The following is a 46,245-nucleotide window of genomic DNA, read 5'->3' as shown; positions in this document are numbered from 1 at the left end:
TACGCCATCGTCTGCAACGAATACTGCGGCATCGGCCACCACTCGATGCTCGGCCGTATCTACGTGAAATAAAGGGGGAAACAACCAGATGGCAACGACTTACCGTACCTGTCCCGTCTCCGGACTGCAGTTCGAGGACCAGGCCGAAAAGCTGATGCGCTGGAACGCCGTCGCCGGTGTTCTCTGGCTGCTCGTCGGCGGCATCACCGCGCTGCTCGTCATCCTCACCCGCTGGCCGGCGATCAAACTGCTGCCGGCCGACCAGTTCTATCTGATCCTCACCGCCCACGGCATCGACATGCTGATCCTGTGGATCCTGTTCTTCGAAATGGCTGTCCTCTACTTCGCCTCGTCGACGCTGCTCAGGTGCCGGCTGGCGACGCCGAAAATCGCCTGGCTCGGTTTCTGGCTGATGGTCGTCGGCGGCATCATGGCCAACATCGCCATTTTCCAGGGCGAATCGAGCGTCATGTTCACGTCCTACGTGCCGATGCAGGCCGCCCCGCACTTCTACCTGGGGATCATTCTGGTCGCCGTCGGCGCGCTGCTTGGCGTCGCCGTCTTCTTCGGCACACTGGTCGTCGCCAAGAAGGACAAGACCTATCAGGGCTCGCTGCCGCTCGTCACCTTCGGCGCGCTGACCGCCGCGATCATCGCCACCTTCACCATCCTCGCCGGGGCCGGCATCCTGCTGCCGACCTTCTTCTGGTCGGTCGGCCTTATCAAGGAAATCGACGCGCAGTTGTATCGCATGGTGTGGTGGGGACTGGGGCACTCGTCGCAGCAGATCAACGTCTCCGCCCACGTCGCCGTCTGGTATCTGACCGCCGCCGTCATCTTCGGCGCCAAGCCGCTGTCGGAAAAGGTGTCGCGCTTCGCCTTCCTGCTCTACATCCTTTTCCTGCAACTCGCGAGTGCGCACCACCTGCTCTCCGACCCGGGAATGAGCGCCGAGTGGAAGGTACTCAACACCTCCTACTTCATGTACTTCGCCGTCATGGCGTCGATGATCCACGGCTTCACGGTGCCCGGCGCGATCGAAGCCGCGCAGCGGCGCAAGGGCTACACCAACGGCCTCTTCGAGTGGTTGCGCAAGGCGCCCTGGGGCAACCCGGTGTTCTCCGGCATGTTCATCTCTCTGGTCAGCTTCGGCTTCCTGGGCGGCATCTCGGGCGTCGTGCTCGGTACCGAGCAGATCAACATGCTGATGCACAACACCTTCTACGTGCCGGGCCACTTCCACACCACGGTCGTCACCGGCACCACGCTGGCCTTCATGTCGATCACCTACCTGCTGGTGCCCGTCCTCTTCCGGCGCGAGATGATCCTGCCCAAGCTGTGCCAGATCCAGCCCTACCTGTTCGGTATCAGCATGTCGGTCCTGGGTCTGGTGATGATGGGTGCCGGTACCTTGGGCGTCTCCCGCCGGCACTGGGACATGGCCTTCTCCGGCGCCCCGTTCCAGTACGAATGGCCAGGCGCGGCCTACCTGATGATGGGCCTGACCGGCATCTTCGGGGTGATCGCGGTGATTGGCGGCGGTTTGTGGATCCTGCTCGTCGTCGGCTCCCTGCTGTTCGGCAAGAAACTCGACGGCGGCAAGGTCTCCAACCAGCCGACGCCCATCCCGCCAAGCACACAGGCGGCGTCCGCCGTCGCCCACGGCAGCGACCACGTCGGTGTCCCGGGCACGGTCGTGCTGGCCTTGCTGCTTTTCGTCTGCTTCGTCCTCTACTACTTCGTCAACTGGAAGTACCTGTCCGAGGTCTGGCTGCTGAGCTGATCCGGCAAATCCCCCGCGCCACCGGCGCGGGGGCCTGTCTCAATCGGGCCTGGCAGACAGGCTCGATTCAAACAGGCCCAAACCCGACCCGATCGCCAACCCATTTTCCACTGATCGTCACGCTAGCGCCGCCAATGCCATCGACACTCCCACCGAACAGCACTTCCGGTTTCCCCCTCCGTGCCATTCTGGGCGTCTTCAAGCTGCGCATCGGCGTCGTCATCACTTTTACCGCGCTGGCCGGACTGGCCGTCAGTTCGGGGCCCGCGCTGAGTCTGCCGCAACTGCTCGTGCTGACCCTCTCCGTCCTGGTTTCGTCGGCCAGCGCCGGCGCCTTCAACCAGTATTACGAACACGACAGCGACCATCTGATGGCGCGCACCAGCAAGCGCCCTTTCGTGACGGGTGAACTGCACCACGGTCCGCTCTGGCTGCTCGTCATCGGCGCACTGATGGCGCTGTCGGTCGGCAGCGCCTGGCTCGCCCTCAATGCCTGGTCGGCGCTGTTCGTCTTTCTCGGCGCCTTTTTCTACGCCATCGTCTACACCGTCTGGCTGAAGCGCAGAACCTGGCTCAACATCGTCTTCGGCGGGTTGGCCGGCAGTTGGGCGGTGCTCGCCGGCGCGACCGCCGCCGACCCGCAGATTGGCGGCGTGCCGCTGGCGCTCGCCTTGGTGCTTTTCCTGTGGACACCACCGCACTTCTGGAGCCTGGCGATCGCTTTCCGCGCCGATTACGAGGCCGCCGGCGTGCCGATGCTGCCCGTCGTCGTCGGCGATCAGCGGGCGGCGAACACGATCTTCCTCAGCACCCTGGCCCTGGTCGCCGCATCGCTCCTGCCGCTGGTCTTCGGCCTCGGCGCGATCTACTTCGCCGGCGCCGCCATCGGCGGCTTCCTGTTCGTGCAAAAAGCCTGGCGGCTGACTCGCGATCCCAATCGCCGATCCGCGATGGTCTGCTTTCATGCGTCGCTGATACAGTTGACGCTCGTCCTGCTGGCCGCCATCGTAGACCGTCAATTCACTTTCTGATCCTCAACCGGCCCACTGCCGTGCCTGGTCGATTCTCGCGCGCCCTGCTCGCATCGCTGCTTCTCGTGGCCGCCCAGCCGCTGTTCGCCGAAGACGCCGCGAGCGACAAACCGAAGCTCACCGCTCGTTCGCAGGGAGCGAACAAGGAACTCGCGCTGACCACCCTCGATGAGAAGGCGGCCTTCGCATCGTCGCAAAACGCGATCGGCCGGCAGGTCGGCGACTTCGTTCTGCTCGACCGCCAGGGACGTCCGGTCGAATTGTCGCGTTACCGCGGCAAGCCACTGCTCGTCACCTTCATCTATACCGCCTGCTTTCAGGTTTGTCCGACGATCACCCGCAACCTGCAAAAGGCTGTCGACAACACCGTCAGCGTCATGGGCGCCGAGCGCTTCAACGTCGTCAGCATCGGCTTCAATCAGCCTTTCGACTCGCCCGGAGCGCTCAAGGACTTTTCCCGGCAGTACGGCATCCACTTGCCCAACTGGGAGTTCCTGAGCCCGGCGCCGGCCATCGTCGGCGCCTTGACCGCCAATTTCGGCTTCAGCTACGTCGCCACCCCGGCCGGCTTCGACCATATCAACCAGGTGACGCTGGTCGACGCCGAGGGCCGGATCGTCCGCCAGGTTTATGGCGAGAAGTTCAGCGCCGAAGACCTCGCCGAACCGCTCAAGCTCCTGATCGCCGGTTCCGCGATCCCGCCCGAAACGGGCACGCTAAAGGAAATCATGGAGCGCGTGCGCATCCTCTGCTCGATCTATGACCCGGTCACCGGCCGCTACCGGACGAACTACTCGCTGTACTTCCAGTTCGCCGGCTTCGTCACCTTTGTCGGCTTCATGATCTATCTGTCGATCAATTTCTGGAAGAACCGGCGCCGCGGCGCAACGAAAGCGCCCTGATCCGAGCTGCCGGCGCGTGCCCGACAAGCCGCTCGACGCCTGCCCGAAACAGATTGGCTCCGGCCCGTCCGCGCTTGACCGCAGCGCCGCTTTCTTACGACAATCCTTTTCCCCATTTGCGAAAGGCCTCCATGCTCGACCAAACCGTAGCCGATTTCAGCTTGCCGGCGACAGGTGGCCAGATCCTGACCCTGTCAGCCTATCGAGGAAGCACCGTCGTACTCTATTTCTACCCCAAGGACAGCACGCCGGGATGTACCAGCGAAGCTCAGCAGTTTCGCGATCTGTACCCGAAATTCGTCGCCGCCGGCGCTGTCGTGCTTGGTGTCTCACGCGACAGCGTCAAGTCGCACGAAAACTTCAAGGCCAAGCAGAACCTGCCCTTCGACCTCATTTCCGACAGCGAGGAAAGCCTTTGCCAGCGTTTCTCGGTGATCAAAATGAAGTCGATGTACGGCAAGCAGGTGCGCGGCATCGAACGCAGCACCTTCGTCATCGACCGCGAAGGCCTCTTGCGGCGCGCCTGGCGTGGCGTCAGGGTGACCGGCCACGCGCAGGAGGTGCTGGATTTCCTGATCGGGCTGGGGCCGCTCGGGCAGAACGATCAAGGCACGGGGAAAGGGTGAGATGACCCCCCTGCCCACCGCCGGTACGCCTGGCGAGAGGAGCGGCTCGAGCAAGCTTTTCGTCCTCGACACCAACGTCCTGATGCACGATCCGACGAGCGTTTTCCGTTTCGCCGAACACGACGTCTTTCTGCCCATCATGACCCTGGAGGAACTCGACGACCACAAGAAGGGCATGTCGGAGATCGCCCGCAATGCCCGCCAGGTGACACGTACGCTCGAGGCGATCGTCAACAGCATCGACGGCGACATCGACCAGGGTATCGCGCTCTACGAACCGTCGCGCGAACTGGCCTGCGGCCGCCTGTTCCTGCAGACCGAAGCGATCAGCACCGATCTCCCGGCGGGCTTGCCGACCGCCAAGGTCGATAACCAGATCCTCGCCGTCGTCATCCATCTTCAGCGCCGGCATCCGGAGCGCCGGGTGATCCTCGTCTCCAAAGACATCAACATGCGCATCAAGGCCCGGACGCTCGGCCTGGCGGCGCAGGACTACTTCAACGACAAGGTGCTGCAGGACACGGACCTGCTGTACACGGGAATACGCGAGCTGACGGCCGAGCTCTGGGAAGCTCTTGCTCGGGGAGCGAAGTCCTGCAAGAAGGACGGCCGCACGCTGTACCGCCTCGAGGGGCCGCTGTGCTCGCAACTGCTGGTCAACCAGTTCCTTTTCCAGGAGGGCGAGACGCCGCTTCATGCCGTCGTCCGCCAGGCGTCGGCGACGACGGCCGAGATCGAGACCTTTACCGATTACACACATCCCAGGCACGGCGTGTGGGGAATCACGGCGCGCAACCGCGAACAGAACTTCGCTCTCCACCTGTTGATGAACCCGGAGATCGATTTCGTCACCCTGCTCGGCCAGGCCGGCACCGGAAAAACGCTGCTCACGCTGGCGGCGGGACTGACACAGGTGGTCGAACACCGCCGCTACAGCGAAATCATCATGACGCGGGTCACCGTTCCGGTCGGCGAAGACATCGGTTTCCTCCCGGGAACGGAAGAAGAAAAGATGGGCCCCTGGATGGGCGCTCTCGAAGACAACCTCGAGGTGCTCAACAAGAGCGACGACGGGGCCGGCGACTGGGGGCGCGCCGCCGCCGGCGACCTGCTTCGCCACCGGATCCGTATCAAGTCGCTGAACTTCATGCGTGGCCGGACTTTCCTCAACAAGTTCCTGATCATCGACGAAGCGCAGAATCTGACCCCGAAACAGATGAGAACGCTGATCACCCGCGCCGGACCCGGCACCAAGGTGGTTTGCCTCGGCAACATCGCGCAGATCGACACACCCTATCTCACCGAAGGCAGCTCCGGCCTGACCTACGTCGTCGACCGCTTCAAGGGCTGGCAGCACGCCGGGCACATCACCCTGCAGCGTGGCGAGCGCTCCCGTCTCGCGGACCACGCCGCCGAGGTGCTATAATTTCGCTCGCCGGGCCGTGTCTTGTGACACGGCCCGGTCGTTTTCCAGCCACCGATCCGTTGTATTCGTTCCTCGCGATATGGATCCTGCGCTCACCGGAGAGTCGATTGAAACGACGTGAATTCCTTGCTGCTTCGGCGCTGCTGTCGCTGCTTGCACCGTCGACGGCACTCGCCGCCAACAAGAAGAAGACCGGCGGCGGCAGTCAAACCACCACGAAAGCGGCCGCCAAGTCCAGCGCCAAGCCGAGCGGCAAGAGCAGCGCTCGCGGCGCCACGAAGCCTGAAGGCAGAACCGCGGCTCGGCGCGGCGGCGGGCGGAGCTACCGGCCCGTGGTCGATACGCCGGCGCCGGCCGCCGTCGCGCCCGCCCCTCCCCCGCCTGTCGCGAGCGAACCGCGCAACGCCGTCAGCCTGCCGGACGAACCGCTGCCACAGTGGCGAACCTACGACGTCACGACGCTCATCACGCTGGGCAACGTCAGCGGCCGGACGCGCCTCTGGCTGCCGCTGGCACAGTACAAGGACACCTCCTGGCAGCGGTCGCTGGGCCATAGCTGGCAAGGGAATTTCGAGAGCGCGGGCATCTACCGCGACCCGGTGGCGGAGATGGAAGTCTTCTACGCCGACTGGAAGGAAGGCGTCGCCACGCCGCAGCTCCAGCTCGTCAGCCAGGTCGCGAAACAGGAACGCCACTTCGACATCACGCGACGCGGCAGCGTCGCCGAACGCAACGAAGTGCTCCGCCGCTGTCTGCAAGCCACCCATCTGATTCCCACCGACGGACTCGTCCGCCGTACCGCCGAAAGAGCGATCGGCCGGATCAAGGATCCGGTCGCGCAGGGCAAGGCGATCTACGACTGGGTGATCGAAAACACCGCCTTCGACCCGTCGGTCGCCGGCATCGGCCGCGGCGACGTCGAGGCGATGCTCGACAGCGGCCAGTTGAGCGGCCGCAGCGCCGACATCTCGCTGCTTTTCGTCGCCTTGTGCCGTTCGATCGGAATTCCGGCGCGCCCGGTTTTCGGTTTGCGGGTCGATAGCTCGCGACTCTTTACCGGCCTCGGCGCGGTCGGCAACCTGCGCGCCGCGCAGCACTGTCGCGCCGAGTTCTATACCCCCGGTTACGGCTGGATTCCCGTCGACCCGGCGGACGTCCGCAAGTCCATCCACGACGAACGCCTGACCGGCGGCGATGCCAAGCTGGTGGTTCTCCGTAAGCTGCTGTTCGGATTCTGGGAAGTAAACTGGATCGCCTACAACGTCGCGCTCGACGTCAAACTGCGTGGCGCCAGCGGGCGGACGCTTCCCTTCCTGGTCTTCCCGCAGGCCGAGACAGCCGGCAGCCGTTTCGACAGCGGCGACTCCAGCCGCCTCGCCTACACCGTCACGGCCAGCCGGGTAGACGGCTGAGCCGGCGCGGCCGCCAGCCGCGCGCGCCGCGAAGTCAATAAGCGCCCGGGCTGGCGAAATTCTCGAAGCGCGTGTACTCGCCCAGGAAGGTCAGGCGAAGGGTGCCGATCGGTCCGTTGCGCTGCTTGCCGATGATGATTTCGGCCACGCCCTTGTCGGGCGTATCCGGGTTGTACACCTCGTCGCGATAAATGAACATGATGACGTCCGCATCCTGCTCGATGGCCCCCGATTCGCGCAGATCCGACATCACCGGACGCTTGTTCGGCCGTTGCTCGAGCGAGCGGTTGAGCTGCGAGAGAGCCATCAGCGGAACGCCGAGTTCCTTCGCCAGTCCCTTCAGCGAACGCGAGATTTCCGAGATCTCGGTCGCCCGGTTCTCGCCGTGCGAGGTGGCGGACATCAACTGCAGATAGTCGACGACGATCAGCCCGAGCTGGCCGCACTGGCGGTGCAGGCGGCGCGCGCGGGCGCGCAGGTCGATCGGGTTGAGAGCCGGCGTCTCGTCGATATAGATCGGCGCTTCGTGCATCCTGCCCAGCGCAAAGGAAAGGCGCGACCACTCCTCGTCGTTGAGGCGGCCGGTACGCACGCGATGCGCGTCGAGCCGACCGACCGACGACAGCATGCGCATGGCCAGTTGCGTGCCGCCCATCTCCATCGAGAAAATGGCCACCGGCAGACCCACCTCGATCGCCACGTGTTCGGCGATGTTCAGCGCGAACGAGGTCTTGCCCATCGACGGGCGGCCGGCGACGATCAGCAGGTCGCCGCCCTGCAGGCCCGAAGTCTTCCCGTCGAGGTCGTGATAGCCGCTCGGGACGCCGGTGATATCCGACGGATTGTCGCGATCGTGCAGTTCCTGGATGCGCTCGACCACCTGCGTGAGCAGCGGATTGATGTGCACGAAGCCGCTCTGGTGACGAAGACCGCCTTCGGCGATCGCGAAAACCTTCGCCTCCGCCTCGTCGAGCAAGGTTTTCGCCTCGCGCCCGAGCGGGTTGAGCGCACTGCCCGCAATCTCGTCGCCGGCGCTCACCAGTTGGCGCAGGATGGCCCGCTCGCGGACGATTTCGGCGTAGCGCCGGATGTTCGCCGCCGACGGCGTGTTGGCCGCCAGTTCGCCGAGATAGGCCAGCCCGCCGGTTTCCTTGCCCTCTCCCGCCTGATCGAGGCCCTCGGCCACCGTCACCGCGTCGGCCGGCTTGCCGCGGTCGAGCAGCTTGCGGATCTGCCGGTAGATGCGTTTGTGCTCGTCGCGGTAGAAATCGCCCTCGGAAATCAGGTCGGCGATCTTGTCGAAGGCCGTGTTGTCGAGCAGCAAGCCACCGAGAACCGATTGCTCGGCCTCCAGCGAATGCGGCGGCACGCGCAGTTCGGCGAGCACGGAAGCGGCCGGCGCACCCCGCTCGCGTCGCGCCGCGCGAGAGTCCGGGCCTTGCCCGCTTTGCGAGGAAGATGAATCGAAGGACCTGGCCATGAAGAATCCGCCAACCAGACAAAGAGGACCGCGAGTTTAGCGCGCCCGCGCCGCTTCCTGACGGGCGGACGAAAAAAAGCCTTGCCCTTCGGCAAGGCTTTCGCACGGGGGCGCCGCGCCGCGGCGCGGAGAAAGCCTTACAGCTTCATCTGCTCGGCCACCACGGCCACCGTGATGGTCGCCGTCACGTCGCCGTGCAAGGCCACCGCCAACTGGCTCTCGCCAATCGTCTTGAGCGGCCCGGCCGGCATGCGCACGGAGGATTTCTCGACCTCGAAGCCCAGCGCCCGCAGACCGTCGGCGACGTCGAAGTTGGTCACCGAGCCGAACAGACGGCCATCGACCCCCGCCTTGCGCGCGATCCTGACCACCACGCCGGCGAGTTCGTCGGCCCGCGCCTGGGCGGCCGCCAGTTTCTCGGCCGCCACCTTCTCGAGTTCCGCGCGCTTGGCCTCGAATTCCTTCAGGGCAAGCGGCGTGGCCCGCTTGGCTTTGCCCTTCGGGATCAGGAAATTGCGCGCGTAGCCGTCCTTGACCTTGATCAGATCGCCGAGATTGCCGAGGTTGGCGATTTTCTCCATGAGAATAATTTGCATCGTTCCGTCCTCGCTTACTGGTGATTGTCGGTGTACGGCAACAGCGCCAGAAAGCGCGCACGCTTGATCGCCACCGACAGCATCCGCTGATAGCCGGCCTTGGTGCCGGTCAGACGGGCCGGCATGATCTTGGCGTTTTCGGCGACGTACTCCTTGAACAGATCGACATCCTTGTAGTCGATCTCCTCCATCTTCTCGGCCGTGAAGCGGCAGAACTTGCGCCGCTTGAACAGGCCGCTGCCACGTTTCTTGACGTTCTTGTCATCCTTCTTCTTGAAGAACCTTGCCATCTCGATTTCCTTCGACAAATTCGATCGTAGTTACATGCAGTCTCGGCTGCTTGCTGTGCCGGCTGCGCGCCGCCAGAAAGCCGGTCAGACGAAGCTCCGCGCCCGGAGCCGCCGCCTGCAGCCACTGCGCCACGCTGCCCAGGGCAATCGCCTGGACTTCGCATTCGACGCGCCGCCGGCTGCCGGCTTCGAGCTGTTCCGACTGGTGCCCGATCAGGCATTCGCTGACCGGCACGCCGGCCGGCGTGAAACGCAGCGCCTTGCGCTCGATCAGGGTTCCGGTCAGCTCGACGCGATTCAGCGCAGCCTCGACAATCAGGCGGCGGGCTGCCCGGCCGCTTCCCCCGCCGCCGGCTCGCGAACTTCGAGCATCGACTTCGACTTCTCGTCCTTCATCATCGGCGACGGCGAGGTCACCGCGCGCTTGGTGCGGATCGTCAGATGACGAAGAATGGCGTCGTTGAACTTGAAGCCGTGCTCCAGTTCGGCCAGCGTCGTGTTGTCACACTCGATGTTCATCAGAACATAGTGCGCCTTGTGCAACTTCTGGATCGGATAGGCAAGCTGCCGGCGTCCCCAGTCCTCGAGGCGGTAAATCTGCCCGGAACGCGCAGCGATCAGTGCCTTGTACCGCTCGACCATCGCCGGCACCTGCTCGCTCTGGTCCGGATGGACGATCAGAACAATTTCATAGTGGCGCATGAACACTCCTTACGGTTGAAGCCCCCCGCCATGCGAACGGTGGAGCAAGGTGGAAAAACCGCGCATTATAGCGGCCAAACGACTCCTTGGGCAATCGATCCGCTTGGCGAGACAATTTCCCTGTGCCGCTGCCGCCTCGAGGAGGTCGCCTGGCAATCCCTGGCGGCGCCGAGGGCCGGCGGTCGGTCTGGCGCGAATGGGAAGGGTCGTGGGGGGGGGGGGGCCCCCCCCCCCCCCCCCCCCCCCCCGCCGCCCGTCCCGGTCGGCGGCGCTTCCGGTGCCGGCTCCGCCGTCACCGCTCTCCCCTCGCCGGCTCCGCCGGCCTGCTGGGACCTAGGGCGAGCCGGAACCCGACGATGCCGGCGCGCCCGCCAGGCACGCCCCCGGCGCGCTGGGCGGAACGCACGTCCCTGCCACCGTCGCTCCACGAGCCACCGCGCAACACGCGGAGGGCGCCTTCCAGCGCAGCACGCGGGTCCACCTGCGGCCCGCTCGCGTACTCCCCGTACCCGTCGGCACACCACTCCCAGACGTTGCCGTGCATCTCGTAAAGCCCCCACGCGTTCGCCGGCAGCGATGCGACCACCACCGTCTTGCCCCGAAAGAGGCCCTTGCGGCCTCCGGCGTAGGGGTAGGTGCCGTCGTAGTTGACCTGCTCGGGACCGATGTTCGCGCCGAAGGAGAACGGCGTCGTCGTCCCCGCCCGGCACGCGTATTCCCATTCGGCTTCGCTAGCCAAGCGTGCCGACAAAGCCGCGACGCGCCGATTCAACTCGGCCAACAAGCGCTGCGCGTCGTCCCAACTCACTCGCTCGACCGGCTGGCGCGGGTCGTCCCGGAAGCGGCTCGGATTGTCGCCCAGCACCGCCTGCCACAAAGCTTGCGTGCAGGCCGTGTCGGCCAGCCAGAAGCCTTCGCTCAGCGTCACTTCGTGTTGCTCTTCGTCACTAAGACGCTCCGGCTCGTCGGCCGGCGAACCCATCAGGAAACGCCCGGGAACGATCCAGCGGAAGCGCTGCCGAACGCCACCGACTTCCAGCGCCGCCCACAAACCGAACTCGTCTTCTCCCCAGGCGCCGGCCCAGGCGGGCGGAAAGCACTCGGGGAAGAAGGGCGCGGCCGAGTCGGCAACGACGGAACGCTCGGCCATCAGCGGAACTCCGCAAGACGCCGCTTCGGCAGACCTTCGGCATCTCGCCTACCAGCCTGCCGAAGGGCATGGGCTTTTTGCCGCCGCCGCGCGGCGGACAGGAAGTTCATCTGGTCCTGAGCCGGTCTCCTGGACTCCGGAGCTAGGGCGAGCCGGAACCCGACGTTGTCGTTGCGCTTGCCAGGCTCGTTCCTGTTGCGCTGGGCGGAACGCACGTTCCTGCCACTGTTGTTCCACGAGCCACCGCGCAACACGCGGAGGGCGCCTGCGACGAACTCCCCTGGCACGTCACCTGCTGACGAGCCGCCGGGGCAAAAGGCTGGCCGGCGGCTCATTGCGCACTATAGCGCGAAGGGTGCAACTCGAGGTGACGTTTTCGCCAGCTCAGACTGTCGGTGTGCCGGGTCACCGCGAGCACCGCCGCGTAGCCGCGCTGCAGCGCCAGCTCGTCGATTCGCCCATCGGCCCAGGCGGCCTCCCATTGCGCGCAACCTTGCCGGTAGCGCGCCTGCTTGCGTGGCGTCAGGCGCAGCGCGCCACGCCAGACGCGCGCGCCACAGAAGGTCACACCCTGCGCACTGCGGTTGATCTGCGCGTCGGCTTTCAGCGTCAGCCGCCGCTCGCGCTGCACCCATGCGCGAAGTTCGGCCAGCACCTGGCCGACGCTCTGCCGGTCTTCGCCCCACCAGACGATGTCGTCCATGTAGCGCACGTGCGCGCGCACCCGCTGATGATCGAGCAGGAAGCGGTCGGCGCCGTCGAGGTAGTGATTGGCGAAGTGCTGCGAAGTCAGCGCGCCGATCGGCAATCCGCGACCCGGCGCCGCCGGACACGACGCGACGATTCGCCCGAGCAGCGCGAGGAAATCGGCGCCTTTGAAACGCCTGGCCAACAATCGCTTGAGAATGGCATGGTCTATCGACGGGAAATAGGCATCGACATCGACCTCGGCGTACCAAGGAAAACGACGCAGTCCGGCCTGCACCTGGCGAATCGCGCGATGCACGCCGAGCCCCGGCCGGCAGGCGTAGCTGCTTGGCACCAGCGTGCGCTCGAAAACCGGTTCGGCCAGATTCATGATCGCGTGGTGCAGAACGCGGTCGGCGAAGCACGCGGCATGGATCAGGCGCTTCTTGGGGTCGTGGATCAGAAAGCGGCGGTACTCGCCATAGGGAACGGCCGCGGCGAGAATGTCGCGCCGCAGGCGCGCCACCGACTCGTCGAACTGCGCGAAGAAACGCGCCACCTCGCGGCGCTGCCGCTTGCCGGCCGCGGCCTTGCTGGCGGCAAGCGCCAGATTGTCGACCGTCGCCAGTTGCGCCAGATCAATTCGCGTCCGCTGCATCGACCGCCCCCGCTTCGGAGAATGCCTGGCGCAGCCGCGGCAGGAAATGCGGCGCGTACTTCTGCGCGCGTGCCTCGCCGACGCCTTCGATTTCGTCGAGCGCGGAACGCGTCGTGACGCGCCGGGTGACCATCGCCGCAAGCTGTTCGTTGGTGAACAGCGCGTAGGGCGGCACTCCCTCGCGCTCGGCAAGCGACTTGCGCAGATTGCGCAAGTCGGCGAAGAGCGAAAAGTCGGCTTCGCCGAGAATTTCCCGGTAGTCGACGCGCTTCCTGTCGCCCGCCGGGCGCGACGGTGCGTCGCCGTCTAGCGTCACGACGCAGAAGGCCCAGAAGGAATGCCGCCCCTGGTCGACGAAGCGTTTCTCGACATCGACGACGCGATGCTGCGCACAGAACACGTTGAGCGCTTCCTGCCCGGCTTCGGGCTGCTGTACGTCTATCGTGAAAACGTGGAATTTCATCGGCGTTTGAAAAAATCCATGACGCGTTGTGCCATGTGCGCCGTGCGCCGCGTCCCGCCGCGCGCGACGCCGCCGCCGCCCGTCCCGGACGGCGGCGTTTCCGGTGCCGGCTCCGCCGTCACCGCTCTCCCCTCGCCGGCTCCGCCGGCCTGCCAGGGACCTAGGGCGAGCCGGAACCCGACGATGCCGTTGCGCAAGCCAGGCCCGCTCCTGCGGCGCCGGGCGGAACGCACGCTCCAGCCACCGTCGTACCACGAGCCACCGCGCAACACGCGGAGGGCGCCGTCCGGCGCAGCACACGGGTCCACCTGCGGCCCGCTCGCGTACTCCCCATACCCGTCGGCACACCACTCCCACACGTTGCCGTGCATCTCGTAAAGCCCCCACGCGTTCGCCGGCAGCGACGCAACCGCCACCGTCTTGCCCCGAAAGAGGCCCTTGCGGCCCCCGGCGTAGGGATACTCGCCGTGGTAGTTGACCTGCTCGGGAGCGATGTTCGCGCCGAAGGAGAACGGCGTCGTCGTCCCCGCCCGGCACGCGTATTCCCATTCGGCTTCGCTCGGCAGGCGCGCCGACAAACCCGCCACGCGCCGATTCAGCTCGGCCACGAAGCCCTGCGCATCCTCCCAGCTCACGTTCTCGACCGGCTGCCGCGGGTCGTCCCGGAAACGGCTCGGATTGCCGCCCCACACCGCCTGCCACAAGGCTTGCGTGCAGGCCGTGTCGGCCAGCCAGAAACCTTCGCTCAGCGTCACTTCGTGTTGCACTTCGTCACGGCGACGCTGCGGCTCGTCGGCCGGCGAACCCATCAGGAAACGCCCGGCAACGATCCAGCGGAAGCGCTGCCGCACGCCGCCGAACTCGATTTCGCCGAACAGCCCGTAACCGTCGACGCCGAGCGGCGCTTCGCTCGTCCAGCGACCCTCCTGCCCGTCCCGCGGCGGCTGCCAGTCGAGGCGGCGACGCCGGCCTAGCCAGACGACCTCGGCGAACAGCCCGCGCGCGTCGCGGCCGACCGCGCTCGCCCACTCGGGTTTGCTCAGGGCCTCGACGACCAGTTCGAGGTGTTCGCTGCGCAGCGTGAAGCGCTCGACCTCGCGCGTCAGCCGGGCGAGCCGCCGCGGCAGCGCGCCGGCCGCGAAACAGCGGCGTTCGGCCGGCGGGCCGGCTTCGGCGTGCTGCGCGACGGTCACGCAGACGACGCCGTCGACCAGCGTCAGCTCGGCGTAGGGGCTGCCGGTGCCGGCCTGCGGAGCGTCGGCGGCCGGCGCTTCGAGCCACAGTTCGTCGCCCCGCTGGCAGAGCGTGGCGCGCCGGAGCGCCGCCGCTGCCGGCGCCACCTGCAGGAAATAGGCGACCTCCGGCTCGGCGACGCCGGGCGGCAGCGCCACCGCTTCGCCGGCCGCCAGCCGCTCGCGCTGCGCCAGCGCCCAGTGCGCGGCGAGCCGCGGGTCGTCGGCCAGCGCCAGGTCGCTCTGCCGCTCGGCGTGGCGTTGCAGCCACTGCCGCAGCGCGGCGGCGTCGAGCCGGCTGGCGGTTTGCGCGATGTTCTCCCGCCAGCGCCGGGCTTCCTCGGCCAGTGCCGGCGGAACGGCTTGCGGGGCGAGCACGCCACAGGTCGACACCTCGGCCAGGCGAATCGAGTCGCGCAGGCCGGCGTGCTGTGCCAGCAGGCAGCCGACGGCGGCCTGGCGCAGTTCGGCGGGAAGCGCGGCGAACTGCTGCTGACGCGCGGCGATCGCCGCCGCGCCGGCGAAGCGCCCGGCCCGCGTGCCGGTGAGCAGGTCGGCATGCTGCCAGACGAGCGCCTCGGCCAGCCCGCCGGCGTCGCCGGTCGGCAGCAAGAAGCGCAGGGCGCGCAAGAGGTCGACATCGACGACGACGGCCGGCGCGAGCAAGGCGAGCAGCGTGTCGACCGCGGCCGCCGGAGGCGCCTCGCGGCCGGGGACGGCGTCGGCACGCAGGCGGCGGTGGCGATCCCATTCGACGATCGTCAGGGCGCGCCGCAGTTCGCCGGCGTGGCGCGCCGCCGGCAGCGGGCAGAGGGCGAGCACCGGACAGCCGGCGCGGCGCAGCCGCTGGCCGAACTGCTGCCAGCCGCGCTGCGTTTCCGGCGCGCCGTCGAGCGCGCCGAGATCGCTCAGGATCAGGATCGGCGTCTCGGGCGGCGGCAGCGGCCAGTCTTCGCTCGCACTGTCCCGCGGCCGGCGCACCTGCGGCCGGCCGCCCGGCTCGCCGGCCAGTATGCGGCAGCTCAGGCCGAGACGGCCGTGGCGTTTCTCGAGCGCCCCGAGGAGGACGTTGAAGTCTTCGTGAAAAGGCCGGCTGGAGCGGCTGTAATCGACCAGAATGGCGATCTCGGGGCTCCAGCCGGGCTGCCGCAGGCGCGGCAGGCGGCGCAGCGTCTCGCCGCGCGCCAGGCGGTCGACCAGGCGCGGCAGGTCGGGCCGGCGCGAGGCGGCACGGCGGCCGAGCGCCTGGCGCAGGAAAGGCCAGAGCCGCGACCAGCGCATCAGCGGCGCGCGCGGCGGCGGGGCGGCGGCGGGCAGCCGGTCGCCGTCGAGAAGCTCGGCGCCGGCCAGCCAGGCGGGCGGTGGCGGGCCGCCTCGGCCGGGCGGCGCCGAGCGCGCGCGGTGTTCGACGACGCGGAAGAAGCGGGCGCGCGGCAAGCTCGCCGGGCGTTCGGGCAAGGGCGGCGGCGTGCCGGCCGGCGGGCCGCCGCCAGGCCGCACTTGCGGCGGTGCGGCGGCGCCCGGTGCCGGCCGCTCCTGCGCGGCCGGCCGCTCGTAATGGAGCTCCGCCGCGGCGTATTCGAGCGCCGCCGCGCCAAGCGCGCCATAGATGCGCAGCAGGTCGGCGCGCCCGGCGGCGGCTCGCGAGGGCAGTCGCGGCGCGGCCATCAGCCCGCCGGCGGATGTTTCTTGAGCGCGAAGTCGCCAACCTTGGCGAGCAGCTCGGGCTGCCGCCCGATCTCCGGCGCCAGCCCGCAGACGACGCGCAGCAGGTCGAGGTACTCGGCCTGCCCCGGCCCCGGCAAGCCCTGGCTTGCCGCCGCCTGGCGGTCGCGCCAGAGCTGGCGCGCCGCTTCGTCGTACACGTCGGGATGGCAGCGTGCGCCGAAGTGCAGCTTGCCGCGCTCGCGCAGCGCGGCGACGAAAGCGTCCTCGCCGGCCGGCAGGCTCAGGTTGAGGACCAGGCAGCGGCGCAGGAAGGCGGCCGGCAGCTCGCGTTCCTCATTGGTCGTGATGACCACCAGCGGCGTCGGCCGGCCCGCTTCGGCGCACACCGGCCGGTCGAGCCAGGGAACGGCGAAGGCGCCGTTGCCCAGCGTTTCGAGCAGGCCGTTCGGCAGGTCGGCCTCGGCCTTGTCGATTTCGTCGATCAGCAGGACGGCGCCCTTGTCCGGCGTCCAGCCGGCCGGCGGCGACGGGCGCGCGCCGCGACCGCCGCTGCGGACGTACTGCGCGGCCGCCGAGGACCAGTCGAAAACCCACCACAGGGCGCCGGGGCTCAGGTAGTTGCGCTGATCGAGGCGCCGCCGGACCTCGTCCGCGCCGCACGACCGGGCGCCCATCGCCTGCGCGTCGCCGAGCCGGCCGAGCGCGTCGACGTGCCACTGCAGGTCCTGGCTCTCGCTGCGCGCATGCACCACTTCGGCGACGAAGAGGCGGCCCCAGGCTTCGGCCGCGGCGCGCGCCAACTGGCTCTTGCCCGACCCCGGCTCGCCGCGCACGAGCAGCGGCCGCTGCGCGGCGAGCGCCGAGCGCAGAGCGAGCACCGAGGCTTCGTCGAAACGGTGTATCGACGCCGGCCAGGAGCCGCGCGGCGGCAGAGGAAGATCGCGCAGGGGGATTTCTGGAATCGGTGCCGGGCTCATGGCTTGCTCGTCGGCGCTTCGGGAATGTGCAGGAATTCGCGGATGATACTCATGAAGTACTCCTCGTCGCTGACTCGCAATACGGGCAGTTCGCCTTCGGCCTTGTAGAAGACGATGTCGATGTCGGGCAACTTGTCGCGCAGCCCGCGGTAGACCTCCGGCCGGGTCAAGGGTGTCCGCTCCTCGAGCGGGACCAGGACATAATGGTGGGCGATCCTCTGCTCGCGACGGATGCGCAGCGTCGCGTTGAGCCGGCGCCGGTCGGGCTCTTCCAAGCGCCTGCGCGACTCCTCGGGGAAGACGCAGCGCCAGATTTCGAGCAGCAGTTCGTCCAGCGCCGCGCCCGCCTCCCAACCCGCTTCGTGGACCGGTTCGGCGATCGCATGGGCCCCGAGGACCCCGCTCTTGCCTCTGTCGGCACGCAGTTGCGGCGCTCTCTCGGCGTAGCGCGAGCTGAAGACCTCGACCCCGAGCGCCGTGCAGGCGACGATCTCGAAAGCGGGCCGCTCGGCGGGCGGCGCTTTCCGGCGCGCGCGGGCGAGCGATCGGAGGTCGACGGCCAGCAAGCTCAACCAGGCGACGAGCGACTTGGCCACGCTCCAGGCGGCGTCGAGTTCGGACGGCCGAGCGTGGAGCGAGGCGAGGCAGGCGCGGGTGGCCGGAAACAGCCGCGTGCTGATCGTCCGCTCCGGGTCGCCCGAACAAAGCTCGGCCGCCAGGTCGCGCGCGCGCGCCGCCGCGGAAGCCGGCAACCTGGCCTCCAAGGCGCTTCTCAGAGGGCGGCTTCGTTCCAGGAGGTCGCGCAGCTCGCCGATGACCCGGCCGCGGAAATCGCCGACGATCGGATCGAGCAAGGCCGCGAACTGCTGGCCGAGGTGGATGTCCGCGCTCAGACAGTTGGTGTCCGCGAAACCGATCAGCCAATCGGCGATCTGGGCGCCATAGTCGGCGTAGTCCGCGACGAACTGCCTGAGCTTGTCGGCGCTTTGCGCATCGAGCTGGCTCAGCTCGTCCGCCAGACCTTCCTTTTCCTGCTGCCAGTGCCGGACGTAGCGCGTCCACTCGCGAGGGTCGGACGAGAGGCTGCCGAGAACGATCGGATGTACGCGCTCGCCGATTCGCCCATGGCGCCAGATTTCGCGCAGTTCGTACAGGCAGTACCGGGAGAGGAAATAGCGGTCGCTGAGCACTACGACGATATGGTCCGCCGCCCCCAGTTGATCCATGAAGGCCTTGATCGACTCGCCGTAGCCGATTTCCTCGACGTCGCGCACGAGTTCGACACCGCGCCGCTCGCACGCTTCGCCGAGCTTCTCGACCAGTCGGTTCTCTTCCTCTTCCTTCCAGGCATACGAGACATAAACGCTGACCATCGGAACCCTCCCCCAGGGATTGTCTGCCCTTCCCGCGCCGCCCGCCGTGGCGCCGCCGCCGGGAAAGTATCGACCCTGCCAGGAGGAGTGTCAAACGCGCGGCGTGCCGCTTTCCTCGGGCTTTGTCGGGGCCGGCCGGGGCGCCGCCTAGACCCGGCGCGGCTCGTTGCGCCGGCTCTCCGCCGCCCGCCCGGCACGGCTCAGCCAGCTCCACAGCCAGCCGGGGGTGTCGCGGCCGGTGAGGACGTAGTCGAGCACGGTGCGATGGTCGAGCGTCAGGTTTTGCGCCGTCTTGGCGGCGCGCGTGCCGGCGAACAATATCTCGTCGCCGGCGGCGACGATCGTTTCGTCGTCGGGCAATGGGTAGTCGCGCCCGTCGCGCTGCAGCAGCAGCGGCAGCAGCGGCAGCGCTTCGTCGCGCGCCGCCGGGTCGGCCCGCAGGCGGCCGAGCGACAGGCTGGCCTGCTCCAGGACCAGTCGCCGGTGCACGGCCGGCGCGTCGGCGGCGTTCAGGCGGACGCCCCAGACGAGCGGCACGCGCCGGCCGAACAGCGCTTCGAGGCGGCCGGCGAGGTCGGCGGCGCGCGTCTCGGGCCAGGCGCGGACGAGCTTCAGGAAACGCGCGAGCAGCGGCGAGGTGATCAGCGCCAGACACTCGCGGGCGACGATGCGCGACGGCACCATCGTGAAGTCGGCGTCGTAGGCGTCGAAGAGGATCTGGTTGGCGACGCGGTTCTGGCGCAGGACGACGAAGAGATCCGGGTTGACTTCCTTGGCGGTCATGGCGATCGACAGGTTGTTGGTGTCGTTGTCGCTCGCGGCGACGATTCCGACCGCGCTGTCGACGCCGGCCTGGCGCAGCGGCGCCGCTTCGGTGCCTTGGCCGACGATGTGGCGGACGCCGGCCGGCAGCGTCGGAGTGGGGTCGATGACCGTCAGGTTGATTCCCTGGCGTCCGAGATTGCGCACCACGGCCTGCCCGAAACGGCCGTAGCCGCAGACCACCCAGTCGCCGGCCGGCGGGTCGTGGCGCTCGGGGACTTCCTGACCCGGCAGGCCGGTCAGCAGGTCGACGAGGCGAAACCAGTTCGGCGAGTGGATCGCCTGCGCCAGGTAGTCGGCGAATTTTTCGAAGTGGTTGACGACGTAGTGCGTGCCGAAGGACATCATGTTGGCCTCGATCGCCGGACTGGCGACGCGGGCGACGATGCGCAGCCGCGGATTGATCAGTCGGCTAGCGATGGCGATCGCCAGATTGGCCGCGTCGTCGTCGGTCATCGCCAGCACGCCGCGGCAACTCCGGTGCCGCAGTCCGGCCATCAGGAGGTGCTGCGGCTGCGCCGCGTCGGCGCACAGGACGAGGATGTCGGCCGAGAAGTCCTCCAGTTCGAGTTCCTGGACGCGCGCCTCGGATCGCTCGACGACGACGACGCGAATTCCGTCGTGGTCCAGCGCCCGGGCGATCAGCAGGCCGGTCTCGCCACAGCCGCAGACGATGTAGAAGGCTTCGCCGAGCTGGCCGACGCGGCGTGCGAAGCGGCTGGTCAGCAGCACCTGCTGAAAGCCCTTGTCCTGCACCAGCGCCAGCAGACTGACGATGGAGTACGACCAGCCGACGACGGAGAGGTAGATCGACACCGTCACCCACATCCGCTGGGCATCGGAAAAGGCTGTCGGCAGCTCGCCGAAACCGATCGTCGTCGCCGTGTAGCTGACGAAGTAGAAGGCGTGGAAGAAGCTCATCGGCGGCGCCGGCCGGCCTTCGGCGTCGACCCCGGGGACCAGCGTCAGGCCGAGCGTAGACACGGCGTAGATGACGATCAGTACGATCAGCGGCGCGCGCATGCGCCGCAAGGCGAGAAACAGGACGCCGGTGTTCATGGCGGCGCCGCCGTCAGCGCCGCAGCATCACGGTTTCGGCAATCAGCAGGACGACCGAGACGACGTTGGCGAACAGCGCGCCGCCGCTCAGCGAGACGACGCTGGTGGTGACTTCGGGCGACATTCCCTCGCCACCGACGTGCACCGCGAAGGCCCAGACGCAGGCGGCGGCAACGAGCTGGAGGTCGGCGACCAGGCTGGTCGACAGGTGAACGGCGCCGATCTGTGTGCGGTCACCGAACTTGAGCACGGTGGCGATCAGGTTGACGACGATGGCGGCAAACAGCTCGTAGATGTGATGATGCATCGGCTGGTCGATGTCGCCGATGAAGAAGCCGAAGTTCAGCGTCGCGGCAAGGACGATGAAGAAACCGAAAACCACTTTTTCCAGATTCATGGACACTCTCTCCGGGTCGGGGGAAGTCGCCACGCCAAGCGTGCGGGCATAGGTCGACAGCATACGCCGCGGCGGGTGGAAAGAAAACGGCGGCCGTGCGGCGGCCGGCGTTTGACGGCGGCGCGGCGGCGATTTCCATGATTTCCGCGGCAAGAGCAGGCGAATCTGGAGCCTATTCCGCGTTCTCTAGTCGTGTCCAAGCGTGCCTGCGGGCGTCACGAACTTCCGACTACCGGCGAAACCTCGCGCGGCGAGTTGGTGACAGGCGCCAGAATATATCCAGCCCAAGCGAGCGAGCCGCCGATGCCCCCTTGCGGCCGCCGGGATCGCGCTTGACCTATACTCACCGCTCCCTTCGAACGCACCCCGCCGCGAGGAGCACGCCATGCCTGATGCTACGCCCCCCGGAGCCGAACCGTTTGCCGCCGAACTGCAAGCGCGGCTTGCCGGCGCGATCGCCCTGCGCGGACCGGCCTATGTTCCGCGCACGCACCACCTGGACGCCGACGGCCGCCCGCTGTTCATCAACCGACTGGCTCTGGAGACCAGCCCCTACCTGCTGCAGCACGCGCACAACCCGGTCAACTGGTTCCCCTGGGGTGACGAGGCGTTCGCCGAGGCGCGGCGGCTCGGCCGCCCGGTGTTCCTCTCGATCGGCTATTCGACCTGTCACTGGTGCCACGTGATGGAGGCTGAGTCCTTCGAGGACGAGGCGATTGCCCGCTTCCTCAACCGTCACTACGTCGCCATCAAGGTCGATCGCGAGGAGCGCCCCGACATCGATGCCGTCTACATGAGCGCCGTGCAGCAATTGACCGGTGCCGGCGGCTGGCCGATGAGCGTCTGGCTGACGGCGGCACGCGAACCCTTCTTCGGCGGCACCTACTTCCCGCCGCGCGACGGCGACCGCGGCACCCGGCGCGGCTTCCTGTCGCTGCTCGGCGCCTTGTCCGACACCTTCCAGCGCGACCCCGATCGTGTCGGGCAGGCGTGTAAGGCGCTGGTGGAGGCGATTCGCCAGCAGATGCAGGGTGCCGGCGCGAGTGGCGCCGACGCCGCCATCGGTTTGCCTGCGGCTGACGTGATCGACGCCACCGTCGAGCATTACCGGAAGTCTTTCGACGCCCGGTACGGCGGCCTGAGCCGAGCGCCGAAGTTCCCTTCGCACATCCCCGTACGCCTGCTGCTGCGCCATCACCAGCGCACCGGCGATGCCGACGCCCTGCGCATGGCAACCCTGACGCTGGAAAAGATGGCCGCCGGCGGCCTCTACGATCAGCTTGGCGGTGGCTTTCACCGCTACTCCACCGATGCCCGCTGGCTGGTGCCGCATTTCGAAAAGATGCTCTACGACAACGCGCTGTTGGTCGTGGCCTACGCCGAGGCGTTCCAGGTCACCGGCCGCGCCGACTTCGCTCGCGTCGCGCGCGAGACCTGCGACTACATTCTGCGCGAGATGACGGACGCCGGCGGCGGCTTCTATTCGGCAACCGACGCCGATTCGGAAGGCGAGGAAGGACGCTTCTTCGTTTGGCGCGAGGACGAGATCCGGCGCGAGCTGGACGCTCTCGGGGACGGCGCTACGACCGAGCGCTTCCTTGCCCACTATGACGTGCACCCGGGCGGCAACTGGGAGGGGAACACCATCCTCAACGTGCCGCGTCCCGACGAAGCCACCTGGGAGGCACTGACCGCCGCGCGGGCCAGGCTCTACGAAGTACGCGCCAGGCGCACGCCGCCCTTGCGCGACGAGAAGATCCTCGCCTCCTGGAACGGGCTGATGATCTCGGCCCTTGCCGTCGCCGGACGCCTTCTGGACGCGCCGCACTACGTCGCCGCAGCGGTGCGGGCGGCGGATTTCGTACTCACGCAGCTGCGCGGCGCCGACGGCGGACTCCGGCGCAGCTTCAAGGACGGCCAGGCACGGCAAGCGGCCTTCCTCGACGACCATGCCTTTCTCGCGGCCGGCCTCATCGATCTCTACGAAGGCACCTTCGACGTACGCCACCTAAGCGATGCCCTGGTGTTGGCCGAGACCAGCGAGCGCCTCTTCGCCGATCCGGCAGGCGGCTGGTTCATGAGCAGCGAGGCGCACGAAATGCTGATCGCGCGCGAGAAACCCGCCTACGACGGCGCCGAACCTTCGGGAACTTCGGTCGCCCTGCTGAACGCGCTCCGTCTCGGTGTGCTCACCGACGACGATCGCTGGCGCCGGATCGCCGAGCGCGGCCTGCGTGCCCATGCCGCCGTACTCACCGAGCGGCCGTTCGCCATGACCGAAGCCTTGCTGGCCGTCGATTTCCTGGCCGCCACGCCGCGCCAGATCGCCATCGTCTGGCCAGATGGCGGGACGACGGCGGCCGCACCCTTGCAGGCCGTCCTGCGCCGGCACTTCCTGCCCGCCCGCGCGCTCGCCGCCGCGCCGGAATCGGCGATCGCCGCGCTTGCGCAAACGATCCCCTTTGTCGGCAACAAGGTCGCGCAAGGCGGCCGCCCCACGGCCTACGTCTGCCGTCACGGACGCTGCGACCTGCCGGTCAGCGATGCGGCCGGGCTGGAGGCTCAGCTACGCGACGCGGATTCGTGAATTCCTCAAGGTCGCCACCTCGCGTCCCGCAGGGAAGAAAGCGGCGGCCTGAGCTGCGACCAACTCCACCGGCTCCTGGTCAACGCCCAGCCGGCGAGACGTAGCGTCAAGCGCCGGGCAATCAGATCGGCGATCGGACCGCGGCTTGTCATCCGATTGCCGAAGCGCGGATGCTCGTAGCGACCGCCGCGAGGCGCGCGTAGCAGTAGACGCCGCCATGCTCGCCGCCCTGGTCAGGATGGATCCGCTGGTCGAAGTGAACCTCGGGCGGATCGTTGCGGGCGATGATCGAGCATGGCAGCGACGGCCTGCCCGCCGCTGTCGTACACCGGGTAGGCCCAGACGCAGGCGGCGGCTACGAGCTGGAGGTCGGCGACCAGGCTGGTCGACAGGTGAACGGCGCCGATCTGCTTGCGGTCGCCGAACTCGAGCACGGTGGCGCGCCGCCGCCTACAATGGAGTCACGGGTGCCGCCGGCGCCCGGCCCCGATTTCCCGACACGGAGTTCCGTCATGCCGACGCTTCTGCGCGCCCTGCACGCCGACATCACTACGCTGGCCGTCGACGCCATCGTCAATGCCGCCAATTCGTCGCTGCTCGGCGGCGGCGGCGTCGACGGGGCGATCCATCGCGCCGCCGGTCCCGATCTGTTGCAGGAGTGCCGGCGGCTGGGCCCTTGTCCGACCGGCGACGCCAGGCTCAGCCGCGGCTATCGGCTGCCGGCACGCTATGTCATCCACGCCGTCGGTCCGGTGTGGCAGGGCGGCGGTCGCGGCGAAGCGGAAAAACTGGCTTCGTGCTACCGGCGCTCACTCGAACTGGCGGCGGCCGAGGAACTGACGAGCCTCGCTTTTCCGGGCATCAGCACCGGCATCTACGGCTATCCGGTCGAGCAGGCGGCCGCGATCGCCGTGTCCACCGTGCGTTCGGCAGGCGCCGAAGTCGCCGTTCTGCGGGAGGTGATCTTCTGCTGTTTTTCGTCCGCCGACCTGCAGGTCTACCGACGGCTGCTCGACGCGACGATCGACTGATTGGCGCGCCGCGCCGTCTCAGCAGCGCGCGCCGGCGGGACAGGCGGCCAAGGCGCCCGGCGCGGCGACCAGTGGTCGGCCGTCGGCGGCCCACGAGCGGACGCCGTCCTTGACGTTATAGACCGTTCGGTAGCCCGCCTGCTGGGCGAGCAACTGGCTGGCGGCGCGCGTCCGGTTGCCGCTCCGGCAGATGAGGATCAGCGGCTGCTCGGGCTTGGCGATGGCCCGCACGCGTGCCAGCCAGGCCGGCGCGTCGATGCGCCCGTCGGGATCGACGAAGGTCAGCAGGCGGCTGCCCGGAACGATTCCGGTGTCCTGCCATTCGGCAGCCGTCCGGATGTCGATCAGCGGCACGCCAGCGGCGCTCAGGCGCGCCAGTTCGGCGTTGCCGATGTCGATCACCTCGGCGCGAACGGCGAGCGCGGGCAGCAGAACGAGCAGGCCAAGCAACAGGTGACGCCGCATGAGAGGTACTCCGGAAAAGGGGTCCGACTATTCTACAATCGGCTTTTGCTCGAGCGACCATGGAATGATGACGGCACGCACACTGTACGAGGTTCTGGGCGTTACGGCGCAGGCGGACAGCGCACAGGTGGAAGCCGCCTACACGGCCCGGCGGCAGGCGCTGCAGGGCAACCCGGACGAACTGTCGCTGCTCGTCGTGGCCTACGATACGCTGCGCCATCCGGTGCGCCGCGCGGCCTACGACGGGCAACTGGCGCGCCGGGCGACGGCGGCGGCTGAAAACCCCGGCGCGCCGGGGCGCCGCGGCCCGCGGACGGCGGTGTGGGTGGTCGTTCTGCTGCTCGCGCTGCCGGCCATCGTCTTCTGGCGTGGCGGCGCGGCGCCCGGTCCCCGCGCCGTCGCCGACCGGCCGGCACCGCGACAGCCGCTCGCTCCGCCGCCGGACGACGCGCCGGACGACGCGCCGGGCGACACCGCCGGTGCCGAGCCAGCCGTCCTGCTGCCCGAACCGCCGGCCGCCGCCAAGGCCGAAACCCGTCCGCTGGCGGAGGCGCCGGCCGCCACGACGGTGGCCGTCGTGCAAGCGGCGCGCGGCGTCAAACAGCCCGGTTTCGATCTCCGTTACCTGGCCTGGTCGGTGTTCTTGATCGGCCAGCGACGGAATTCCGGCTCCGGCGTGCTGATCGGCCCCGACCGCATCCTGACCAACTGCCACGTGCTGGCCGGCGGCGCGACGAACCGGCTGTTTGCCATCCACAGCGTGACCAGGACGGCCTATAAGGTGGAGAAGTACGCCCGCCTGGTGGAAGAGGACGCCTGCCTGCTGTACGCTCCCGGAGCCGGCAACGACAGCGTCGCGTGGGGAGACTCGGCGGCGCTGCGCCCCGGCGATACGGTGCATACGCTCGGCCACCCGGGCGGTTCGCGGGACATCATCTGGTCCCAGGGGCGTTTTCTCGACCGCGTCTCGCTCAAGGGCGAGAGCTTTCTGTTTTCGACCAACGAATGCCGGCCCGGCTCGTCCGGCGGTCCGCTGCTCGACGACGACGGCCGCCTGGTCGGCATCGTCACGCTGACGCGCTATTTCCAGTCCAAGACCGGCGGGCCGCCGCAATACCGTGACTGCATCTCGCTCACCGAAGCCACGGCGCGCGCCCTGCTCGGCCAGCCGCTGTTTCCGATCGCCCTGGCGCCGGCCCAGTATTTTCCGAACTACTGAGCACCGGAGAGCCCCGGCAAGCGCGCCGCGGCGGCGCCCCCACCTCAGGCGGCGGCGACGATCGCCAGGAGTTCGGCGCCGTAACGCTCCGCCTTGGCGAGGCCGATTCCCGGCACCGAGAGCAGCGCCGGCACGGAGTCGGGAAGCAGTGCGGCAATCTCGAACAGCGTTCGGTCATGCAGGATGACGTAGGCCGGAACCCCCTGCTCGCGTGCCTTCTGGCTGCGCCACTCGCGCAGCCGGGCAAGCAGCGGCGATTCGCTCCTGGGCCGTGGCGCCGCGGCCGGCGACCCGGTCTTGCTCCTCGCCGCGCGGCCGCGCGGCCGCGCCGCCTGGCGGCGAAGCTCGAGGCTGAGTTGCCCTTTGAGGACCGGGCGCGCGCTGTCGGTCAGTTTCAGGGCGCCGTAGGCGCTGGCGTCGGCTTCGAGCAGACCGCCGGCGAGCAGTTGCCGAAACACCGAGCGCCAAGCCATCTCGTCCATCTCCGCGCCGACGCCGAAGGTGGGCAGGCGATCATGACCGAATTGCTGGATTTTCTCCGTCCGTCGGCCACGCAGGAGGTCGATCAGGTGCCCGGCGCCGAAACGCTGACCGGTGCGCAAGGCAGCCGACAAGGCTTTTTGCGCCGCCACCGTCCCATCCCAGACCACCGGCGGTTCGAGACAGACGTCGCAATTGCCGCAAGGCGCGGCGTCCTCGCCGAAGTAGTTGAGCAGGATGACGCGGCGGCAGCGCGCCGATTCGCAATAGGCCAGCATGCTGTCGAGCTTCTGCCTTTCGATGCGCTTCTGTTCGTCGGGCGCGCCCGACTCCTCGATCATCTGGCGGTGAATCACGACATCGTTCAGCCCATAGGTCATCCACGCTTCCGACGGCTCGCCGTCGCGCCCCGCGCGTCCGGTTTCCTGATAGTAGGCTTCGAGACTCTTGGGCAGGTCGAGATGGGCGACGAAGCGCACGTCGGGTTTGTCTATGCCCATCCCGAAAGCGATGGTGGCCACCATGACCACGCCGTCGTCGCCGAGAAAGCTCTGCTGATGGCGCTGGCGGTCGGCCGCCGGCAAACCCGCGTGGTAGGGCAAGGCTCTTACTCCCTGGGTGTTGAGCCAGGCCGCCGTCTCGTCGACCTTGCGGCGCGAGAGGCAGTACACGATGCCGGCCGCCGCCGGGTGTGCGGCGAGAAAGGCGAGCAGTTGCTGGCGCGGGTTGTCCCGCTCGACGACGGTGTAGCGAATGTTCGGCCGGTCGAAGCTGGCGACGAATAGCCGCGCCTCCTCGAGGCGTAGCCGCTGGATGATTTCCTGGCGGGTGAGCTGATCGGCGGTCGCCGTGAGCGCGATGCGCGGAACGGCGGGAAAGCGTTCGTGCAGTTGCGAAAGCTGAATGTACTCCGGGCGGAAATCGTGTCCCCATTGCGAGACGCAGTGGGCTTCGTCGATGGCAAAGAGGGCGACCCCTTGGCGCGTCACCAGTTGTTCGAGCAAGCCGATGAAGCGGTCGGTGAGCAGGCGCTCCGGCGCCACGTAGACGAGGTCGAGTTCGCCACGCTGCAAGCGGCGTTCGGTATCCACGACGGCCTGGAAGTCCAGCGCGGAGTTCAGGCACGCGGCCCGCACCCCGGCTTGGCGCAAGGCGTCCACCTGGTTCTGCATGAGCGCGATCAGGGGTGAAACGACGATGCCGACGCCCGGCCGCAAGAGGGCCGGAATCTGGTAGCAAAGCGACTTGCCGCCACCGGTAGGCATCAGCACCAGAGCGTCGCCGCCGCCGACGACATGGTCGACGATGACCGCTTGCTCGCCGCGAAACGACGCATAGCCGAAAACGCGGCGCAAGAGATCGAGCGCCGGCGAGTTCACCGCTTCTCCGCGCCCGGAGCGGCGGCCAGACCCCGAATCGCCGACCCGGGTGCCACCATCGTTTTTATCGGCGGTCTATGCCCGGTGGTCAGTGCAGGACTTCCCGCACGAGTTCTTCGCCGTTCCAGCACAGACACTCACCTGCCGTCTCGCGCCAGTCGGACAACACCCAACGCTCGACATGGATACCGTCGACCAGGTGATCATGCGTCGCCGGCCGGTGGGTGTGACCGTGGATCAGGCTGGCATAACCGTTCTGGCGCAGGAAATCGTCGGTTGCCGCGGGGTTGACGTCCATCAGTGACGGCGCCTTGTCGCGCTTGGCGCTCTCGCTCTTCTGCCGCGCCGCCATGGCGATCGCCCGTCGTTCGGCCAACGGCCGGGAAAGAAACGAGGATTGCCAGGCGGCTTGGCGAACCTGTGCCCGAAACGCCTGATAGTCGCCGTCGTCGGTGCACAGCGCGTCGCCGTGCGAGAGGACGAACTGCCAGGTCGGCAAGGACAACAGGTACGGATCGGGCAGCAAGCGCGCGCCACTGCTGGCCGAGAAGCGGTCGCCGAGAAGAAAATCCCGGTTGCCGTGCATCACCGAAACGGCGACGCCGGCGGCCGAGAGTTCGCGCAGCGCTTCGACGATCGCCGAAACGAAACGGTCGTCCGGGTCGTCGAGACAGTCGTCGCCCGGCCAAGCCTCGAAAAGATCGCCCAGTATGAACAGTTGCTCGGCCGCGCGCGCGCGACCCGCGAGGAAATCGAGCAAGAGTCGTGTCGCACCTGGCGCCTCGGGCGCCAGGTGCAGATCGGAAATGAAGAGGATCAAGGAGCCTGCCGAAGGATGGCCAAGACAGCCGGCTTCAGCAGACTTCGGCGCGCTCGATCACGACGTCCTCGAGCGGCACATCGCTGTGCACTCCGACGCTTCCCGTCCTGACGACCCGGATCTTGTCCACCACATCGTTTCCTTCGACGACTTTTCCGAATACGCAATAGCCCCAGCCCTGCCCATTCGGGGCCCGGAAATTGAGGAAATCGTTATTCACCACGTTGATGAAGAACTGCGCCGTGGCCGAGTGCGGGTCGGAGGTACGCGCCATGGCGACTGTATAGGCGTCGTTCTTGAGGCCGTTGTCCGCTTCGTTGCGAATCGGCTCGCCACAGGCTTTGGGCTTCATCCCCGGTGCGAAGCCGCCACCCTGGATCATGAAGCCGGAAATGACGCGGTGAAAAAGGGTATTGTCGTAATGGCCGGATTCGACGTAGCTGAGGAAGTTCTTGGCTGACAAAGGGGCTTTTTCGGTGTCCAAGTCGATGCCGATGACGCCGAAATTGGTGTGCAGCTTGATCATGGCTTTCCTTATTTCTTTTCTGGGAGGATCTTGACCGACTGGATGATGACCGGTTCAAGGGGAACGTTCTGGTGCATACCGCGGTTACCGGTCGGCACCCTGGCGATCTTGTCCACCACCTCCATGCCCTGCGTGACCTTCCCGAAAACGGTATAGCCCGCGCCATCGGGCGACGGGTAGTTGAGCGCCGCGTTGTCCCGATGGTTCACGTAGAACTGGGAAGTCGCCGAGTTGGGATCCGCCGTGCGGGCCATGGCAATCGTGCCGCGATCGTTCTTCAAACCGTTGCGCGCCTCGTTGTCAACCTTTCGCGGCGCTGGCTTGGTCTGCATATCGACCGTGAAACCGCCCCCCTGGATCATGAAGTCAGGGATCACGCGATGAAAAAGCGTACCGTTGTAGAAGCCCTCATTGACGTAGTGCACGAAATTCTGTACGGATTTCGGCGCCTTCTCGGAATCGAGTTCGATGACGATTCGCCCCAGGCTGGTCTGCATTTCAACCGTCGGCGCCGCCCACACGGCAGCCAACGGCAGCAACCCGCCGATCACCAAAATCATGCGCCTGAGCATCGGGAACTCCTCTACTGAGCCGGCCGGTCGCCCGACCTTGCGACCGGCGCTTTGGCGGACCCGCCAGCCTGGCCGGCTTCGCTCGCCGGTCGCGCCGCGGAGGCCGGCCGGGCCACGGCGCTGGCCGATGCCGCGATCAGTTCGCGAACCATCGACTGTTTGCTGCGCAACCCCTTGTTCGACGGTTCCAACTGCAGCGCCTTGTCGTAGGACTGGCTGGCGAGCTTGGCGTAGACATCGCCCAGGTTCTCGTAGGCGGTGGCGTAGCCAGGATGGGTCCTGATCGCCATGTCCAGAGCCGTACGCGCCTTGTCGTACTGCTTCTGCTGGGCATGCAGCACAGCCAGATTGTTGTACGGCTCAGGCAGTTCCGGAAAGTCTTCGGTCAGTTTGACGAAAACGGCCATCGCCTCGGCCGAACGCCCCATTTCGGTCAGAATCACTCCCTTGAGGAAGCGTCCCTGCGGATCCTTGGGCTTGCTGCTCACATACGCGTCGGCCTTTTCGAGCGCCTGCGGCAACTGCCCCTGTTTCATCAAACGCTGCCCATCCGTCAGATCGTCGGCCAGTGCCGGCGCCAGCGCGCAGCTCAGCAGCAGCCCGCCGAGCAGGGTCGTGAAGGATGCCGGGAGAGGCCTCGGAAAGCTGGAAAGCATCGTTATGGTATACTCGGCCGTGCAGCGGTTGAATGTCACCTGAACACCGGATTCTAGCAAGAAGTACGTCGAAACCAAAGCCCTCCCAGGTGACCCCTGTGCGAGCCGAGCCCTCTCGTGAGCCCGAAAAATGCTGAAAATCTACAACTCGCTGGCGAGGGAAAAACAGGACTTCGTTCCGATCACCCCCGGCAAGGTTCGCATGTATGTCTGCGGGATGACCGTTTACGACCATTGCCACCTCGGTCATGCGCGCGTTCTGGTGGTGTTCGACATGGTCCAACGCTGGTTGCGAGCCAGCGGCCTGCAGGTCACCTACGTCCGGAACATTACCGACATTGATGACAAAATCATCGCGCGCGCGCGCGAGAACGGCGAGAGCATTGGCGAATTGACCAATCGCTTCATCGCCCTCATGAACGAGGACGCGGCGGCGCTCGGCGTCGAAAAGCCGGACCACGAACCCCGGGCCACCGAATACGTGCCGCAAATGCTCGCCCTGATTGGCCGGCTGGAGAAGAACGGTCTCGCCTACCAGGCGACCGACGGCGATGTGAACTTCTCGGTTCGCAAGTTTCCCGGCTACGGCCAGCTCTCGGGAAAATCCGTCGACGACCTCAGAGCGGGCGAACGGGTGGATGTCGATGCGGCCAAGGAAGACCCGCTGGACTTCGTGCTCTGGAAGCATGCCCGGGAAGGCGAACCGTCCTGGCCGTCGCCCTGGGGCGCTGGCCGCCCCGGCTGGCACATCGAATGTTCGGCAATGAGTTCGGATCTGCTAGGCGAGCACTTCGACATTCATGGCGGCGGCCAGGATCTGCAGTTTCCTCATCACGAGAACGAGATCGCGCAATCGGAAGGCGCGCATCGATGCCGTTTCGTCAACTACTGGATGCACAATGGATTCGTCCGGGTCGACGAGCAAAAGATGTCCAAATCGCTCGGAAATTTCTTCACGATCAGAGAGATTCTGAAGAAATACGACCCGGAGGTGGTGCGTTTCTTCATCCTTCGTGCGCACTACCGCAGCCCGCTGAACTATTCCGACGCCCACCTCGACGACGCCCGGCAGGCGCTGACGCGCCTGTATACTGCCCTGAAAACGGTGGCCACCGAAAGTCGTCCGATCGACTGGAAGGAGCCGCACGCGCGTCGCTTCAGCGAGGCGATGAGGGACGACTTCAATACGCCGGAAGCGTGCGCCGTACTCTTCGATCTGGCGGCCGAACTCAATCGCGGCAAATCGGCGGCGCTTGCCAGTCAGTTGCGCGGCCTCGCTGGCCTGCTCGGCCTGCTCAGCCGCGACCCGCAGGCCTTTCTGCAAGCGGCGCCGGTGGGCTCTGGCGAGTTGAGCAGCGAACGCATCGAGTCACTGATCGCCGACCGTCTGGCCGCCAGAAAAAGCAAGAATTATGCCGCCGCCGACCAAATCCGCGCCGACCTGCTGGCCGCCGGAATCGTGCTCGAGGACGGCCCGCAAGGAACGAGCTGGCGCCGTATGTAGTGGCTAGCGGTCTCTGGCTGTCATATTTTTTGACGCGGGCTCGCCACGCCCCCGACACGCGCGCTCCGCTCGACGCTATCGCAGAAGGCGTCCGCCGCTGCCAACGACCGTCAAGTCGACGAAGCGCGACCCGAGTCGCTCGTTGGCCGAATAGCTGACCCGATAACCGCCCAAGTCGTAATTTTGCAGGCCTTCCAAGGTGGTCACGAGCTTCTCGCGGGTGAGATCCTTTCCGGCTTTGCGAATCGCGTCGACCAGCAGTTTGGCCATGGCATAGGCCTCGATACCGTAGTATGAAGGCTGTGCCTGCTTGGCCAGCAGCTTCTGGTATTCGCGCACCATCGGTGTCGTGTCGTTCCAGGGATAGGGCATGACCTGCGAAATCCCGATGCCGCGTGCCGCGTCTCCCAGTTCCTGGACCAGCAGGTCGGCGCCGACCGGCGAAAGCGTCATGAACTGTGGCGTCTGCCCGGCTGCCTTCAAGCCGCGGACGAAGGCCGCCGTCGGTTTGTACAGGGTCACCATGACCACAGCCTGCGGGTTCACCTTGGCGATCGTTTGCACGGCCTGTGTCACCTCGACCGAGTTGCGTTCGACAGTGGCGACTGCGGACGGGGTTTGGCGATGCTTCTTGAGCGCCGCGACGACGCCATCGAGCCCAGATTTGCCGAAACCGTCGTTCTGGTACAGCACAGCGATATTCTTGAAGCCGAGCGACACCAACTGGTTGATGATGGCTTCGGTTTCGTTGGCGTAGCTTGCCCGCACATTGAACAGGTAGCGGTTCGTGGGGTTGTCCTTCGGCGACTGGCGGATCGAGTCGGCGCCGGAAATGGCGCCAACGAGGGGCACCTTGGCAACTCCGAAAACCTCGTTCATGGCCGCCGTTGTCGGGCTGGAACCGTAAGAAGCGAGCAAGGCAAAGACATTCTCGCGGGTAATCAGAATCCGGGTGTTGGCAACCGCGCGCTCGGTCTCGTAGCCGTCGTCGAGTGCGCGCAGTTCCAATCGTCGGCCATTGACCCCGCCGGCCTCGTTGATCTGGCGAAAATAGGCATTGATGACCATTTTCATGTCCAGACCATAGGCGCCGTTAGGTCCGGAAAACGGTGCCGTCATGCCGATCAGTATGCTGTTGTCGGTAACCCCGACTTCGCCCGCCACAGCAAAGCAACTGAATAGAAAAAGCAGCAGTGCCCTAACCAATCGCATGGATCCGTCCTCCCGTCCTGCGTGAGTGGCATTCGCTGGCGGATGCTTGTGCCCTGCCACCGCCTTCCCTGGTTGAGTGAAGACACCTCCGTCCACCCATCCCCGCAAACCGGCGAGTCAGGATTCCCGTCTCGCGGACGAAGCTCTCACTACCGCCAAGGATGGCGCAGCAAACTGACGTGCTGCTTACACGACCGCGGGGAAAGACCTAAACGGAGAGCAAAAATGCGCCTCGCCGGCAGCGCAGAAAGCGAGCAGTGGCAAAGCCGCTCTCAGGTTGCGGCGAAGAAGTCCCGCACCCGATCCATCCAGGACTTGGCGCGCGGATTGTGCTGGGCCGAATTTTCCCGACTCGACTCCTCGAGCTCGCGTAACAATTCCTTCTGGCGTTCAGTCAGATGAACCGGGGTTTCGACCACCACGTGGCACAACAGATCGCCATGGGCGTGACTGCGCACACCCTTGATTCCCTTGCCGCGCAAGCGGAAGGTCTTTCCCGACTGGGTTTCCGGAGGGACTCTGATCTTGGCCGCGCCATCCAAGGTGGGAATATCGATTTCTCCGCCAAGCGCGGCGGTCGTGAAACTGATCGGCATCTCGCAGTGCAGGTCATTCTGCTCACGTTGGAAGACGGGGTGCGCCTTGAGGTGAATCTGCACGTAGAGATCGCCGGACGGACCGCCATTAATGCCGTGCTCACCTTCGCCCGACAGACGTATACGATCGCCTTCGTCGACTCCGGCCGGAATCTTGACGGCCAACGTCTTATGCTGCTTGACTCGCCCGGCGCCATGACACGACGTACAGGGTTCGGCGATGAAACGCCCCGTCCCATGACATTTCGGGCAAGTCTGCTGAATCGAGAAGAAGCCCTGTTGCAGCCGTACTTGGCCGCTGCCCTGGCAAGTCGGGCAGGTCTTCGGCTGCGTACCGGCCTTTGCCCCACTGCCGCGACAAGAATCACACGCCTCCATGGTCGGAATGCGGATCTTGGTCTCGGTACCGAAAGCCGCTTGCTCCAGAGTGACTTCGAGGTTATAGCGCAGGTCGGCACCGCGATAGATATTCGACCTTCCCCCCCGACCACCGCCGAAAATCTCGTCGAAAATGCCACCGAAAGCGTCAGAAAAACCTCCCGCCGCACCCATGCCGGCCTGCGGATCGATGCCGGCATGACCATACTGGTCGTAGGCGGCGCGCTTTTGAGGATCGGTCAGCACTTCATAGGCTTCCTTGACTTCCTTGAAGTGATCCTCGGCCCTGGGATTGTCCGGATTGCGGTCCGGATGGTATTTCATCGCCAGCTTGCGATAGGACTTCTTGATTTCTTCGTCTGAAGCGTCACGGTTGACGCCGAGAATGTCGTAAAAGTCGCGTTTAGCCATCGGTTCTTGAGCAATTCATGGGGGCGGCGAGGAGAGGCGCGATTATACGCCCCACCCCGCAAGGCGGATGCCTACTTCTTATCTTTGACTTCGGTGAACTCGGCGTCGACGACGTCGCTATCGTCCTTCTTGGTTTCGCCGGCTGCCCCCGCACCACTCTCGGCGCCAGCCGCATGCGCCTGCTGCTTGGCGTACATCTTCTCACCCAACTTCTGCGCCGCCGTGCCAAGCGCCTCGCTTTTCGCCCTGATCGCGTCCAGGTCGTTGCCACGAATTGCCTCTTCGGCTGCTTTCATGGCGGCTTCGATAGCCCCTTTCTCGCTATCGGAAAGCTCCTTGCCGTATTCGGCAAGAGACTTCTTGACCGTATGGATCATGCCGTCGCACTGATTCCGCGCTTCGGCGAGTTCATGCGCCTTGCGGTCTTCTTCGGCGTGCAACTCGGCATCGCGCACCATCCGCTGCACTTCCTCTTCGTTGAGGCCGGAAGAGGCCTGGATCTTGATCTTGTTCTCCTTGCCGGTGGCTTTGTCCTTGGCCGAAACATGCAGAATGCCGTTGGCGTCGATATCGAAGGTCACTTCGATCTGCGGCATGCCGCGCGGTGCCGGCGGAATGTCCGACAGATTGAACTGCCCAAGGCTCTTGTTACCGGCCGCCATCTCGCGCTCGCCCTGCAGCACGTGAATGGTCACGGCCGACTGGTTATCGTCCGCCGTCGAGAAGACCTGGTTCGCCTTGGTCGGTATGGTGGTATTCTTCTTGATCAGCTTGGTCATCACGCCGCCGAGCGTCTCGATTCCCAGTGACAGCGGAGTCACGTCGAGGAGCAGGACATCCTTGACCTCACCCTGCAGCACGCCGCCCTGGATGGCGGCCCCGACCGCGACGGCTTCGTCCGGGTTGACATCACGGCGCGGCTCGCGGCCAAAGAACTCCTTGACGGCTTCCTGCACCTTCGGCATCCGGGATTGTCCACCGACGAGAATCACGTCATTGATGTCGCCGATCTTGCAGCCGGCATCCTTCAGGGCGATGCGGCACGGTTCGATGGTGCGATTGATCAGTTCGTCGACCAGTGACTCGAACTTGGCGCGCGTGATCTTGTGCGTCAGGTGCTTAGGGCCGGAAGCGTCGGCGGTGATGTACGGCAGGTTTATTTCAGTCTGCTGACCGGAAGAAAGCTCGATTTTGGCCTTTTCAGCGGCGTCCTTGAGGCGCTGCAGAGCCAGGACGTCGGCCTTGAGGTTGACTCCGCTTTCCTTCTTGAACTCGTCGATGATGTAATCGATCAGACGCTGGTCGAAGTCTTCGCCGCCCAGGAAGGTATCGCCGTTGGTCGACAGCACCTCGAACTGGTGCTCGCCTTCGACTTCGGCAATTTCGATGATCGAAATGTCGAAGGTACCACCACCGAGGTCATACACCGCGATCTTCTTGTCGCCCTGTTTCTTGTCCATACCGAAGGCCAACGCCGCGGCCGTCGGCTCGTTGATGATCCGCTTGACTTCGAGGCCCGCGATCCGTCCTGCATCCTTGGTCGCCTGGCGCTGGCTGTCGTTGAAATAGGCCGGTACCGTGATCACGGCTTCGGTGACGTCTTCACCGAGATAATCTTCGGCAGTTTTTTTCATCTTGCGCAGGACTTCGGCCGAAACCTGCGGCGGCGCGATCTTCTTGCCTCGCACCTCGACCCAGGCATCGCCGTTGTCGGCCCTCAGGATCTTGAACGGCATCAGGGAAATGTCCTTCTGCACCTCCTTCTCTTCGAAGCGGCGTCCAATCAGGCGCTTGACCGCGTACAGCGTGTTCTTCGGATTGGTTACCGCCTGGCGCTTGGCGGGCGCGCCGCACAGGATCTCGCCGTCCTCGGCATAAGCCACAATGGACGGCGTCGTCCGCGCGCCTTCAGAGTTTTCGATGACCTTCGGCTTGCCATTTTCCATAACGGCGACACAGGAATTTGTCGTACCCAGATCGATGCCGATGATCTTGCCCATCTCAGAATCCTTTCAGTGTTCTCGGTAAAAATAGGAGGCATCCGCCAAGCGCCGGAATGCTTCGTGATGGACGCCATTTGGGGACTATCACAACGATTTCAAGTCATGGACTTGGCCACGACGACCAGCGCCGGACGCAATACACGATCGGCCAGCAGGTATCCCTTCTGCAGGACAGTAACGACCGTGTTCGGCTCTTGCGGCGACTCGACGACGCTGATCGCCTGGTGGTGATGTGGGTCGAACTTCTGCCCCAATGGGTTGAGTTCGGTCAAGGCCGACTTTTCGAAGGCGGCGACCAGTTGTTTGAGCGTCAATTCCGTGCCCGAGCGCAGACTGTCGACCGTCGGAGTCTCGACGGCCAGCGCGGCTTCGAGGCTGTCCTTGACTGCCAGCAACTCGCGCGCGAAACGATCGATCGAATACTTGCCGGCCTTCACGATGTCTTCCTGCGCGCGGCGGCGAACATTCTCGGTTTCCGCCCTGGCGCGCAGCCACGCGTCGTGGTATTCCGCCACCTTGAGTTCGGCCTGGTGGAGAGCTTCTTCGAGACTCGGGCCTTCCTCCACCTCTGGCGCCGCCGCGACGTCGGCTTCCGTCGTTGCCGGCGCTTCCCGCGTTTCCGTAGTGACGGAGGCTTCCGATACAGCGGCGGGATCTACGGGTTCATGGTCGTTTGCTTGCATGTTTGGTCATCTCCCAGAAAACGTGCCCTAGTTTGGGACGAGTACTATGATTTCAAGCGTTGTCGTGCCGCGCTCACCGTGCAACAGCAGCGTAATTCGCGGATAATTCCTTGTTTGCTGGTCAGATCGACTGCTAGCATTTCAACTCTCCGTGGTCGTCGAAAAGGCGTGGTACTGACATGACGGACAAGATCGGCAAGTATGAGATCATTCGCCAGCTTGGCAAGGGGGCGACGGCCGTCGTGTTCCTCGCCCGCGACCCGGATCTCAATCGTCAGGTCGCCATCAAGCTGATCCGTTTCGGCGAGGATAGCGCCGCCATGTCGCGTCGCCTGCGCAAGATCTTCCAGACCGAGGACTCGATCGGCCGCCGCCTGGAGCACCCGAACATCGTCAAGGTCTACGACGCGGTGGTCGAACGCGACCAAGCCTATCTGGTCATGGAGTTCGTCGACGGCGGAGCGCTCGACAGGTTTTGCGCCATCAACCGCCTGCTGCCGATGCACCGCGTCATCGGTATCATCTTCAAATGTTGTCTGGCCCTGGATCACGCGTTCCGCCAGGGAGTCGTGCATCGCGACATCAAGCCGGCGAATATCATGATCGATGCCAACGACAATCCGAAGATCACCGATTTCGGCCTCGGTCTTTACCTGCACAAGGACATGGGCAAGGACTCCACCTTTGTCATGGGCGTCGGCTCGCCGGCCTACATGTCACCAGAGCAGGTCAAGAACTACCCGCTCAATCACAAGACCGATCTCTACTCGCTAGGCGTCCTGCTGTTTCAATTGCTTACCGGGCGGCTGCCCTATCGCGCCAACAACGCCGCCACCCTGGTCTACAAGATCGTCAACATGGACGCACCTTCGGTCTGCGCCCTGAACCCGAATTTGCCGGCGGGCCTTGACCCGATCATCAAGAAGGCTCTGGAGAAGGATCTCTACAACCGCTACCGTAGCGGCGCCGAGTTTGCCAAGGATCTGTCGGCCGTCCGCTATCAGATGCTGGAAGAAGACGAGACGGAAAGGGACCTGACCCGCTTTGAAGCCTTGCGCAAGCTGCCTTTTTTTGCCGAGTTCGAGGACGTCGAGTTGTGGGAGGTGCTGCGCATCAGCCGCTGGCAAAAAATGTCTGAAAAAGTGACCTTGATCCGCGAAGGCGACAACCATAGAAAGTTTGGCGTCATCATCGACGGCTTCGTCGAGGTATCGTCGAATGGTCGAATGATCTGCCGCCTCGGGGCAAGCGAGGTGGTCGGAGAAATGGCTTTCCTCCATCCGACCGACGCCCGTCGCCACGCCACGGTCGTCACCCTCGAGCCGACCGAGTTCCTCGAGGTCAACAGCGCTGCACTCGAGTTGGGTTCGGACGAGTTGCAGGAACGTTTCAAGAAGGTGTTGCTCGCGCACGTGCTCGCGCGCTTGCGCGAGGCAAACAAGGTGCTGACGACGCTCAGTGGCCAGGCCGCCGTGTCGGGCAGTCTCTCGGGCGCCGGGTTGGGACTGTCGCCACCGCTCGAATTGCTCTGAGCGGCGCCAGCGTCAGGACGGGGCTCCCAATGCTCGGGCGCGCAAGGCAGTGAGCTCGAGGCTGGCCGGTTCCGGCGAGAGCCGGGTCGGCCAACCCTGCAGATGATGAATGGCGATCTCGGCCAGTGCGGCTAACCAATCGTCGCGCTCGTTGAGACAGGGAATGTAGTGAAAATCCTTGCCGCCGGCTTCGATGAACTCGGCTTTACCCTCGATGGCGATCTCTTCGAGGGTCTCTAGACAATCAGCCGGAAAACCGGGGCAGATCACATCGACCTTCTGCACCCGCTGTTTGCCCAGTGCCCGAAGCGTCACGGCGGTGTAGGGTTGCAGCCATTCCGCGCGGCCAAAGCGCGACTGGAAGCAAACCTGGTATTGCTCCGGCGCCAATCCGAGCGCCTCGGCGAGCAGGCGGCCGGTCTTCTGACACTCGCAGTGATAGGGGTCGCCCCGCTCCAATGTATAGCGCGGCAAGCCGTGAAAGCTCATGACCAGCCGATACGAACCGCCCGGCTGGCCATGGCTCGTCCAGTGCTCACGAACGCTGGCAGCCAATGCGGCGATGTAGGCCGGATGATCGGCAAAACTCCGGACCAGACGCATTTCAGGCTGGTTGCGAACGCGCTGCAACCAGGCACAGGCGGCGTCAAAGGCGGTGGCCGTGGTGCTCGCCGCGTACTGCGGATAAAGCGGCAGCAGCAGGATTCGCGTGCAACCGGCGGCCTTGAGGCGCGACAGCGTCGACGGAATCGACGGCTCACCGTAACGCATCGCATAGTCGACCACGACTTGATGTCCGGTCACTCCGAGGCGCCCGCGCAGCAGCTTGGCCTGACGTGCGACATGGACTTTCAGCGGCGATCCGTCGCTCGTCCAGATAGCCGCATATTTCTTCGCCGACCGACGCGGCCGGACGTTGAGGATGATCCCGTGAAGAATCAACCACCAGAGCGGGCGCGGTATCTCAACTACTCGCGGATCGGCGAGAAATTCTCCAAGGTAGCGGCGCACCGCCGCGGCAGTCGGCGCCTCGGGTGTCCCGAGATTGATCAGGAGAACGGCGGTCAGCTCCGGCGAACCGTGGCGGAAGGCCGGCTCCGCGAGATAGCGGGCCATCAGGAGTGGGCGTGGTAATTCAGTGCCGAGGAAAGCAGCTTGGCCGTGATATCGACGATTGGAATGACCCGCTCGTAGGCCATGCGGGTTGGCCCGATAACACCGACCGAACCGACGACCTGACCATCCACTTCGTAAGGCGCGGTGACGACACTGCATTCATCCAGAGGTGCGAGCCCGGATTCGCCGCCGATGAAGACCTGCACGCCGTCGGCGCGGTTCGAGAGGTCAAGCAGTTGCATCAGCGCCGTGCGCTGCTCGAAGAGGTCGAACAACTCGCGCACACGGTTCATGTTGGACGAGAATTCCTCCACTTCGAGCAGGTTTCGCTCACCGGAAATCACATAGTTGTCATCAGGTTCCCTCATCGCCTCGTCACCGGCGGCGAGCGCCGCGGTCATCAGCGCCTGCAGATCGCCGCGCAGCTTCTGCAACTCCTGCTGGACATGAACGCGAATGTGCTCGAAATCGTGACCAACGAAGTGCTGATTCAGATAGTTGGTGGCGGCGACCAACTCGGACGGACTGTAGGCGCGACCCGGGAACAGCAGTCGATTCTGCACGTCGCCGTCAGCGGTGACGAGGATCAGCAAAATGCGCTTCTCCGAAAGGCTGACGAACTCGATCTGGCGGATCGTCGGCACCACACGCCGCGGGCTCAGGACCACGCCGGCAAAATGGCTCAACCCCGACAGCAGGTGCGACGCATTGCTCAACAAGCGCTTGGGTTGCGAGGCAAGAAACTGCCCTTCGATGGCGTCGATCTTCTCTCGTTCGAGCGGCCTGACGGTCAACAGGCTATCGACGAAAAAGCGATAGCCGCGTGATGTCGGTACCCTTCCGGCCGAGGTATGCGGACTGGCGATCAGGCCGATCTCCTCGAGGTCGGCCATCACGTTGCGCACTGTAGCGGCCGACAAATCCAGCCCGGAGTGCTTGGACAGCGCGCGCGAACCGACCGGCTGCCCTTCGGCGATATAGCGCTGGATCAGCGTCTTGAGCAGTGTTTTGGCGCGTTCGTCTAACATGTGTCCGATTCTACAAAAAAACCATCCTTAGTGGGCACCGTGGAAGCGGGCTGAAGTGTGGTTTAATTGCCGGCATGAACCACGACCGTGCCCCAGCGTTGGCCGATTGCGCGCACCTGCCGCGCACGATCGCGCTGATCGGCAAGTACCAAAGTCCGGATATCGCCGAATCCATTCGCGTCCTGGCGAAATATCTGCACGAGCGAGGCATCACCGTGCTGATCGAAGAAGAAACCGCCCGGCACGTGGTTTCCCAGCTCACCCTCGGAAGCTGGGCGAGCGGCTCCTTCGCGTGGCTCGGGGCGCATTCCGACATGGCCATCGTCGTCGGCGGCGACGGGACGATGCTCAACGCCGCTCGCCAACTGGCGCGCTATCGCGTGCCGCTGGTTGGAGTCAATCAGGGTCGTCTTGGCTTCATGACCGACATCGCGCGCAACGACATGCTGACCTGCATGGACGACCTTCTGGACGGTAAATTCGTCCCCGAGACCCGTATGCTGCTCGACGCCGAGATCTTCCGTGGCGGTCGAAGCGTCGTCTCGAACCTCGCGCTGAACGACGTAGTGGTCGACAAGGGAGCCACCGGGCGGATGATCGAATTCGAACTGTCCATAGACGGCGAGTTCATCTACCACCTGCGCTCGGATGGGCTGATCGTCTCGACACCGACCGGCTCGACAGCCTATTCACTGTCGGCGAATGGCCCAATCCTACATCCGCAGGTTTCGGCCATCGCCCTCGTGCCACTTTGCCCGCACGCGCTGTCCAATCGGCCGATCCTCGTCGGCGACCGTAACGAAGTTGAAATCCGAATTGTCTATGCCACTGATTCGCGCTCCCATTTCGATGGTCAAGTGACAGTCGATCTGCGCAACGATGATCGCGTGCGCATCCGGCGTTCCGAATACTCCATCTGCCTGCTCCACCCGCCTGGGCACAGCTACTTCGCGATGTTGCGCGAGAAGTTGCACTGGAGCGAGCGCCCCAAGGAACATTAGTCTATCCCTGCGACGACGACGAGATCATGCTTTGCCGTTTGACGATTCGCGACTTTGTGCTGGTCGATCGACTTGAACTCGAGTTCCACGCCGGATTTGGCAGTCTGACCGGCGAAACCGGTGCCGGCAAGTCGATTCTGGTCGATGCCCTGGCCTTCGCTCTGGGTGAGCGAGCCGACGTCGGCATGATCCGCAGCGGCAGCGAGAAGGCCGAAGTGACGGCGGAGTTCGCGCTCGACGGCTCGCCGGCGGCCATGGAATGGCTTCGGGCGCACGATCTGGAGAGCGACGGCGGACTGCTGCTGCGCCGCTTGGTCGATACCGGCGGACGCTCGCGCGCCTACCTCAACGGGTCGCCCGTAACGGTGCAGCAACTGCGCGAAGTGGCAGAGTCGCTGGTCGACATTCACGGCCAGCACGCCCACCAGTCATTGATGCGTGGCGAGGCACAGCGTGCACTGCTCGACTCGCATGCCCGACTCAACGCTCTGCTGGTCGACGTTGGCGCGGCTTGGCGCCAATGGCGCGACGCCCGAGCGACACTCAACGCGGCTAGGGACGGCGTCGAAGCCCTCGCCGCCGAACGCGAGCAGCTCACCTGGCAAACGAGCGAGCTGGCAGCTCTCGGTGTCTCAACCCAGGAATGGCTGACTCTGAACGAGGAGCACAAGCGCCTGGCGCACACGGCGAGCCTTGTCGAGGGCGCCCACTATTCACTGCAGTTGTTGGCCGACGGCGACGCGGCCTGCGAAACCCAAGTCGGCGCCGCGGCGAATCGGCTCGAAGCGCTGTCGGACTACGACCCTGCGCTTCGGGAGATCACCGCGCTCCTGCAATCCGCGCGTGCCGAACTTGGCGAAGCGATCTCAACCTTGCGACGCTACACCAACCGCGCCGAGACCGATCCGCAGCGCCTGACGGCGGTCGAGCGCCGGATCGAGGCGATTCTCGATTGCGCACGAAAGTTTCGCTGCGCTCCCGAGGAACTGCCCACCTTGCTCGCCCGCTGGCAGGAACGGCTGACCGCTCTCGGTGAAGCGGCCGATCTCGCCGGCTTGGCGGAACGCGTCGAACTGGCGCGCCGCCATTACGAGAGCCTGGCCGCGAGCCTTTCCGACCGTCGCGCTGAGGCGGCGGAAGCGCTTGGCCGCGACGTCAGCCAGGTCATGCAGCAACTGGCGCTCAGTGGCGGGCGTTTTGAAGTCGGTCTGCTACCAATCGAGGGGGGAAGTGCTTTCGGGCTCGAGCAGGTCGAGTTTCGTCTTTCCGGACTGGCTGGCAACGGGGCGCGCCCGTTGGCCAAAGTCGCCTCTGGCGGTGAACTGTCTCGCATCAGCCTCGCTATCCAGGTGGTCACCAGTCAGGCGGCCAGCGTACCAACGCTGATCTTCGACGAGGTGGACGTCGGCATCGGTGGTGGCGTCGCTGAGATTGTCGGCCATTTGCTGCGCGATCTGGGAAGCGATCGACAGGTCCTCTGCGTAACGCATCTGCCTCAGGTGGCGGCACGCGCCAACTGGCAATGGCTGGTCAGCAAGAGCACGGTGTCCGGTCAGGTACGCTCGTTAGTCACCGAACTTGACGAGAAGGCACGGATCGAAGAAATCGCCCGCATGCTGGGCGGCGTCGAGATTACGTCGATCACCCGTCAACATGCCAGGGAAATGCTATCGTAAGCTGGATGGGCCTGCGGTTGGATCAAACAGACGCACCCTGTCCGGCCACCGGCCATGTCGAGTTCCCTCTGCTCGACTCGCCCCGCTCACACCAAACCAGGCCCCACCTTTCCAGACAAGTCAGGCAGGCTTCTTGACCTTGCTCTTGGCGGCTTTTCGCAAGGTCTTGAACAGTTCCGGGTCTTCCGCCTTGAGGTATTCGACGACCTCGAAGTCTTCACGTTTCAAACGCTGGATGTCGATTTGCTCGACATGCACGAGGCGAAGCAACTCACGCACCGGTTTGGGCATGTTGCGGCCACTTTCGTAGCGCGAACCACCACTCTGCGTAACGCCGATTTTGGACCAGAACTGCTGTTGGTTCAGACCAAGCTTGCGACGAATTTCGCGCGGATCGACCCGCTCGACGACTTTGACGGTGCTCATCAGACTATCCTTTCTTGCAAAGACCCCACGCGAACCGGCGAGAGCCCAAGCCCTGCCGCTGCTTCACACTGTATGACTCCAGCCACCCACGGCACACTATATAAGGGATCCGCCAAAGATTGCAAGTGGCATTCGAATAGAACATTTGGCTAATGCCGTTCGCTTCGCAAGGCGGGACGCTGTGGTAGCCTTGGCAGGCAATGCTTTAGAATCTCGTTTTTGCTTTTTTAATCGGACTGGTAATGGCTCTCATAGTTCAGAAGTTTGGCGGCACCTCCGTAGGATCGACGGAGCGTATAAAAAGTGTTGCCAAACGCGTCGCTCGCTGGCGAGCACAAGGACACAGCATCATCTTGGTACCTTCGGCCATGGCCGGCGAAACCAACCGCTTGATCGCGCTGGCGAAGGAGATTTCACCCTCCCCCGACCCGCGCGAACTGGATGTAATCGCCGCCACCGGCGAACAGGTGACGATTGGCTTGCTGGCCATGGCAATGCATGCCGAAGGGCTCAAGGCCAAGAGTTTTACTGGCCCGCAGGTTGGCGTGCTGACCGACAGTACCTTCACCAAGGCTCGGATTCTAAAGATCGATCAGGAACGTATCCGCAAGGCGCTCGCCGAAGGTAACGTCGTCGTCGTCGCCGGTTTCCAAGGTGCCGATGAAGAAGGCAATATTACGACTCTCGGTCGCGGAGGCTCTGACACCTCGGCGGTAGCCCTGGCCGCCGCGTTGAAAGCCGACGAATGCCAGATATATACCGACGTTGACGGCGTGTACACAACTGACCCGCGGGTTGTTCCGGAAGCGCGCAAGCTCGACACCATCACCTTCGAGGAAATGCTGGAGATGGCTAGTCTCGGCTCCAAGGTTCTGCAGATTCGGTCAGTCGAGTTCGCTGGCAAGTACAAAGTCAAACTCCGTGTGCTTTCGAGCTTCGAGGACGAAGGGGAAGGCACGCTGATCACCGTTGAGGAAAAAGGAAACATGGAACATCCAGTCATCTCCGGAATCGCGTTCAATCGCGATGAAGCCAAACTCACCGTACTCGGCGTTCCCGACCGACCGGGCATCGCCTACCAGATCCTTGGACCGATAGCCGATGCCAACATCGACGTCGACATGATCATCCAGAACATCGGCCAGTACGACACGACGGACTTTTCCTTCACGGTCAATCGCAACGACTACAACAAGGCGCTCGCCATCCTGCAAACCGTCAAGGAAAAGATTGGCGCGCGCGACATTACGGGTGACACAACAACCTGCAAAGTATCCGCCGTCGGAGTAGGGATGCGGTCGCACCCTGGCGTGGCGAGCAAGATGTTCGGCGCTTTGGCCAAAGAAAACATCAACCTGCAAATGATCTCGACCTCCGAGATCAAGATTTCGGTGGTTATCGAGGAAAAGTATCTCGAACTGGCCGTACGAGTCTTGCACAAGGCTTTTGGCCTGGAGAAACCGCCGAAGTCGAGCTTGGGTTTGACCGGTAGAGTTGAAACCGATATCATCACTCCCTCCTAGGAGACGTGGCCGAGAGGTCGAAGGCACTCCCCTGCTAAGGGAGCATGCGGGCATAAACCTGCATCAAGGGTTCGAATCCCTTCGTCTCCGCCAGGACACCGGCCGCAAACGCTCTGCAGCCAAAACGAACACCCCGCTTAACGCCTTGTTTTGCGGGGTTTTTCGTTTATACCTCCTGACTTCGCCTACCCAACAAATGTCATATCTGCGCTCTTAACGGCCATTTCTCTCGAAACCTCCTGACTTCGTAAATTTGGTACGGATTTTACAAGTGATTGTATTTGCTTGATAAATTCTGTATGGTGGGCGGATTTTGCGATGGCGTATGCTCTGGTTTCGTGAGGTACGCCAACGCGAAATTTCTAGTTGGTGATGGACGGCTGTCGGCCAATGTGCACAGTTGGCAATTTTGTGCAGGTGCTAGGGTGTGTTCTCAATTAAGCCAACCAGACGAAAGCGCAAGCGAGATGGACGAAGGCCAAGAAGGACTGGGCGAGTTTGTCGTAGCGCGTGGCGATACGTCTGAATTGCTTGATGCGGTTGAAGAAACGCTCGATCAGATTGTGAGCTTCCCCCGAAATTTCGTCTTCCAAGGGTGACGTATGATTCAGTCACTTTAGGAGCGAGAAATGAAGATAGCGAAGCCGGCGTTTACGGCGGAGTTCAGGGACCTGGCGGTAAAGCGGG

The 46,245-nt window shown here is 65.1% G+C and carries 41 protein-coding genes, 1 tRNA gene and 2 pseudogenes; 15 read left to right on the top strand and 29 right to left on the bottom strand.

Annotated features, from left to right (window positions below):
* Positions 1 to 88 precede the first annotated feature (88 nt).
* The 6 genes from Q1M07_RS08245 (at position 89) to Q1M07_RS08220 (ending at position 7,180) form a co-directional block, all read left to right on the top strand.
* A complete protein-coding gene (locus Q1M07_RS08245) occupies positions 89 to 1,783 on the top strand; it encodes a cbb3-type cytochrome c oxidase subunit I (RefSeq protein ID WP_300452878.1) in 1,695 nt (564 codons plus the stop codon).
* A gap of 134 nt (positions 1,784 to 1,917) precedes the next feature.
* A complete protein-coding gene (gene cyoE / locus Q1M07_RS08240; RefSeq protein ID WP_300452876.1) occupies positions 1,918 to 2,814 on the top strand; it encodes a heme o synthase in 897 nt (298 codons plus the stop codon).
* A gap of 20 nt (positions 2,815 to 2,834) precedes the next feature.
* A complete protein-coding gene (locus tag Q1M07_RS08235) occupies positions 2,835 to 3,716 on the top strand; it encodes an SCO family protein (RefSeq protein WP_300452874.1) in 882 nt (293 codons plus the stop codon).
* Between the two features lie 131 nt (positions 3,717 to 3,847).
* Entirely contained in the window at positions 3,848 to 4,342 is a 495-nt protein-coding gene (locus Q1M07_RS08230; protein WP_300452873.1) for a peroxiredoxin, read from the top strand.
* Between the two features lies 1 nt (position 4,343).
* The gene (locus tag Q1M07_RS08225) at positions 4,344 to 5,768 is read left to right on the top strand and encodes a PhoH family protein (RefSeq protein ID WP_300452872.1); all 1,425 of its coding nucleotides are present in this window, start codon (positions 4,344 to 4,346) and stop codon (positions 5,766 to 5,768) included.
* 107 nt (positions 5,769 to 5,875) lie between these two features.
* Positions 5,876 to 7,180, top strand: a complete 1,305-nt coding sequence (locus Q1M07_RS08220) for a transglutaminase-like domain-containing protein (RefSeq protein WP_300452870.1) — start codon at positions 5,876 to 5,878, stop codon at positions 7,178 to 7,180.
* A 34-nt stretch (positions 7,181 to 7,214) separates the two neighbouring features.
* Here Q1M07_RS08220 and dnaB read toward each other — a convergent pair whose 3' ends face one another.
* From dnaB to Q1M07_RS08150, 14 genes are all read right to left on the bottom strand, one after another.
* Entirely contained in the window at positions 7,215 to 8,660 is a 1,446-nt protein-coding gene (dnaB, locus tag Q1M07_RS08215) for a replicative DNA helicase (protein WP_300452869.1), read from the bottom strand.
* Between the two features lie 137 nt (positions 8,661 to 8,797).
* Entirely contained in the window at positions 8,798 to 9,256 is a 459-nt protein-coding gene (gene rplI / locus Q1M07_RS08210; protein ID WP_300452867.1) for a 50S ribosomal protein L9, read from the bottom strand.
* Positions 9,257 to 9,270: 14 nt separating this feature from the next.
* On the bottom strand, positions 9,271 to 9,546 hold the full coding sequence (gene rpsR / locus Q1M07_RS08205; RefSeq protein WP_015766743.1) for a 30S ribosomal protein S18: 276 nt from the start codon (positions 9,544 to 9,546) through the stop codon (positions 9,271 to 9,273).
* Positions 9,518 to 9,832 carry a primosomal replication protein N gene (gene priB, locus Q1M07_RS08200; protein WP_366984021.1) on the bottom strand — a complete coding sequence of 105 codons (315 nt, stop codon included), beginning with the start codon at positions 9,830 to 9,832 and terminating at the stop codon, positions 9,518 to 9,520. The genes rpsR and priB overlap by 29 nt, the downstream gene beginning before the upstream one ends.
* A 29-nt stretch (positions 9,833 to 9,861) precedes the next feature.
* A complete protein-coding gene (gene rpsF / locus Q1M07_RS08195) occupies positions 9,862 to 10,248 on the bottom strand; it encodes a 30S ribosomal protein S6 (RefSeq protein ID WP_300452864.1) in 387 nt (128 codons plus the stop codon).
* Positions 10,249 to 10,540: 292 nt separating this feature from the next.
* Positions 10,541 to 11,398, bottom strand: coding sequence for a formylglycine-generating enzyme family protein (locus Q1M07_RS08190; RefSeq protein WP_300452862.1), 858 nt, complete (start codon positions 11,396 to 11,398; stop codon positions 10,541 to 10,543).
* Positions 11,398 to 11,733: an SUMF1/EgtB/PvdO family nonheme iron enzyme gene (locus Q1M07_RS08185; protein WP_300452859.1), complete on the bottom strand. Its 336-nt coding sequence runs from the start codon at positions 11,731 to 11,733 to the stop codon at positions 11,398 to 11,400. Before Q1M07_RS08185 ends, Q1M07_RS08190 begins: the two co-directional genes overlap by 1 nt.
* A complete protein-coding gene (locus Q1M07_RS08180; protein WP_300452857.1) occupies positions 11,730 to 12,743 on the bottom strand; it encodes a reverse transcriptase/maturase family protein in 1,014 nt (337 codons plus the stop codon). The genes Q1M07_RS08185 and Q1M07_RS08180 overlap by 4 nt, the downstream gene beginning before the upstream one ends.
* On the bottom strand, positions 12,724 to 13,206 hold the full coding sequence (locus Q1M07_RS08175) for an HRDC domain-containing protein (RefSeq protein WP_300452855.1): 483 nt from the start codon (positions 13,204 to 13,206) through the stop codon (positions 12,724 to 12,726). The genes Q1M07_RS08180 and Q1M07_RS08175 overlap by 20 nt, the downstream gene beginning before the upstream one ends.
* Positions 13,203 to 16,106, bottom strand: a complete 2,904-nt coding sequence (locus tag Q1M07_RS08170) for a formylglycine-generating enzyme family protein (RefSeq protein ID WP_300452853.1) — start codon at positions 16,104 to 16,106, stop codon at positions 13,203 to 13,205. Before Q1M07_RS08170 ends, Q1M07_RS08175 begins: the two co-directional genes overlap by 4 nt.
* Positions 16,106 to 17,083, bottom strand: a complete 978-nt coding sequence (locus tag Q1M07_RS08165) for an AAA family ATPase (RefSeq protein WP_300452851.1) — start codon at positions 17,081 to 17,083, stop codon at positions 16,106 to 16,108. Before Q1M07_RS08165 ends, Q1M07_RS08170 begins: the two co-directional genes overlap by 1 nt.
* Positions 17,080 to 18,456: a toll/interleukin-1 receptor domain-containing protein gene (locus tag Q1M07_RS08160; RefSeq protein WP_300452849.1), complete on the bottom strand. Its 1,377-nt coding sequence runs from the start codon at positions 18,454 to 18,456 to the stop codon at positions 17,080 to 17,082. The genes Q1M07_RS08165 and Q1M07_RS08160 overlap by 4 nt, the downstream gene beginning before the upstream one ends.
* A 147-nt stretch (positions 18,457 to 18,603) precedes the next feature.
* The gene (locus Q1M07_RS08155) at positions 18,604 to 20,337 is read right to left on the bottom strand and encodes a TrkA family potassium uptake protein (RefSeq protein WP_300452848.1); all 1,734 of its coding nucleotides are present in this window, start codon (positions 20,335 to 20,337) and stop codon (positions 18,604 to 18,606) included.
* A gap of 13 nt (positions 20,338 to 20,350) precedes the next feature.
* Positions 20,351 to 20,734, bottom strand: coding sequence for a DUF6394 family protein (locus Q1M07_RS08150; protein ID WP_300452847.1), 384 nt, complete (start codon positions 20,732 to 20,734; stop codon positions 20,351 to 20,353).
* 385 nt (positions 20,735 to 21,119) lie between these two features.
* On the opposite strand from Q1M07_RS08150, the gene Q1M07_RS08145 reads away from it, so the two are divergent.
* Positions 21,120 to 23,321: a thioredoxin domain-containing protein gene (locus tag Q1M07_RS08145; RefSeq protein WP_300452846.1), complete on the top strand. Its 2,202-nt coding sequence runs from the start codon at positions 21,120 to 21,122 to the stop codon at positions 23,319 to 23,321.
* A gap of 332 nt (positions 23,322 to 23,653) precedes the next feature.
* Here Q1M07_RS08145 and Q1M07_RS08140 read toward each other — a convergent pair.
* Positions 23,654 to 23,761, bottom strand: a pseudogene (locus Q1M07_RS08140) (DUF6394 family protein); the annotation flags it as partial.
* 72 nt (positions 23,762 to 23,833) lie between these two features.
* Here Q1M07_RS08140 and Q1M07_RS08135 point away from each other — a divergent pair.
* On the top strand, positions 23,834 to 24,352 hold the full coding sequence (locus tag Q1M07_RS08135) for an O-acetyl-ADP-ribose deacetylase (RefSeq protein ID WP_300452880.1): 519 nt from the start codon (positions 23,834 to 23,836) through the stop codon (positions 24,350 to 24,352).
* An 18-nt stretch (positions 24,353 to 24,370) separates the two neighbouring features.
* Here the strand turns inward: Q1M07_RS08135 and Q1M07_RS08130 are convergent, their stop codons facing one another.
* The gene (locus Q1M07_RS08130; RefSeq protein ID WP_300452845.1) at positions 24,371 to 24,817 is read right to left on the bottom strand and encodes a rhodanese-like domain-containing protein; all 447 of its coding nucleotides are present in this window, start codon (positions 24,815 to 24,817) and stop codon (positions 24,371 to 24,373) included.
* 64 nt (positions 24,818 to 24,881) lie between these two features.
* On the opposite strand from Q1M07_RS08130, the gene Q1M07_RS08125 reads away from it, so the two are divergent.
* Positions 24,882 to 26,036, top strand: a complete 1,155-nt coding sequence (locus Q1M07_RS08125; RefSeq protein ID WP_300452844.1) for a trypsin-like peptidase domain-containing protein — start codon at positions 24,882 to 24,884, stop codon at positions 26,034 to 26,036.
* 44 nt (positions 26,037 to 26,080) lie between these two features.
* On the opposite strand, the gene recQ is transcribed toward Q1M07_RS08125, so the two are convergent.
* The 5 genes from recQ to Q1M07_RS08100 form a co-directional block, all read right to left on the bottom strand.
* Entirely contained in the window at positions 26,081 to 27,895 is a 1,815-nt protein-coding gene (gene recQ / locus Q1M07_RS08120) for a DNA helicase RecQ (RefSeq protein ID WP_300452843.1), read from the bottom strand.
* Positions 27,896 to 27,983: 88 nt separating this feature from the next.
* Entirely contained in the window at positions 27,984 to 28,715 is a 732-nt protein-coding gene (locus Q1M07_RS08115; RefSeq protein ID WP_300452842.1) for a UDP-2,3-diacylglucosamine diphosphatase, read from the bottom strand.
* 34 nt (positions 28,716 to 28,749) lie between these two features.
* A complete protein-coding gene (locus tag Q1M07_RS08110; protein WP_300452841.1) occupies positions 28,750 to 29,241 on the bottom strand; it encodes a peptidylprolyl isomerase in 492 nt (163 codons plus the stop codon).
* A gap of 8 nt (positions 29,242 to 29,249) precedes the next feature.
* On the bottom strand, positions 29,250 to 29,813 hold the full coding sequence (locus tag Q1M07_RS08105) for a peptidylprolyl isomerase (RefSeq protein ID WP_300452840.1): 564 nt from the start codon (positions 29,811 to 29,813) through the stop codon (positions 29,250 to 29,252).
* Positions 29,814 to 29,824: 11 nt separating this feature from the next.
* Positions 29,825 to 30,469 carry a tetratricopeptide repeat protein gene (locus Q1M07_RS08100; protein ID WP_300452839.1) on the bottom strand — a complete coding sequence of 215 codons (645 nt, stop codon included), beginning with the start codon at positions 30,467 to 30,469 and terminating at the stop codon, positions 29,825 to 29,827.
* A gap of 130 nt (positions 30,470 to 30,599) precedes the next feature.
* Here Q1M07_RS08100 and cysS point away from each other — a divergent pair, with 130 nt between their 5' ends.
* Positions 30,600 to 31,973 (top strand): cysteine--tRNA ligase, encoded by a 1,374-nt coding sequence (gene cysS / locus Q1M07_RS08095; RefSeq protein WP_300452838.1) that lies wholly within the window; start codon positions 30,600 to 30,602, stop codon positions 31,971 to 31,973.
* Between the two features lie 75 nt (positions 31,974 to 32,048).
* Here cysS and Q1M07_RS08090 read toward each other — a convergent pair whose 3' ends face one another.
* The 4 genes from Q1M07_RS08090 to grpE form a co-directional block, all read right to left on the bottom strand.
* Positions 32,049 to 33,185, bottom strand: coding sequence for an ABC transporter substrate-binding protein (locus Q1M07_RS08090; protein ID WP_300452837.1), 1,137 nt, complete (start codon positions 33,183 to 33,185; stop codon positions 32,049 to 32,051).
* A 272-nt stretch (positions 33,186 to 33,457) separates the two neighbouring features.
* Entirely contained in the window at positions 33,458 to 34,570 is a 1,113-nt protein-coding gene (gene dnaJ / locus Q1M07_RS08085; protein ID WP_300452836.1) for a molecular chaperone DnaJ, read from the bottom strand.
* 71 nt (positions 34,571 to 34,641) lie between these two features.
* Positions 34,642 to 36,570 (bottom strand): molecular chaperone DnaK, encoded by a 1,929-nt coding sequence (gene dnaK, locus Q1M07_RS08080; protein ID WP_300452835.1) that lies wholly within the window; start codon positions 36,568 to 36,570, stop codon positions 34,642 to 34,644.
* 98 nt (positions 36,571 to 36,668) lie between these two features.
* On the bottom strand, positions 36,669 to 37,256 hold the full coding sequence (gene grpE / locus Q1M07_RS08075) for a nucleotide exchange factor GrpE (protein WP_300452834.1): 588 nt from the start codon (positions 37,254 to 37,256) through the stop codon (positions 36,669 to 36,671).
* Between the two features lie 179 nt (positions 37,257 to 37,435).
* Here grpE and Q1M07_RS08070 point away from each other — a divergent pair, with 179 nt between their 5' ends.
* On the top strand, positions 37,436 to 38,788 hold the full coding sequence (locus Q1M07_RS08070) for a serine/threonine-protein kinase (protein ID WP_300452833.1): 1,353 nt from the start codon (positions 37,436 to 37,438) through the stop codon (positions 38,786 to 38,788).
* Between the two features lie 12 nt (positions 38,789 to 38,800).
* On the opposite strand, the gene hemH is transcribed toward Q1M07_RS08070, so the two are convergent.
* A complete protein-coding gene (gene hemH, locus Q1M07_RS08065) occupies positions 38,801 to 39,904 on the bottom strand; it encodes a ferrochelatase (RefSeq protein WP_300452832.1) in 1,104 nt (367 codons plus the stop codon).
* Positions 39,904 to 40,932, bottom strand: a complete 1,029-nt coding sequence (gene hrcA / locus Q1M07_RS08060; protein WP_300452831.1) for a heat-inducible transcriptional repressor HrcA — start codon at positions 40,930 to 40,932, stop codon at positions 39,904 to 39,906. Before hrcA ends, hemH begins: the two co-directional genes overlap by 1 nt.
* A 74-nt stretch (positions 40,933 to 41,006) precedes the next feature.
* On the opposite strand from hrcA, the gene Q1M07_RS08055 reads away from it, so the two are divergent.
* Together Q1M07_RS08055 and recN are read left to right on the top strand one after the other, a co-directional pair.
* The gene (locus tag Q1M07_RS08055; RefSeq protein WP_300452830.1) at positions 41,007 to 41,933 is read left to right on the top strand and encodes an NAD kinase; all 927 of its coding nucleotides are present in this window, start codon (positions 41,007 to 41,009) and stop codon (positions 41,931 to 41,933) included.
* A gap of 26 nt (positions 41,934 to 41,959) precedes the next feature.
* Positions 41,960 to 43,609 (top strand): DNA repair protein RecN, encoded by a 1,650-nt coding sequence (recN, locus tag Q1M07_RS08050; RefSeq protein WP_300452829.1) that lies wholly within the window; start codon positions 41,960 to 41,962, stop codon positions 43,607 to 43,609.
* Between the two features lie 120 nt (positions 43,610 to 43,729).
* Here recN and Q1M07_RS08045 read toward each other — a convergent pair whose 3' ends face one another.
* Positions 43,730 to 44,035, bottom strand: coding sequence for a helix-turn-helix domain-containing protein (locus tag Q1M07_RS08045; RefSeq protein ID WP_300452828.1), 306 nt, complete (start codon positions 44,033 to 44,035; stop codon positions 43,730 to 43,732).
* 242 nt (positions 44,036 to 44,277) lie between these two features.
* Between Q1M07_RS08045 and Q1M07_RS08040 the strand changes: the two genes are divergently transcribed.
* Together Q1M07_RS08040 and Q1M07_RS08035 are read left to right on the top strand one after the other, a co-directional pair.
* Positions 44,278 to 45,558 carry an aspartate kinase gene (locus Q1M07_RS08040; RefSeq protein ID WP_300452826.1) on the top strand — a complete coding sequence of 427 codons (1,281 nt, stop codon included), beginning with the start codon at positions 44,278 to 44,280 and terminating at the stop codon, positions 45,556 to 45,558.
* Positions 45,558 to 45,651 (top strand) — tRNA-Ser (locus Q1M07_RS08035). Before Q1M07_RS08040 ends, Q1M07_RS08035 begins: the two co-directional genes overlap by 1 nt.
* Positions 45,652 to 45,995: 344 nt before the next feature.
* On the opposite strand, the pseudogene Q1M07_RS08030 reads toward Q1M07_RS08035, so the two are convergent.
* A pseudogene (locus Q1M07_RS08030) lies at positions 45,996 to 46,121 on the bottom strand (transposase); the annotation flags it as partial.
* Positions 46,122 to 46,245 lie beyond the last annotated feature (124 nt).

Origin of the sequence: Accumulibacter sp. (assembly GCF_029255285.1) — a bacterium.
GTDB lineage: Bacteria > Pseudomonadota > Gammaproteobacteria > Burkholderiales > Rhodocyclaceae > Accumulibacter.
This window is presented reverse-complemented; position numbering and strand designations above follow the sequence as displayed.

Excerpts from the sequence above, each read along its gene's own strand:
- Q1M07_RS08245 (WP_300452878.1), top strand. The coding sequence starts at position 89 with ATGGCAACGACTTACCGTACCTGTCCCGTCTCCGGACTGCAGTTCGAG.
- cyoE (WP_300452876.1), top strand. The coding sequence starts at position 1,918 with ATGCCATCGACACTCCCACCGAACAGCACTTCCGGTTTCCCCCTCCGT.
- Q1M07_RS08230 (WP_300452873.1), top strand. The coding sequence starts at position 3,848 with ATGCTCGACCAAACCGTAGCCGATTTCAGCTTGCCGGCGACAGGTGGC.
- Q1M07_RS08225 (WP_300452872.1), top strand. The coding sequence starts at position 4,344 with ATGACCCCCCTGCCCACCGCCGGTACGCCTGGCGAGAGGAGCGGCTCG.
- dnaB (WP_300452869.1), bottom strand. The coding sequence starts at position 8,660 with ATGGCCAGGTCCTTCGATTCATCTTCCTCGCAAAGCGGGCAAGGCCCG.
- rplI (WP_300452867.1), bottom strand. The coding sequence starts at position 9,256 with ATGCAAATTATTCTCATGGAGAAAATCGCCAACCTCGGCAATCTCGGC.
- rpsR (WP_015766743.1), bottom strand. The coding sequence starts at position 9,546 with ATGGCAAGGTTCTTCAAGAAGAAGGATGACAAGAACGTCAAGAAACGT.
- rpsF (WP_300452864.1), bottom strand. The coding sequence starts at position 10,248 with ATGCGCCACTATGAAATTGTTCTGATCGTCCATCCGGACCAGAGCGAG.
- Q1M07_RS08190 (WP_300452862.1), bottom strand. The coding sequence starts at position 11,398 with ATGGCCGAGCGTTCCGTCGTTGCCGACTCGGCCGCGCCCTTCTTCCCC.
- Q1M07_RS08185 (WP_300452859.1), bottom strand. The coding sequence starts at position 11,733 with ATGAGCCGCCGGCCAGCCTTTTGCCCCGGCGGCTCGTCAGCAGGTGAC.
- Q1M07_RS08180 (WP_300452857.1), bottom strand. The coding sequence starts at position 12,743 with ATGCAGCGGACGCGAATTGATCTGGCGCAACTGGCGACGGTCGACAAT.
- Q1M07_RS08175 (WP_300452855.1), bottom strand. The coding sequence starts at position 13,206 with ATGAAATTCCACGTTTTCACGATAGACGTACAGCAGCCCGAAGCCGGG.
- Q1M07_RS08170 (WP_300452853.1), bottom strand. The coding sequence starts at position 16,106 with ATGGCCGCGCCGCGACTGCCCTCGCGAGCCGCCGCCGGGCGCGCCGAC.
- Q1M07_RS08165 (WP_300452851.1), bottom strand. The coding sequence starts at position 17,083 with ATGAGCCCGGCACCGATTCCAGAAATCCCCCTGCGCGATCTTCCTCTG.
- Q1M07_RS08160 (WP_300452849.1), bottom strand. The coding sequence starts at position 18,456 with ATGGTCAGCGTTTATGTCTCGTATGCCTGGAAGGAAGAGGAAGAGAAC.
- Q1M07_RS08155 (WP_300452848.1), bottom strand. The coding sequence starts at position 20,337 with ATGAACACCGGCGTCCTGTTTCTCGCCTTGCGGCGCATGCGCGCGCCG.
- Q1M07_RS08150 (WP_300452847.1), bottom strand. The coding sequence starts at position 20,734 with ATGAATCTGGAAAAAGTGGTTTTCGGTTTCTTCATCGTCCTTGCCGCG.
- Q1M07_RS08145 (WP_300452846.1), top strand. The coding sequence starts at position 21,120 with ATGCCTGATGCTACGCCCCCCGGAGCCGAACCGTTTGCCGCCGAACTG.
- Q1M07_RS08135 (WP_300452880.1), top strand. The coding sequence starts at position 23,834 with ATGCCGACGCTTCTGCGCGCCCTGCACGCCGACATCACTACGCTGGCC.
- Q1M07_RS08130 (WP_300452845.1), bottom strand. The coding sequence starts at position 24,817 with ATGCGGCGTCACCTGTTGCTTGGCCTGCTCGTTCTGCTGCCCGCGCTC.
- Q1M07_RS08125 (WP_300452844.1), top strand. The coding sequence starts at position 24,882 with ATGATGACGGCACGCACACTGTACGAGGTTCTGGGCGTTACGGCGCAG.
- Q1M07_RS08110 (WP_300452841.1), bottom strand. The coding sequence starts at position 29,241 with ATGATCAAGCTGCACACCAATTTCGGCGTCATCGGCATCGACTTGGAC.
- Q1M07_RS08105 (WP_300452840.1), bottom strand. The coding sequence starts at position 29,813 with ATGCTCAGGCGCATGATTTTGGTGATCGGCGGGTTGCTGCCGTTGGCT.
- Q1M07_RS08100 (WP_300452839.1), bottom strand. The coding sequence starts at position 30,469 with ATGCTTTCCAGCTTTCCGAGGCCTCTCCCGGCATCCTTCACGACCCTG.
- cysS (WP_300452838.1), top strand. The coding sequence starts at position 30,600 with ATGCTGAAAATCTACAACTCGCTGGCGAGGGAAAAACAGGACTTCGTT.
- Q1M07_RS08090 (WP_300452837.1), bottom strand. The coding sequence starts at position 33,185 with ATGCGATTGGTTAGGGCACTGCTGCTTTTTCTATTCAGTTGCTTTGCT.
- dnaJ (WP_300452836.1), bottom strand. The coding sequence starts at position 34,570 with ATGGCTAAACGCGACTTTTACGACATTCTCGGCGTCAACCGTGACGCT.
- dnaK (WP_300452835.1), bottom strand. The coding sequence starts at position 36,570 with ATGGGCAAGATCATCGGCATCGATCTGGGTACGACAAATTCCTGTGTC.
- grpE (WP_300452834.1), bottom strand. The coding sequence starts at position 37,256 with ATGCAAGCAAACGACCATGAACCCGTAGATCCCGCCGCTGTATCGGAA.
- Q1M07_RS08070 (WP_300452833.1), top strand. The coding sequence starts at position 37,436 with ATGACGGACAAGATCGGCAAGTATGAGATCATTCGCCAGCTTGGCAAG.
- hemH (WP_300452832.1), bottom strand. The coding sequence starts at position 39,904 with ATGGCCCGCTATCTCGCGGAGCCGGCCTTCCGCCACGGTTCGCCGGAG.
- hrcA (WP_300452831.1), bottom strand. The coding sequence starts at position 40,932 with ATGTTAGACGAACGCGCCAAAACACTGCTCAAGACGCTGATCCAGCGC.
- Q1M07_RS08055 (WP_300452830.1), top strand. The coding sequence starts at position 41,007 with ATGAACCACGACCGTGCCCCAGCGTTGGCCGATTGCGCGCACCTGCCG.
- recN (WP_300452829.1), top strand. The coding sequence starts at position 41,960 with ATGCTTTGCCGTTTGACGATTCGCGACTTTGTGCTGGTCGATCGACTT.
- Q1M07_RS08045 (WP_300452828.1), bottom strand. The coding sequence starts at position 44,035 with ATGAGCACCGTCAAAGTCGTCGAGCGGGTCGATCCGCGCGAAATTCGT.
- Q1M07_RS08040 (WP_300452826.1), top strand. The coding sequence starts at position 44,278 with ATGGCTCTCATAGTTCAGAAGTTTGGCGGCACCTCCGTAGGATCGACG.